41 protein-coding genes are annotated in these 44,857 nt (G+C 60.6%); 25 read left to right on the top strand and 16 right to left on the bottom strand.

Annotated features, from left to right (window positions below; all coding sequences use genetic code 11):
• From D8U73_RS29340 to D8U73_RS13670, 8 genes are all read left to right on the top strand, one after another.
• On the top strand, positions 1 to 344 hold a 344-nt coding region (locus tag D8U73_RS29340; RefSeq protein ID WP_206663022.1), incomplete at its 5' end, for a hypothetical protein.
• A 236-nt stretch (positions 345 to 580) separates the two neighbouring features.
• Positions 581 to 1,510: an amidohydrolase family protein gene (locus D8U73_RS13700; protein ID WP_056852865.1), complete on the top strand. Its 930-nt coding sequence runs from the start codon at positions 581 to 583 to the stop codon at positions 1,508 to 1,510.
• 4 nt (positions 1,511 to 1,514) lie between these two features.
• Positions 1,515 to 2,420, top strand: coding sequence for an amidohydrolase family protein (locus D8U73_RS13695; RefSeq protein WP_053158646.1), 906 nt, complete (start codon positions 1,515 to 1,517; stop codon positions 2,418 to 2,420).
• Between the two features lie 126 nt (positions 2,421 to 2,546).
• A complete protein-coding gene (locus tag D8U73_RS13690; protein WP_130904774.1) occupies positions 2,547 to 3,932 on the top strand; it encodes a UbiD family decarboxylase in 1,386 nt (461 codons plus the stop codon).
• Positions 3,929 to 4,558, top strand: coding sequence for a UbiX family flavin prenyltransferase (locus tag D8U73_RS13685; RefSeq protein ID WP_130904773.1), 630 nt, complete (start codon positions 3,929 to 3,931; stop codon positions 4,556 to 4,558). The genes D8U73_RS13690 and D8U73_RS13685 overlap by 4 nt, the downstream gene beginning before the upstream one ends.
• Positions 4,559 to 4,633: 75 nt before the next feature.
• Complete coding sequence (locus tag D8U73_RS13680) at positions 4,634 to 5,680, top strand: GTP-binding protein (RefSeq protein WP_130904772.1); 1,047 nt, start codon at positions 4,634 to 4,636, stop codon at positions 5,678 to 5,680.
• Positions 5,681 to 5,929: 249 nt separating this feature from the next.
• Positions 5,930 to 7,294, top strand: a complete 1,365-nt coding sequence (locus tag D8U73_RS13675) for a nucleobase:cation symporter-2 family protein (RefSeq protein WP_056852869.1) — start codon at positions 5,930 to 5,932, stop codon at positions 7,292 to 7,294.
• A gap of 12 nt (positions 7,295 to 7,306) precedes the next feature.
• The gene (locus D8U73_RS13670) at positions 7,307 to 8,695 is read left to right on the top strand and encodes an amidohydrolase family protein (protein ID WP_130904771.1); all 1,389 of its coding nucleotides are present in this window, start codon (positions 7,307 to 7,309) and stop codon (positions 8,693 to 8,695) included.
• A gap of 64 nt (positions 8,696 to 8,759) precedes the next feature.
• Here the strand turns inward: D8U73_RS13670 and D8U73_RS13665 are convergent, their stop codons facing one another.
• Both D8U73_RS13665 and D8U73_RS13660 read right to left on the bottom strand, forming a co-directional pair.
• Positions 8,760 to 10,037, bottom strand: coding sequence for a Zn-dependent hydrolase (locus D8U73_RS13665; RefSeq protein WP_056852871.1), 1,278 nt, complete (start codon positions 10,035 to 10,037; stop codon positions 8,760 to 8,762).
• A 165-nt stretch (positions 10,038 to 10,202) separates the two neighbouring features.
• Complete coding sequence (locus D8U73_RS13660; RefSeq protein ID WP_056852872.1) at positions 10,203 to 11,687, bottom strand: NCS1 family nucleobase:cation symporter-1; 1,485 nt, start codon at positions 11,685 to 11,687, stop codon at positions 10,203 to 10,205.
• A gap of 538 nt (positions 11,688 to 12,225) precedes the next feature.
• On the opposite strand from D8U73_RS13660, the gene hydA reads away from it, so the two are divergent.
• The 4 genes from hydA (at position 12,226) to D8U73_RS13640 (ending at position 17,787) form a co-directional block, all read left to right on the top strand.
• The gene (hydA, locus tag D8U73_RS13655) at positions 12,226 to 13,665 is read left to right on the top strand and encodes a dihydropyrimidinase (RefSeq protein ID WP_130904770.1); all 1,440 of its coding nucleotides are present in this window, start codon (positions 12,226 to 12,228) and stop codon (positions 13,663 to 13,665) included.
• A gap of 165 nt (positions 13,666 to 13,830) precedes the next feature.
• Positions 13,831 to 15,198: an NAD(P)-dependent oxidoreductase gene (locus tag D8U73_RS13650; protein ID WP_130904769.1), complete on the top strand. Its 1,368-nt coding sequence runs from the start codon at positions 13,831 to 13,833 to the stop codon at positions 15,196 to 15,198.
• Entirely contained in the window at positions 15,199 to 16,479 is a 1,281-nt protein-coding gene (preA, locus tag D8U73_RS13645; protein ID WP_130904768.1) for an NAD-dependent dihydropyrimidine dehydrogenase subunit PreA, read from the top strand.
• A 225-nt stretch (positions 16,480 to 16,704) separates the two neighbouring features.
• Positions 16,705 to 17,787 carry an RHS repeat-associated core domain-containing protein gene (locus D8U73_RS13640; RefSeq protein WP_130904767.1) on the top strand — a complete coding sequence of 361 codons (1,083 nt, stop codon included), beginning with the start codon at positions 16,705 to 16,707 and terminating at the stop codon, positions 17,785 to 17,787.
• Between the two features lie 32 nt (positions 17,788 to 17,819).
• Here D8U73_RS13640 and D8U73_RS13635 read toward each other — a convergent pair whose 3' ends face one another.
• Positions 17,820 to 18,440 carry a TetR/AcrR family transcriptional regulator gene (locus D8U73_RS13635; RefSeq protein WP_130904766.1) on the bottom strand — a complete coding sequence of 207 codons (621 nt, stop codon included), beginning with the start codon at positions 18,438 to 18,440 and terminating at the stop codon, positions 17,820 to 17,822.
• A 237-nt stretch (positions 18,441 to 18,677) separates the two neighbouring features.
• On the opposite strand from D8U73_RS13635, the gene D8U73_RS13630 reads away from it, so the two are divergent.
• The 7 genes from D8U73_RS13630 to D8U73_RS13600 all read left to right on the top strand — a co-directional run bounded on the left by D8U73_RS13630 (position 18,678) and on the right by D8U73_RS13600 (position 25,959).
• On the top strand, positions 18,678 to 19,949 hold the full coding sequence (locus D8U73_RS13630; protein WP_130904783.1) for an OprD family porin: 1,272 nt from the start codon (positions 18,678 to 18,680) through the stop codon (positions 19,947 to 19,949).
• A gap of 307 nt (positions 19,950 to 20,256) precedes the next feature.
• The gene (locus D8U73_RS13625) at positions 20,257 to 21,081 is read left to right on the top strand and encodes an NAD(P)-dependent oxidoreductase (protein WP_130904765.1); all 825 of its coding nucleotides are present in this window, start codon (positions 20,257 to 20,259) and stop codon (positions 21,079 to 21,081) included.
• Between the two features lie 55 nt (positions 21,082 to 21,136).
• Positions 21,137 to 22,045: an SMP-30/gluconolactonase/LRE family protein gene (locus D8U73_RS13620; protein ID WP_130904764.1), complete on the top strand. Its 909-nt coding sequence runs from the start codon at positions 21,137 to 21,139 to the stop codon at positions 22,043 to 22,045.
• A 59-nt stretch (positions 22,046 to 22,104) separates the two neighbouring features.
• A complete protein-coding gene (locus D8U73_RS13615) occupies positions 22,105 to 23,076 on the top strand; it encodes a TRAP transporter substrate-binding protein (protein WP_056852881.1) in 972 nt (323 codons plus the stop codon).
• 78 nt (positions 23,077 to 23,154) lie between these two features.
• On the top strand, positions 23,155 to 23,682 hold the full coding sequence (locus D8U73_RS13610) for a TRAP transporter small permease (RefSeq protein WP_056852882.1): 528 nt from the start codon (positions 23,155 to 23,157) through the stop codon (positions 23,680 to 23,682).
• Positions 23,683 to 24,963, top strand: a complete 1,281-nt coding sequence (locus D8U73_RS13605; RefSeq protein ID WP_056852883.1) for a TRAP transporter large permease — start codon at positions 23,683 to 23,685, stop codon at positions 24,961 to 24,963.
• A 123-nt stretch (positions 24,964 to 25,086) separates the two neighbouring features.
• Positions 25,087 to 25,959: an aldose 1-epimerase gene (locus tag D8U73_RS13600; RefSeq protein ID WP_130904782.1), complete on the top strand. Its 873-nt coding sequence runs from the start codon at positions 25,087 to 25,089 to the stop codon at positions 25,957 to 25,959.
• A 2-nt stretch (positions 25,960 to 25,961) separates the two neighbouring features.
• Here D8U73_RS13600 and D8U73_RS13595 read toward each other — a convergent pair whose 3' ends face one another.
• From D8U73_RS13595 to pedF, 13 genes are all read right to left on the bottom strand, one after another.
• A complete protein-coding gene (locus tag D8U73_RS13595) occupies positions 25,962 to 27,689 on the bottom strand; it encodes a NahK/ErcS family hybrid sensor histidine kinase/response regulator (RefSeq protein ID WP_130904763.1) in 1,728 nt (575 codons plus the stop codon).
• On the bottom strand, positions 27,673 to 28,836 hold the full coding sequence (gene ercA, locus D8U73_RS13590) for an alcohol dehydrogenase-like regulatory protein ErcA (RefSeq protein WP_056852886.1): 1,164 nt from the start codon (positions 28,834 to 28,836) through the stop codon (positions 27,673 to 27,675). Before ercA ends, D8U73_RS13595 begins: the two co-directional genes overlap by 17 nt.
• Before the next feature lie 293 nt (positions 28,837 to 29,129).
• Complete coding sequence (gene pqqE / locus D8U73_RS13585) at positions 29,130 to 30,272, bottom strand: pyrroloquinoline quinone biosynthesis protein PqqE (RefSeq protein WP_130904762.1); 1,143 nt, start codon at positions 30,270 to 30,272, stop codon at positions 29,130 to 29,132.
• Positions 30,250 to 30,522, bottom strand: a complete 273-nt coding sequence (gene pqqD / locus D8U73_RS13580) for a pyrroloquinoline quinone biosynthesis peptide chaperone PqqD (protein WP_130904761.1) — start codon at positions 30,520 to 30,522, stop codon at positions 30,250 to 30,252. Before pqqD ends, pqqE begins: the two co-directional genes overlap by 23 nt.
• A complete protein-coding gene (gene pqqC, locus D8U73_RS13575) occupies positions 30,519 to 31,271 on the bottom strand; it encodes a pyrroloquinoline-quinone synthase PqqC (RefSeq protein WP_056852889.1) in 753 nt (250 codons plus the stop codon). The genes pqqD and pqqC overlap by 4 nt, the downstream gene beginning before the upstream one ends.
• Positions 31,272 to 31,393: 122 nt before the next feature.
• Positions 31,394 to 32,308: a pyrroloquinoline quinone biosynthesis protein PqqB gene (gene pqqB, locus D8U73_RS13570; RefSeq protein WP_130904760.1), complete on the bottom strand. Its 915-nt coding sequence runs from the start codon at positions 32,306 to 32,308 to the stop codon at positions 31,394 to 31,396.
• A gap of 55 nt (positions 32,309 to 32,363) precedes the next feature.
• Positions 32,364 to 32,435: a pyrroloquinoline quinone precursor peptide PqqA gene (pqqA, locus tag D8U73_RS13565; RefSeq protein WP_003253598.1), complete on the bottom strand. Its 72-nt coding sequence runs from the start codon at positions 32,433 to 32,435 to the stop codon at positions 32,364 to 32,366.
• 226 nt (positions 32,436 to 32,661) lie between these two features.
• A complete protein-coding gene (locus D8U73_RS13560) occupies positions 32,662 to 34,182 on the bottom strand; it encodes an aldehyde dehydrogenase family protein (RefSeq protein WP_130904759.1) in 1,521 nt (506 codons plus the stop codon).
• A 241-nt stretch (positions 34,183 to 34,423) separates the two neighbouring features.
• A complete protein-coding gene (locus tag D8U73_RS13555; RefSeq protein WP_056852892.1) occupies positions 34,424 to 36,199 on the bottom strand; it encodes a PQQ-dependent methanol/ethanol family dehydrogenase in 1,776 nt (591 codons plus the stop codon).
• Between the two features lie 177 nt (positions 36,200 to 36,376).
• Positions 36,377 to 37,321 carry a quinoprotein relay system zinc metallohydrolase 1 gene (locus D8U73_RS13550; protein WP_130904758.1) on the bottom strand — a complete coding sequence of 315 codons (945 nt, stop codon included), beginning with the start codon at positions 37,319 to 37,321 and terminating at the stop codon, positions 36,377 to 36,379.
• Positions 37,322 to 37,337: 16 nt separating this feature from the next.
• The gene (locus D8U73_RS13545) at positions 37,338 to 38,099 is read right to left on the bottom strand and encodes a quinoprotein dehydrogenase-associated SoxYZ-like carrier (RefSeq protein ID WP_130904757.1); all 762 of its coding nucleotides are present in this window, start codon (positions 38,097 to 38,099) and stop codon (positions 37,338 to 37,340) included.
• 9 nt (positions 38,100 to 38,108) lie between these two features.
• Positions 38,109 to 38,984: a transporter substrate-binding domain-containing protein gene (locus D8U73_RS13540; RefSeq protein ID WP_130904756.1), complete on the bottom strand. Its 876-nt coding sequence runs from the start codon at positions 38,982 to 38,984 to the stop codon at positions 38,109 to 38,111.
• Positions 38,985 to 38,987: 3 nt separating this feature from the next.
• Positions 38,988 to 39,449 carry a cytochrome c-550 PedF gene (pedF, locus tag D8U73_RS13535; protein ID WP_130904755.1) on the bottom strand — a complete coding sequence of 154 codons (462 nt, stop codon included), beginning with the start codon at positions 39,447 to 39,449 and terminating at the stop codon, positions 38,988 to 38,990.
• 210 nt (positions 39,450 to 39,659) lie between these two features.
• Here pedF and D8U73_RS13530 point away from each other — a divergent pair, with 210 nt between their 5' ends.
• The 6 genes from D8U73_RS13530 (at position 39,660) to D8U73_RS13505 (ending at position 44,764) form a co-directional block, all read left to right on the top strand.
• On the top strand, positions 39,660 to 40,844 hold the full coding sequence (locus D8U73_RS13530) for an ABC transporter substrate-binding protein (RefSeq protein WP_130904754.1): 1,185 nt from the start codon (positions 39,660 to 39,662) through the stop codon (positions 40,842 to 40,844).
• A 30-nt stretch (positions 40,845 to 40,874) separates the two neighbouring features.
• Positions 40,875 to 41,834 carry a YVTN family beta-propeller repeat protein gene (locus D8U73_RS13525; RefSeq protein WP_056852898.1) on the top strand — a complete coding sequence of 320 codons (960 nt, stop codon included), beginning with the start codon at positions 40,875 to 40,877 and terminating at the stop codon, positions 41,832 to 41,834.
• Positions 41,831 to 42,562: an ATP-binding cassette domain-containing protein gene (locus tag D8U73_RS13520; protein ID WP_130904753.1), complete on the top strand. Its 732-nt coding sequence runs from the start codon at positions 41,831 to 41,833 to the stop codon at positions 42,560 to 42,562. Before D8U73_RS13525 ends, D8U73_RS13520 begins: the two co-directional genes overlap by 4 nt.
• Positions 42,559 to 43,350 (top strand): ABC transporter permease, encoded by a 792-nt coding sequence (locus D8U73_RS13515; RefSeq protein ID WP_130904752.1) that lies wholly within the window; start codon positions 42,559 to 42,561, stop codon positions 43,348 to 43,350. The genes D8U73_RS13520 and D8U73_RS13515 overlap by 4 nt, the downstream gene beginning before the upstream one ends.
• Positions 43,351 to 43,484: 134 nt before the next feature.
• Positions 43,485 to 44,042: a PQQ-dependent catabolism-associated CXXCW motif protein gene (locus tag D8U73_RS13510; protein WP_130904751.1), complete on the top strand. Its 558-nt coding sequence runs from the start codon at positions 43,485 to 43,487 to the stop codon at positions 44,040 to 44,042.
• Between the two features lie 56 nt (positions 44,043 to 44,098).
• Positions 44,099 to 44,764 carry a response regulator transcription factor gene (locus D8U73_RS13505; RefSeq protein ID WP_056852902.1) on the top strand — a complete coding sequence of 222 codons (666 nt, stop codon included), beginning with the start codon at positions 44,099 to 44,101 and terminating at the stop codon, positions 44,762 to 44,764.
• Positions 44,765 to 44,857 lie beyond the last annotated feature (93 nt).

Raw genomic sequence — 44,857 nt, 5'->3', positions numbered from 1 at the left:
AATCCAATCTCTGTCACACCACAAAATCTGTGGCAGCTGGCAAATCCAATCTCTGTCACACCTCAAAACCTGTGGCAGCTGGCAATCCAATCTCTGTCACACCACAAAATCTGTGGGAGCTGGCAAATCCAATCTCTGTCACACCACAAAATCTGTGGCAGCTGGCAAATCCAATCTCTGTCACACCTCAAAACCTGTGGCAGCTGGCAATCCAATCTCTGTCACACCTCAAAACTGTGGGAGCTGGCAATCCAATCTCTGTCACACCAAAAAACCTGTGGCAGCTGGCAAATCCAATCTCTGTCGCACCAGAAAACCTGTGGGAGCTGGCTTGCCAGCGATGAGGCCCGCCGGGTCGATACAAAGCCATATCGAACGCATATCAAACCCCCGCCCAATTAATATTGTACGAACACGACACCCCCTTCCAATACTTCCCCCCAAGCAGCCAGCGTCCCGAGCCGGATGCGACCAGGCGAGGGAATGCGTGAGTCTTTGCGCATAGAAATGGCCGATTGCCCGGGACGTGGCTGCTGTGAACCGCAAGGTTCCCTTCCCCGCTATCAGGAGATCGACTTCAATGATCATCGATATCAGCTGCTATCCCACCGATCTGGTGGACCTCGCCTGGAGGCATGACGGTGACCCGTTCACGGGCGAGCGTCTGCTGGAGATGATGGATGGCCCGTACATGGTCAACGGCAAGCCTCGCCGCATCGACAAAGCCTTCATCCAGCCACCGCAGGGCAACACCATCTACACCTGGACCGACGGCGACCTCAGCGGCCGCGAGTCCATCGACGCGTACATGGCCTACACACTGAAAATGGTCCAGACCTACCCGGACCGCTTCATCGGCTGCTTCGTCTACAACCCGCGCTGCGGCGTGGAAAACGGCGTCGAGGCGATCGAACGCTACGTCAAGGAACACGGTTTCAAGATGGTCCAGATGCAGGCCAACATGCATGCCTACCGCCCGGACCGTGCGCTGGACTGGGTGCGCCCGGCCTTCGAGAAATGCGCCGAGCTGGGCATCCCGGTCAAGCTGCACACCGGCGACGGGCCTTACAGCATCCCCTCGGAATGGGTGCCGATGATCAAGGAGTTCCCCAACGTTGATTTCATCATGGCGCACTTTGGCGTGCAGACCGGTGGCGTCTACGTGTTCGAACCGATGCAATGGGCGATGGAGCTGCCCAACGTCTACTGCGAATCGGGCTGGTGCCTGCAATCACGGATCGTCGAATTCGCCAAGGTCCTGCCGACCCACAAGATCCTGTTCGGCACCGACACCCCGCCGAACGAACCGGGCATGTGGCTGCGCCTGCTCGAAGTGTTGTGCCACGAGCCGCCGCAGGGCCTGAACCTCGACGAGGACACCCTGGAAGAATACCTGGGCAACAACACTGCCCGGATGATCGGCCTCGAACCGACCCCGCCGCCACGCTCGGTCAGCGAAGCACAGGCGCAACTCAAGCGTCCCGTCACCACGCAACTGGCCAGGAGCTGAACCGATGATTATCGATACCCATCTGCACCCCACCAACCTGGTCGACGAGGCCTGGCGCCACACCGGCGAACCGTTCACCGGCGAGCGCATGCTCAAGCTGATGGACGGCCCTTACATGATCAATGGCAAACCGCGCCGTATCGACATGGGCTTCATCCAGCCGCCACCAGGCAACACCGGTTATCGCGACGGTAACCGTCGGGGCCGCGAGGGCGTGCGCGATTACATGTCGTACGTCGCTGAGTTGTGCGTGAAGTACCCGGACCGCTTCATCGGCAACTTCAACTTCAACCCGCGCTGGGGACCGGAAAACGGCGCGGCGGAGCTGGAATTCCATATCAAGGAATACGGCTTCAAGATGCTCAAGCTGCACGCCAACATGCACGGCTATCGGCCGGACCGGGCGCTGGACTGGCTGCGTCCGGCCATGAAAGTCTGCGCCAAGTACAACATCGTGGTGCTGATCCACACCGGTGACGGGCCGTACACCATTCCGACGATGTTCTACCCGATCATCCGTGAGTTCCCGATGGTCAACTTCATCATCGGCCACTTCGGCATCCAGACCGGCGGCAACTACTCATTCGAGGCGTTCTGGATGGCCATGGACACGCCAAATGTCTACTGCGAATCCGGCTGGTGTTTTCAGTCGCGGATCGTCGAGTTCGCCAAGGACCTGCCTCGCAACAAGATCGTGTTCGGCACCGATTCGCCGCCGAACGAACCGGGCATGTGGCTGCGCGAACTGGAAGTGTTGTGCTCACCCGCACCGCAAGGCCTGGGCATCGACGAGGACCACCTTGAGGATTACCTGGGCAACAACATCGCCCGGCTGTGCGGCATCGAACCGACGCCGCCGCCCAAGGACCTGATCGAGGCGGACATTCGTCTGACCACGACGTACCTCTAACCCGCAAAACCTGTAGGAGCGAGCCTGCTCGCGATGGAGGTCAACGATGACGCCGTGCTGTCTGGAATCCCGCGTTGTCTTTAAAACCATCGCGAGCAAGGCTCGCGCCTACATGGAGGTGAAACCATGACCCTCTCGACGCTCGGCGATACCCAGGATTTTCACGACTTTCTAGATGCCTATCGCCGGCAGTACCCGGACGATGTGCTGGCCGTCCAACATTGCCTTTCTGCCGATCAGGACGTCACCGCCCTGGTCGATGCCTTGACCTCACAAGGTCGCGATCCCCTGCTGATTTGCGAAAAAGTCGGCAACTTCGGCGCCCCCGTGGTCACCAACCTGTTCGCTTCCCGCAGCCGAATCGCCCGGATGTTCGGCGTTGCCCCGGCGCAACTGCACGAAACTTTCCAGCAACGCGCCAATAACCCCATCGCCCCGCGCTACGTGGAAAGCGGCCCAGTGTTGGATGAAATCTTCGAAGGCGAAGCCGTGGACCTGGCATTGCTGCCGATGCTCAAGCATTTCGCCAGTGACCGCGGGCCATACATCACCAACGCGATCATCATCGCCGAAGACCCGCTCACCGGCATCGCCAACATGAGCTATCACCGCTCGATGCGCCATGCCCGGCAGACCCTGGCCACCAGCCTGCATTCGCGCGGCCACTTGTGGCGCATGCTGCAAACCGCCCGCGAGCGTGGCGAAGAATTGCGCGTGGCCATGGTGGTCGGTGCGCACCCGTTGTTCATGCTCGCCGCTGCCGCACGCTTGCCCTTCGGCAGCGATGAGCGCGCAGTGGCCGGGGGCTTGTTCGGTGCGCCGCTGGAGCTGGTGAAAACCCCGCGCTATGGCATCGGCGTGCCGGCGTACGCGGAATTCGTCCTGGAAGGCGCCATTGACCCGGCGGCCTATGCCGAAGAAGGTCCGTTCGGTGAATTCAGCGGCTATTCCTCGGATCGCTCGACCAACAATGTGCTGCGAGTCGACACCCTGATGCGGCGCAAGGACGCCTGGTTGGTGGATGTGGTCGGCGGTCGTTATGCCGAGCACCTGACCCTGGCGCGACTGCCAAGGGAAGCGGAGATGAGTGAAAAGCTCAAGGCCCGTTTCCCCGCCGTGACGGCCGTGCATTACCCGAATTCCGGCACGCATTTTCACTGCTACGTGGCGCTGGACCAGAGCCGTGACGGCGAGGCGCGGCAGATCATGCTGGCGTTGCTCGGCTGGGACCCGTATCTGAAAACCGTGATCGCGGTGGACAGCGATATCGACATCAGCGACGACAGCCAGGTGCTGTGGGCGCTGGCCACCCACTTCCAGCCGCACCAGGACCTGTTCGTCATCGACGGTTTGCCCGGCAGCCCGCTGGACCCTTCCTCCTCGGTCAACGGCACCACCTCGCGCATGGGCCTGGACGCTACGCGCGGTTCAGGATTCGACGGGATCAAGGCGCAGCTCGACCAGGATGTGCTGGAGCGCGCGCGCAATCTGCTCAGGAGCTTTGCGTCATGAATCGCCAGCGCATGGTGGTGGGCATCAGCGGTGCATCGGGTTTCATCTATGGCGTGCGCCTGCTGCAATTGCTCGCCGAACTGGACATCGAAAGCCACTTGATCATCAGCCGCGCGGCGCTGCTGACCATGGCCCACGAAACCGACTACAAACTGGCCGACGTCACTGCGCTGGCCAGCCACTACCACCGCGCTGACGATGTGGCCGCCGGGATCGCCAGCGGTTCGTTCCGCTGCCTGGGCATGGTCGTTGCGCCGTGTTCCATGCGCACCCTGGCGGAAATCGCCACCGGCACTTCATCGGGCCTGATCGGTCGCGCGGCCGACGTCACACTCAAGGAGCGCCGCACGCTGGTGTTGATGGCCCGGGAGACTCCGCTGACCCTCGCCCATCTGCGCAACATGACCGCCGTGACCGAAATGGGCGGCATCATCGCCCCGCCCGTCCCGGCCTTCTACGCCCGCCCGCAAGACCTTGCGCAAATGGTCGATCACAGCCTCGGCCGGGTCCTCGATCTGTTTGGCCTCGATGCGGGCACTGCGATGCGCTGGGGCGAACACACAAAACCCTGTGGGAGCGAGCTTGCTCGCGATAGCGGTAGATCAGTTGCCATCTCTGCTGAATGAAATACCGCAATCGCTGGCAAGCCAGCTCCCACAGTGGATCGCATTCCGACAAATAACACAGGCAAGGAGCATCACATGAACACGCCCTTCAACGCCCCGACCCCGAACACCAAAATCCCGGTGACCATCCTCACCGGGTTCCTCGGCGCCGGCAAAACCACCCTGCTCAACTACATCCTTAAAGAGAACCATGGCCGAAAAATCGCCGTGATCGAAAACGAATTCGGCGAAGTCGGCATCGACGGTGATTTGGTGCTCAGCTCCGAAACCGAAGAAATCTACGAGATGGTCAACGGCTGCGTGTGCTGCACCGCCGAAGTCCGCGAGGATTTGGTGCGCATCGTCCGCGAACTGGTGGCGCGCCCGGTGCGGCTCGATCACATCCTGATCGAAACCAGTGGCCTGGCTGACCCGTATCCGGTGGCCCAGAGCTTTTTCATCAATGACCCGATTGCCGATGAAGTCGAACTCGACGCCATCGTCACCATGGTCGACGCCAAGCACATCGCCCAGCACCTGGAAGACCTGCAACTCGATGGCGTGGACAATCAGGCGGTGGACCAGATTGTCTGCGCCGACCGTATTGTCATCAACAAGGTCGACCTGGTCAGCGCCGCCGAAGTGGCGTCCCTGAGCGACAAGATCCGCGGCCTCAACGCCACGGCGGATCTGGTGACTTGCAGCTACGCCGAAATCGACTTGACCAGGATCCTCGGCATCGGCGCCTTCGAGTCCACGCAAAAACTCATGGAAATCGGCGCCGAGCACGATCATCACGCCGATGAGCAGCATCACGATCATGACGATCTGGATCATGACCACGACCCAAGCGTGTCGTCGGTAGGCATTGCCGTGGACGCTGCGGTCAACCTCGGCGACTTTCACCGCTGGATCACGCAGTTGCGCACCGAGCAGGCCGACAACCTGTACCGCATGAAGGGTGTGCTGGCGGTCGCCGATCAGGATCAGCGTTATGTGCTGCAGGGCGTGCACAGCCTCGTCGAGTTCCGCGCATCAACCCTGTGGGGCAGCGAACCGCGCTCCAGCAAGATCGTGTTCATCGGCCGCGACCTGGACCGCGCAGCGTTGAACCAGGGCTTTGCCGCCTGCCTGGCAGGCTGAACAAAGGCATCGGAGCCGGTGGATGGCGGTTCCGGGGCACACGAATGACTGATGTCAGTCCGAAAGAACGCCTCAAAACCTGTGGGCGCTGGCTTGCCAGCGATGAGGGCAGGACAGTCACTTTCTTTTCGACTATCAGACCGCTATCGCTGGCAAGCCAGCTCCCACAGTGATCGATGGCGTTCCCGCAATTGGCATCAGAACGAATACCCCTCTCTACAGCATAAAAACAGCAAGAGGTGTTTCCCCATGTCGTCAGCCACTACCCCTGCAAAACCCGTCACCCTCCATCCCGTCGACCAGGTGTTATCGGTACGACAAATGCTCACCCTCGGCCTGCAACACATGGCCGTCTCGTACATCGGCGCCATCGCCGTGCCGTTGATTGTCGCCAGCGCCTTGAAGATGTCACAGGCCGACACGGTGGTGTTGATCAGCACCACGCTGTTCTGTTCCGGCATCGCCACCCTCCTGCAAACCGTCGGTTTCTGGAAATTCGGCGTGCGCCTGCCGATCCTCCAGGGCGTGGCCTTCAGCAGCGTCGGCCCCGTCATCGCCATCGGCAGCAACCCGGAGGTCGGTTTCGCCGGGGTTTGCGGGGCGGTGATCGGCGCGGGGATTTTCACCATGCTCGCCGCGCCGTTCGTGGGACGCTTGCGGCGGTTCTTTCCGCCGGTAGTCACCGGATGCATTGTCACGGTGATCGGCTTGCAGCTGTTTCCGATTGCCTATGAGTGGGTCGGCGGCGGGCGTCATGCCGCTGATTTCGGCGCACCGGCCTACCTTGCGGTGGCAGCGGTGGTGTTGCTCACCATCCTGCTGGTCAACCGCTATGGCAGCCCGATGCTGCGCAACATGGCGGTGCTGGTGGGCATGCTGGTGGGTGCCGGGCTCGCCTATGGGCTGGGCATGGGCAGCTTTCACAGCGTGCAGGAATCCCCCTGGCTGACCGTGCCCTACCCGTTCTATTTCGGCCTGCCGACCTTCAGCCTGATCCCCATTGCCACCATGGTGGTGGTGATGATCGTGCAGATGGTCGAGTCCATGGGCCTGTTCGTGGCCATCGGCGACATCGTCGACAAACCGGTGGAAGACAAACAGGTGATCAACGGCCTGCGCGCCAACGGCCTGGCCAGCACCATCGCCGGGATGTTCGCTGCGTTTCCGTTCATTGCCTTCATGGAAAACGTCGGTCTGGTGATCCTCACCGGCGTGCGCAGTCGTTGGGTGGTGGCCGTCAGCGGCTTGTTGATGTGCTCGGTGGCGCTGGTGCCCAAGGCCGGCGCGATCATTGCGTCGATGCCGACCGCGGCGCTTGGCGGAGCCGGGATTGCCATGTTCGGTGTGGTCGCGGCGGCAGGCATCCAGACCCTGGCCAAGGTCGACTACGAGCGCAATCGCTACAACGTGCTGATCGTCGGTTTCACCATCGCCGCCGCCCTGGTGCCGGTGTTGGCACCGGCCTTGTTCAAGCAACTTCCCGAGTGGTCGCAGCCGTTCCTGCACAGCAGCGTGGTGATCGCCTGCCTGGTGTCGGTGTTGCTCAACGCCGCTCTCAACGGTGTCAGCGTGCCTGATGCCGCCACCAGCAAATCCGCTTCCCACAGCCTCTGACTGGAGCCACTCATGACTCAACTGCAAAACATCCTGATCAAAAACCCGCAGGCGGTGATGACCGGCCTGCGCGGCCCGCGTGCCCGGGCCGGTGCCGTGGACATTCGAATCGTCAACGGGCGCATCGCCGAAATGGCTGCCAACCTCGAAGCGCAACCCGGTGAACGGGTCATCGATGCGCGTCACTCGGTGGTCTATCCGGGCTGGATCAACACCCACCATCACCTGTTCCAGAACCTGCTCAAAGCCGTGCCGGAAGGTTTGAATCAAGACCTGCAAGGCTGGCTGGCCAGCGTGCCCTATCCACGCCTCAACCGATTCACGCCACAACTGGCGCGCATCGCCGCACGACTGGGAATGGCCGAGTTGCTGCTCTCGGGGGTAACGACCTGCGCCGATCACCACTACCTCTATCACGCCCACGGCACCACCGAGACCGGCGACCTGTTGTTTGACATGGCCGATGAATTCGGTCTGCGTTTTGTGCTGTGCCGGGGCGGTGCGCTGGAGTCCGCCAGCGCCCATCCCGGATTCTCGAAAACCGCGCTGCAACCGGAAACCCTGGAGCAGATGGTCGGCGATATCGAACGCCTGAAGTCGCGGTATCACCAGGACACTCCGGATGCGATGCGCCGGGTGGTGGTGGCGCCGACGACTCCGACTTTCTCTCTGCCGCCCACCCTGCTGCGGGAACTGGCGCACACGGCCCGTGGCCTCGGTTTGCGCTTGCACACGCACCTGTCCGAGACGCAGAACTACGTGAATTTCTGCCGCGAAAAGTACAACTGCCTGCCGGTGGAGTTCGTCGCCGAGCACGAATGGCTCGGCCCGGACGTCTGGTTCGCCCATGCGGTGCACCTGCAACCCGCTGAAATCCGCATGCTCGCGCAAACCGGCACCGGCGTTTCCCACTGCCCGGTGAGCAATGCGCGTTTGGGCAGCGGCGTTGCGCCAATCCCGCAGATGTTCGAGGCGGGCGTACCGATCTCACTTGGCGTCGATGGCGTGGCCTCCAACGAGTCAGGGAGCATGGTCGGTGAAGCCAACACCGCGTGGTTGATTCACCGGGCGGAACAAGGCGCATCAGCCACCACGGCCGAAGATGTCATTCACTGGGGTACGGCAGGTGGTGCGCAGGTGCTCGGGCTGGGCGCGGTCGGCACGCTTGAAGTGGGCCAAGCGGCGGACCTGGTGGTTTATGGCCTGGACCATCCGCGGTTCTTCGGCTTCCACGACATTGCCGTGGCGCCCGTGGTGGCGGGTGAACCGATCGCGGTGCGCTACAGCCTGGTAGGCGGTCGCGTGGTGGTCGATGACGGCGTGATTCCGGGGCTGGATGTACAGCGGATGCGCGCCGAGGCGTGGGATGGGGTGAGGCAGTTGATGAACGTCGACGAATAACCCCCCGCCGCACCTGTCCCCCTGTAGGAGCGAGCCGGATCCGGGCGGCTCGCTCCTACAGGGTTTACCGCTCAGCCTTCGCCACCGCTGCCGAAGCCGCCAGCATCGCCCGCAACAGCACCGCGCAGCCGGCGGCCAGGTCATCGGGTGCGGCGTTTTCGATTTCGTTATGGCTGATGCCGCCTTCGCAAGGCACGAAGATCATGCCGGCCGGGCCGAGTTCGGCAAGGAAGATTGCGTCGTGGCCTGCGCCACTGACGATGTCCATGTGCGACAGGCCCAGGCCTTGAGCGGCACCGCGCACGGCTTCGACGCAACCTTTGTCGAAATACAACGGCGGGAAGTCGGCGGTGGGTGTCAGTTCATACGTCAGGCCATGTTCTTCACAGGTGGTCTCGATGACTTCGCGGACTTCGGCGATCATCGAGTCCAGGCGTGCCGGTTCCAGGTGGCGGAAATCCAGAGTCATGCGCACTTCACCGGGAATGACATTGCGCGAACCGGGATAGGCTTGCAGGCAGCCAACGGTGCCGCAGGCGTGAGGTTGATGGCCGAGTGCGGCACGATTGACCGCACCGACAATCACCGCGGCGCCGACCAGGGCGTCCTTGCGCAGGTGCATCGGCGTCGGCCCGGCGTGAGCTTCGACACCGCGCAGTTTCAGGTCAAACCATTTTTGCCCGAGGGCGCCCATCACTACGCCGATGGTTTTGCGTTCGTCTTCGAGGATCGGGCCTTGCTCGATGTGTGCTTCGAAGTAAGCCCCGACCTTGTGCCCGCTGACCTTGCGCTCCCCCGCATAACCAATGGCGTTGAGCGCCTCACCCACCGTCACGCCCTCGGCGTCGACCTTGGCCAGGGTTTCTTCGAGGGTGAATTTTTCCGCGAACACCCCGGAACCCATCATGCATGGCGCGAAGCGCGAGCCCTCTTCGTTGGTCCAGACCACCACCTCCAGCGGCGCCTCGGTCTCTATCTGCAAATCGTTCAGTGTGCGCAGTACTTCAACGCCGGCCAGTACGCCGAAACAGCCGTCGAACTTGCCGCCGGTGGGTTGGGTATCGATGTGACTGCCGGTCATCACCGGTGGCAGGTTCGGGTTACGTCCTGCACGGCGGGCGAAAATGTTGCCGACGGCGTCGATGCTGACAGTGCAGCCTGCCTCCTCGCACCATCTGACAAAGATGTCCCGGGCCTGTCGATCCAGATCGGTCAGGGCCAGGCGACAAACGCCGCCCTTGACCGTGGCGCCGAGTTTGGCCAACTCCATGAGCGACTGCCATAGACGATCGCGATCGATGTGCTGATGGGTGGACTGCAGAACGTCAACGGCCGCGTTCATGGGGATCTCCTCAGGCTGTTCTTATCAATTTGTTCAGTTCAATTCTGCGCTGTGCTTTAGGCCGCCATCGCTGGCAAGTCGAATCGTCGCACCGCAACTCCCACAGGGTTTTGTGAACACCTGAGAAACTTGTGGGAGCTGGCTTGCCAGCGATGAGGCCCTCCTTCACACCGCAGTCTTCGCAACAGACGGGCTGGGGCGCATCACACTCAACCCGTAATAAATCAACCCGCCCAGCGCCGAGCCGGTAAACCAGCCATAACTGTAGAACCAGCTGAACGCGTCGCTGCCCAGCGACAACAACGTCAGCACTACGGGCACACCAAACGCGATGAAGCCGCTCCAGTTCCATGCCGGATAGACGTCATCGCGGTACAGCCCGGCGAGATCCAGTTGCTGTTTCTTGATCAGGAAATAGTCCACCACCATGATCCCTGCGATCGGCCCAAGCAGGCTGGAATACCCGAGCAGCCAATTGGAGTAAACGGTTTCCAGACTGATGTCCGAGACGATCAGCCCGAGCTTTTTCAGCAGTTCATGGGCCATCAATGCCAGACCGACAAACCCGGTCAGCAACACGGCGTTGGTGCGGTTGATCACCTTGGGCGCGATATTCTGGAAGTCATTGGTCGGCGACACGATGTTGGCGGCGGTATTGGTCGACAGTGTGGCGATGATGATCAGCGCCATCGCCAGCGCCACCCACATCGGGCTCTGGATGTGGCCGATCAGGGTCACTGGATCGGACACGGTCACCCCCACCAGTTTCACCGAAGCCGCGGTCATCACCACGCCCAGGGACGCGAACAGAAACATGGTCAGCGGCAGACCGATGATCTGCCCGACGATCTGATCCTTCTGGCTTTTTGCGTAGCGACTGAAGTCCGGAATGTTCAGCGACAAGGTGGCCCAGAAGCCAACCATCGCCGTCAGCCCGGCCGCGAAGTAACTCGCCACGCCAGCGCCTTCGGGACGCTTGGCCGGGATCGCCAGCAATTCGGTCATTGAGACATTGGGCATCGCCCACACCAACAGACCCACTCCCACCGCTACCAACAACGGTGCAGAAAGGGTTTCCAGCCATTTGATCGACTCGGCGCCGCGAATCACCACCCACAGGTTCAGCGCCCAGAACACCATGAAACCAATCACTTCACCGGTGCCGCCCAGGGATTTCCAGCCCTCGAACACCGAACCGAGGAACAGATGAATCGCCAGGCCGCCAAACATCGTTTGAATGCCGAACCAGCCACACGCCACCAGCGCCCGGATCAGGCACGGAATGTTGGAACCGAGGATGCCAAAGGACGACCGCAGCAACACCGGAAACGGGATGCCGTACTTGGTACCGGGGAAGGCATTCAACGTCAGTGGAATCAGGACAATGATGTTGGCAAACAGAATCGCCAACAGCGCTTCGCCGACGCTCAGGCCGAAGTACGCGGTCAACACGCCGCCCAGGGTATAGGTCGGCACGCAAATCGCCATGCCGACCCACAGTGCGGTGATGTGCCATTTGTTCCAGGTTCGTTCACGCACCTTGGTCGGCGCGATATCGTGGTTGTAACGGGGACTGTCGAGGACATCGCTGCCGGCTTCGAGCTCGAACAAGCCGTCCCGCTCGGTCACTTGCGATCTGATCTGTTGCATGGCCGCTCCACTGTTCTTTTGATTATTGTTGCTCATCAGGGACTGGCGGAATCAATAAACGTGCCGAGTGCCCCGCTTGCGCATCGGGCAGTTCCATAACACTTTGCAACCAACTGATGTTTATCGGTTTTATTGACTGAATGAAGTATGTGCCGTGCCACTCAGGCCGAATGCCAGGCAAGTTGTCCAATCAGTCAGGACTCAATCTGGTGCGTGAATTTTTTTTCAAAGTCGCGCATACACCATAGACCAATCTCAAACAGCTGATTTCACATAAGAAATCTTGACCATATTTAGATCCTGTCAAGTGCGTCAAAATGGTGAGCGGCCTCACCATTTTGGTGAATCTCAATTTTAAACGTTATTTATCAAATATTTATCTATGGAATAAGCTTATAAAAAATATTCTTGCCGATTCCATAAACTGCAGCTAGCGTTTAATCCTGACAGCGCTGACAGGAATAGCCCTTTCAGCACTCGTTTCATATAAAACACTTAGAACCGGTATCAGCCGGTCATTGCCTGCGAGGAACTCGGAATGTCTCTGTTGATCCGTGGCGCTACCATTATTACCCATGATGAAAGTTATCGCGCCGACGTGTATTGCGCAGACGGCGTAATCAAGGCCATCGGCGAAAACCTGGATATTCCTGCAGGTGCAGAAATGCTCGATGGCAGCGGCCAGTATCTGATGCCCGGCGGCATCGACCCGCACACGCACATGCAACTGCCCTTCATGGGCACCGTGGCCAGCGAAGACTTCTTCAGTGGTACGGCGGCGGGACTGGCCGGCGGTACCACGTCGATCATCGACTTTGTGATTCCCAATCCGCAGCAGTCCTTGATGGAGGCGTTCCATCAGTGGCGTGGCTGGGCCGAGAAGTCAGCCTCCGACTACGGCTTTCATGTGGCCATTACCTGGTGGAGCGAGCAGGTCCGTGAAGAGATGGCTGAGTTGGTGATCCACCATGGGGTCAATAGCTTCAAGCATTTCATGGCTTACAAGAACGCGATCATGGCCGCCGATGACACCCTGGTGGCGAGTTTCGAGCGCTGCCTGGAATTGGGTGCGGTGCCCACCGTGCATGCCGAAAACGGTGAGTTGGTCTATCACCTGCAACGCAAACTGATGGCCCAGGGCATGACCGGGCCGGAAGCGCATCCGCTGTCGCGCCCTTCGCAAGTTGAAGGCGAAGCCGCGAGCCGGGCGATCCGCATTGCCGAAACCCTCGGCACGCCGCTATATCTGGTGCATGTCTCGACCAAGGAAGCCCTCGATGAAATCACCTACGCCCGGGCCAAGGGCCAACCGGTCTACGGCGAAGTGCTGGCCGGGCACTTGTTGCTGGACGACAGCGTCTATCAGCACCCGGACTGGCAGACCGCCGCTGGCTACGTGATGAGTCCGCCGTTCCGCCCTCGGGGTCATCAAGAGGCGCTCTGGCATGGCTTGCAAGCGGGCAACCTGCACACGACCGCCACCGACCACTGTTGTTTCTGCGCCGAGCAAAAAGCCGCGGGCAAGGATGATTTCAGCAAAATTCCCAACGGCACGGCCGGTATCGAAGACCGCATGGCGGTGCTGTGGGATGAAGGTGTGAATACCGGGCGCTTTTCGATGCGGCAATTCGTCGCGCTGACGTCCACCAACACCGCGAAGATCTTCAACCTCTATCCGCGCAAAGGCGCGATCCGGGTCGGCGCCGATGCCGATCTGGTGCTGTGGGACCCGCTGGGCACGCGGACCATTTCCGCCAAGACCCATCACCAGCAGGTCGACTTCAACATCTTCGAAGGCAAGACCGTGCGCGGCGTGCCGAGCCATACCATCAGCCAGGGACGCGTGGTCTGGGCCGATGGCGACCTGCGCGCAGAACGGGGTGCCGGGCGCTATATCGAACGGCCGGCGTATCCGGCGGTGTTTGATTTGCTGAGCAAGCGGGCGGAGTTGAATCAGCCCACGCCCGTGAAACGCTGACCCGATTCCCTGTGGCGAGGAAGCTTGCTCCCGCTGGACTGCGCAGCAGGCCGCATTTGGGGCGGCTTCGCCACCCAGCGGGAGCAAGCTCCCTCGCCACAGGGTGAAACAAAGAACAGTGCCCGTTCAGAGGCAGCACCTCAATTCACCGTGAGGCCAAAAACCGTGATCAAGACCCTCGACCATCTCCCGCACCCCGCCGAGAGCGCCGCCGCCCTCGCCGGCCATTTCACCGATCTGGCGCCCCCGCTCAATGATCGCCAGGCGCATCTGGAGGCCTCGCGCTGCCTGTATTGCTACGACGCGCCGTGCGTGAACGCCTGCCCGAGCGAAATCGATATTCCTTCGTTCATCCGCAATATCCAGCAGGAAAACGTGCAAGGTGCGGCGCAGAAAATCCTCTCGGCCAACATTCTCGGCGGCAGCTGCGCCCGGGTTTGCCCGACGGAAATCCTTTGCCAGCAAGCCTGCGTGCGCAACAACGCCCACGAATGTGCGCCGGTACTGATTGGCCTGTTGCAGCGCTATGCCGTGGACAACGCGCACTTCAGTGAGCACCCGTTCCCCCGCGCCGCCGCAACCGGCAAACGCATCGCCGTGGTCGGCGCCGGTCCGGCCGGGCTGTCCTGTGCGCACCGCAGTGCCATGCACGGGCATGACGTGGTCATTTTCGAGGCCCGGGACAAGGCTGGCGGACTTAACGAATACGGGATCGCCAAGTACAAACTGGTGGACGACTACGCGCAAAAGGAACTGGATTTTCTGCTGCAGATCGGCGGCATCGAAATCCGTCACGGACAAAAACTCGGTGACAACCTGAGCCTGAGCGAGCTGCATCAACAATTCGACGCGGTGTTTCTCGGCCTCGGTCTGGCAGCGAGCAAGCAACTGGGGCTGGCCCACGAAGACGCACCGGGGCTTCTGGCCGCGACCGATTACATCCGCGAACTGCGCCAGGCCGATGACCTCACCCAGCTACCGCTTGCCGAGCATTGCATCGTCCTCGGCGCAGGCAACACCGCCATTGACATGGCCGTGCAAATGGCCCGCCTCGGTGCTCACGATGTCAACCTGGTGTACCGCCGTGGCGTCGAGGACATGGGCGCCACCCTGCATGAGCAAGACATCGCCAAGGCCAATCAAGTGCGCTTGTTGACCTGGGCCCAACCGCAAGAAGTGCTGCTCGATGACGCTGGCCGGGTGCGCGGCATGCGATTCGCCCGCACCCATCTGGTCGAAGGACGCCTGCAAACCACCGGCGAAACGTTCGAACTAGCCGCCGACGCCATCTTCAAAGCCATCGGCCAGGCCTTTGACGGCAGCGCCCTCGCCGACCCATTGGCCCGTGAACTCAAGCGTCAGGGCGAGCGCATCGAAGTCGATGAAAATCTGCGCACCAGCATTCCCGGGGTGTATGCCGGTGGCGATTGCACCAGCCTCGACCAGGACCTGACCGTACAAGCGGTGCAACACGGCAAGCGCGCCGCCGAAGCAATCAACACTCAACTGATGCTCAACGTGGAGGCTGCGTAAATGGCCGATCTGTCGATTGTCTTCGCTGGCATCAAGTCGCCCAATCCGTTCTGGCTGGCCTCCGCGCCGCCGACCGACAAGGCTTACAACGTGGTCCGCGCCTTCGAGGCGGGCTGGGGCGGTGTGGTCTGGAAAACCCTGGGTGAAGACCCGGCGGCGGTGAACGTATCGTCACGCTATTCGGCGCATTTCGGGCCGAACCGTGAAGTGCTGGGTTTCAACAACATAGAACTGATCACCGACCGCTCGCTGGAGATCAACCTGCGGGAAATCACCCAAGTGAAAAAGGATTGGCCGGACCGCGCGTTGATCGTGTCGTTGATGGTGCCTTGCGTCGAAGAGTCCTGGAAACACATTCTGCCGCTGGTAGAGGCCACGGGCGCCGACGGTATCGAGTTGAACTTCGGTTGCCCCCACGGCATGCCGGAACGCGGCATGGGTGCGGCGGTCGGCCAGGTGCCGGAATACGTCGAACAGGTCACCCGTTGGTGCAAGACGTATTGCTCGCTGCCGGTGATCGTCAAGCTCACGCCGAACATCACCGACATCCGCGTCGCCGCCCGCGCGGCTCACCGTGGCGGTGCGGATGCGGTGTCGCTGATCAACACCATCAACTCCATCACCAGCGTTAACCTGGAGCGCATGGTCGCCAACCCCATGGTCGGCAGCCAAAGCACTCACGGCGGTTATTGCGGGTCGGCGGTCAAGCCGATTGCCCTGAACATGGTCGCCGAAATTGCCCGCGACCCGCAGACCCATGGCCTGCCGATCAGTGGCATCGGCGGCATCGGCAACTGGCGCGACGCCGCGGAATTCATCGCGTTGGGCTGTGGTTCGGTGCAGGTCTGCACCGCGGCGATGCTCCACGGTTTCCGGATTGTCGAGGAGATGAAGGACGGGCTGTCGCGCTGGATGGACAGCCAGGGCTACACCAGCATCGCGCAGTTTTCCGGGCGCGCGGTGGCCAACACCACGGACTGGAAATACCTGGACATCAACTATCAAGTGATTGCGAAAATCGACCAGCAGGCCTGTATCGGTTGCGGTCGTTGCCACATCGCCTGCGAAGACACCTCGCACCAGGCCGTGGCCAGCCTGAAAAATCCCGACGGGACCCATCGTTATGAAGTGATCGATGAAGAATGTGTGGGTTGCAATCTATGCCAGATCACCTGCCCGGTGCAGGATTGTATCGAGATGGTGCCCGTGGACAGCGGCAAGCCGTTTCTGGACTGGAACCATGATCCGCGCAATCCGTATCATGTTGCGGGACGGCACTGAATGGCGGTGACGAATGGCAGGGGAAGACAGTCGCTCCCACAGGGATCGCTGGTGTACACAGCATTTGAGTACGCCATAAACCACTGTGGTAGCGGGCTTGCCCGCGATGAGGCCAGCGCTACAACACCAACTTCCAGACTCCTTACCTATCAGTTCTGCTAGTAGACGCCACTCGACATATCTTCGATGCTAACGCACAGTCAATTCGCCAGCGTGGATCTCGATATGTCGGACTCATCATTGAACATTCTTTGCCGCTATCAATACGACCCACTCGACCGCCTCACGGGCGTCGGGCTACTGGCGGGTAACAGCACACAGCGTTTTTATCAAGTGAACCACCTGACTACCGAGCTGGGACAGCAGACGCAACGAACAATCCTGCGCCATGGAGCTCAACTGTTGGCGCAGCAACAAAGTGAAGCAGGGGTTACCGAAAAAACGCTTTTGGTGACCGATCAGGCGCACTCGTTGCTGCAATCCCTTTCGCCAGTTAATTCTCGGAAATTTTCCTATACCGCCTACGGCCATCACCCGAATGTCAGCGGCTTAAGTCGTTTATTCGGGTTTAATGGTGAGTATCCTGACGACATTACGGGCCATTATCCATTAGGCCATGGCAATCGATTTTATAATCCTGTGTTGATGCGATTCAATAGCCCGGATGAGCTGAGTCCTTTTGATGACGGGGGAATTAACTCTTATGCTTATTGCGAAAATGATCCGATAAATTTTTTTGATCCTACTGGAAATGGTAAACTCCACGTTCTTACTACCCTATTCAACCGTTCTCGCGCATCGGTGATCATTAGGCCTGAGCGTGGTTCAGTAATCACTAAACATAGTTCTATAATCAAAGCCCAATCACAAACATCCAGCGCAGTCAGTTCGCCTATTTCAACAAATAGCAACCCAATACTGAACTCACTAACTGATCAGTCCCCCACCAGTTTGCAGCAGCCCGGACTTGGTCGAACGCCCGCCCATCGCGTCCCAATACTAGAGCTTCCAGCGACTACTCGCGGACCAAGATTAAGTGCTCAACCTAGCAGAAGTACTAGACACATCGCAAAACTCAAAGACATTGGAGAAAAATATGACGCCCTCAAGAAGAAAAACCCAGACTTCATTGCCACCGGCACTCCAAAGCAGAGCAAGGAACTTTCAGAAATAAAAAAAAATCTTGACCAAAGTACTACAGCAAGCGCACGAGCCAATTTCAAAAACGCATTACAAAGGAAAAGCAATATAATTAAACGAGACAACATGCGGGAATTAATTAATTCCACCAAACAGGTCAGAAGCTGACCCCTTGGCTGCAGGAGCCGCTGGATTCCGACCTACGGCTCCAACCCGATCCCCCGCAAAATCACACTGGTCACCGTCTGTATCGCCCGCTCGAACTGCATGTCCGACAGCGGTTGATGGTCATTGAGGATGTTCACCTGGTGGTCAAAGTCGGCGTAGTGCTGGGTCGAGGCCCAGATCATGTAGAGCAGGCTTGAAGGCTCCACCGGCAGGATGCGTTTGTCGTCCACCCACTGGCGGATCTTCGCTTCTTTCATCTTGGCCCAGTCATACAGGCTCGCATCCAGCGCTACGCCCAAGGTCGGCGCACCGTGGATGATTTCGTTGGCCCAGACTTTCGAGCCATACGGACGGCTGCGCGAATGGTTCATTTTTGCCCGGATGTAGCTGCTGAGTACTACGCGCGGGTCGTCGAACATCTCGAAGCACAGCGCGTCCTGCTTCCAGACTTCCAGCAGGTCGAACAAAACCGCGCTGTACAACTCGGTCTTGGTGCTGAAGTAGTAATGCAGGTTGGAGCGCGGAAGGTCTACTTCGGCGGCGATATCGGCCATGGCGGTGCTGCCGAAACCTTTCTCGGCGAAGACCTTTTCGGCCCCCAGCAGGATTTTCTCGACGTTACTGCGACGAATCTCGATCTTGTGATTGCCCATAAGGGCTCCCTGACAACAGCGTTAAACAAGACTATCACCCGCTCTGGCTTGGGGCGACAGGGCAAAACGAGAATCAACCTCCTATCAGCTGCGCGAGTCATCGTATAACTTCCGATTGACAACTCTGAAACGTCCCGTAAATAATCGCCGCCAATGTTGTACGACGACGTATGACAAACAATAAAAACAAAAAAGAAAGGGAACGTCACAGTGAGCAAACACGCGCGCAATTCGTCCATCCGTAGTTCACACCCCACCTTCGCCCGTCGCCACACCCTCAGCCTGATCGGTTGCAGCAGCCTGGCCCTCGCCCTGCCCATGACCAGCCAGGCCGAAGGCTTTACCGATGACGCCAAAGCCACGCTGAACCTGCGCAATGCCTACTTCAATCGTAACTACACCAACCCTGCCTACCCCCAGGGCAAGGCCGAAGAATGGACGCAGAACTTCATCCTCGACGCCAAGTCCGGTTTCACCCAAGGCCCGATCGGCTTCGGTGTAGACGTGCTGGGGATGTACTCGCAAAAGCTCGACGGCGGTAAAGGCACCGGTGGCACGCAACTATTGCCGATACACAGTGACGGCCGCCCCGCCGATAACTTCGGGCGCCTGGGTGTAGCGCTCAAAGGCAAAGTGTCGAAAACCGAGTTGAAAGTCGGCGAGTGGATGCCGGTGCTGCCGATCCTGCGCTCCGACGACGGTCGTTCGCTGCCGCAAACCTTCCAGGGCGGCCAGGTGACTTCCACCGAAATCAGCGGCCTGACCCTTTACGGTGGCCAGTTCCGCCAGAACAGTCCGCGCAACGATGCGAGCATGGAAGACATGTTCATGAACGGCAGATCGGCGGCCTTCAGTTCCGACCGCTTCAACTTCGGCGGTGGTGAATATGCGTTCAACGAAAAGCGCACCCAGGTCGGCGTGTGGTACGCCGAACTCAGCGACCTTTACCAACAGCAGTATTTCAACCTGAGCCACAGTCAACCCATCGGTGCCTGGACCCTGGGTGCCAACCTTGGCTACTTCATCGGCAAGGAAGACGGCAGCGCGCTGGCGGGTGATCTCGACAACAAGACTGCATTCGCCCTGCTCTCGGCCAAGTACGGTGGCCATACCTTTTATGTCGGCTTGCAGAAACTCAGCGGTGACGATGCGTGGATGCGCGTCAACGGCACCAGCGGCGGCACCCTGGCCAACGACAGCTACAACTCCAGCTACGACAACGCCAAGGAAAAATCCTGGCAGGTACGTCACGACTACAACTTCGTCGCCTTGGGCGTTCCGGGCCTGACCCTGATGAACCGCTACATCAGCGGCGACAACGTGCACACCGGCACCATCACTGACGGCAAGGAATGGGGTCGCGAATCGGAACTGGCCTACACAGTGCAGAGCGGGCCGTTGAAGAACCTCAACGTCAAATGGCGCAACGCGAGCATCCGCAAGAGTTTCAGCACCAACGAATTCGATGAGAACCGCTTGTTCATCAGCTATCCGATTTCGTTGTTGTAAGGGAGATTGATTGCAGGCACAGAAGCACTGTGGCGAGGGACTGTGGCGAGGGAGCTTGCTCGCGCTGGGTCGCGCAGCGGCCCCCTGCAAACTTCCAATAGTCCCGCTGTGTCTGCGTTCAAGACTGCTCTGCGGCCGAGCGGGAGCAAGCTCCCTCGCCACAGGATCAATGAATGCCGATTTAACCCTCCGTCAATTTCCACCAAAGTCGCGTTGACAAGATACAGAAAGCCTAACGATACTCCTGCGTAGTCGTACGACAACCTACAACGAACCAATAACAATAACCGCTTGTTCAGGGATTCCCATGACGACCACTGCAACCGCCCAAACGCCCTTCAATCGCCTGCTGCTGACCGGCGCCGCCGGTGGCCTGGGCAAAGTCTTGCGCGAAAGCCTGCGCCCGTATGCCAACGTCATTCGCCTGTCGGATATCGCCGAGATCGCCCCGGCCATCGATGACCGCGAAGAAGTGGTGCCCTGCGACCTCGCCGACAAGCAAGCCGTGCATCAACTGGTCGAAGGCGTGGACGCCATCCTGCACTTCGGTGGCGTGTCCACCGAGCACTCGTTCGAGCAGATCCTCGGCGCCAACATCTGCGGCGTGTTCCACATCTACGAAGCGGCACGCCGGCATGGCGTCAAACGCGTGATCTTTGCCAGCTCCAACCACGTTATCGGGTTCTACAAGCAAGACGAAGTCATCGATGCCCACTCGCCTCGTCGCCCGGACAGCTACTACGGCTTGTCCAAGTCCTACGGCGAAGACATGGCCACGTTTTACTTCGATCGCTATGGCATCGAGACCGTCAGCGTGCGCATCGGCTCGTCGTTCCCGGAGCCGCATAACCGCCGGATGATGAGCACCTGGCTGAGCTTCGACGATCTGACCCAATTGCTCGAACGCGCGCTGTACACCCCCAACGTCGGACACACCGTGGTGTACGGAATGTCCGACAACAAAGACATCTGGTGGGACAACCGCTACGCCGCCCACCTGGGCTACGTCCCACAGGACAGCTCCGAAGTGTTCCGCGAAAAAATCGAAGCGCAGCCAATGCCGGCCGCTGATGATCCGGCGCGGGTCTATCAGGGCGGTGCTTTTTGCGCAGCCGGCCCGTTCGGTGACTGAAGCCAGAACGCTTACCACTTGATCCCACAACAAAAACCCAAGGGAATGAGTTGCCATGCAAGCCGAATTGATTGTCGATGCCCGTAACGCCGTCGGTGAAAGCCCGGTGTGGGTCCCCGAGGAAAATGCCCTGTACTGGGTCGATATTCCTGCCGGTGGCCTGCAACGCTGGAGCGCCGATACCGGGCACGTCCATGCCTGGAAAACCCCGGAAATGCTTGCCTGCATCGCCCGTCATCGCGACGGTGGCTGGGTCGCCGGCATGGAGAGCGGCTTCTTCCATTTGCACACGCACAACGACGGCAGCCTCGACAGCGAGTTACTGGCTGTCGTCGATCACGCCCGCCCCGACATGCGCCTCAACGATGGCCGCTGCGACCGCCAGGGACGTTTCTGGGCCGGCAGCATGGTGCTGAACATGGGCGCCAATGCGGCCGACGGTGCGCTCTATCGCTACAGCGCCGGGCAGCGTGGGCCGCTCGAGGCACAACTGAACGGCTTCATCGTGCCCAATGGCCTGGGTTTCAGCCCGGACGGCAAGACCCTGTACCTGTCGGATTCGCACCCCAACGTGCAATTGATCTGGGCCTTCGACTACGACACCGTCAGTGGCACACCGTCCAACCGCCGAGTGTTCGTCGATATGAACCACTTCGACGGACGCCCCGACGGCGCGGCGGTGGATGCCGACGGCTGCTACTGGATTTGCGCCAACGACGCCGGCTTGATCCATCGTTTTACCCCTGACGGCCGTCTTGACCGCTCACTCAGCGTACCGGTGAAAAAACCCACCATGTGCGCCTTCGGTGGCAGTCGTCTGGACACCTTGTTCGTGACCTCGATTCGCCCGGGTGACGACCATGACGACCAGTCCCTGGCCGGCGGCGTGTTTGCTCTCGACGCTGGCGTCAGAGGCTTGCCCGAACCTCCATTCAACTCGTCGCCAACCGGATTCATAAGCTGACGCTTCTGCTGCACCGCTGTGCCTTGAATAAAAAAAACAACAAAACTGGAGACACCCCCATGAACTTCAAACGCACCTTGCTCGCCGCTGCACTCCCACTCGCCTTCACCCTCAGCAGCGCCGTCCACGCACTGGAAATCAAATTCGCCGACATTCATCCCGCCGGTTATCCGACCGTCGTGGCTGAAGAGCAACTGGGTAAAACCCTGGTGGCCGACAGCGACGGCAAACTGACCTTCAAGATGTTCGCCGGCGGCGTGCTCGGCTCGGAAAAAGAAGTGGTCGAACAAGCCCAGGTCGGCGCCATCCAGATGGCCCGGGTCAGCCTCGGCATCGTCGGGCCGGTGGTGCCGGATGTGAACGTGTTCAACATGCCGTTCGTGTTCCGCGACCAGGCGCACATGCGCAAGGTCATCGACGGTGAAGTCGGCGACGAGATCCTCGACAAAATCACCAACTCCGAATTCAACCTGGTGGCCCTGGCCTGGATGGATGGCGGCACCCGCAACATCTACACCAAGAAACCGGTACGCAGCCTGGAAGACCTCAAGGGCATGAAGATCCGCGTTCAAGGCAACCCGATGTTCATCGAAACCATCAACGCCATGGGCGGCAACGGTATTGCGATGGACACTGGCGAAATCTTCAGCGCCTTGCAGACCGGGGTGATCGACGGCGCGGAAAATAACCCGCCGACGCTGCTCGAACACAACCACTACCAGAACGCCAAGTTCTACAGCCTGACCGGCCACCTGATCCTGCCTGAGCCGATCGTGATGTCGAAAATCACCTGGAACAAACTCACGCCGGAACAACAGGCCCTGGTGAAGAAGACCGCCAAAGCCGCGCAGGCCCAGGAACGCACCCTGTGGGATGCAAAATCCGCCAGCAGCGAAGAAAAGCTCAAGGCTGCCGGGGTTGAGTTCATCACCGTCGACAAAAAACCTTTCTATGAAGCTACCGCCTCGGTTCGCGAAAAATACGGCGCGCCTTACGCCGACCTGATCAAGCGCATCGAAGCCGTTCAGTAACCCTCCCTGCATTCAAGAAAGGCCCGGCGCCACAGACGCAGCTGTAGGTCTGTGCGCGCCCGGTTACGGTGGAACCCGATGAAGAATCTGCTGCTACGTTTCAATGACAAGCTCTACATGACCTGTATCTGGGTCGCCGGGCTCTCCGTTCTGGCCATTGCGCTGATCATCCCTTGGGGCGTATTTGCCCGATATGTGCTTGGCACCGGCTCCAGCTGGCCTGAGCCTACGGCGATTCTGCTGATGATGGTGTTCACTTTCATCGGCGCCGCCGCCAGCTACCGTTCCGGTTCGCACATGGCGGTGGCGATGCTCACTGACCGTATGCAACCGAATACGCGCAAGGCTGTGGGGGTGTTTTCTCAACTGTTGATGGCCACCATCAGCCTGTTCATGGCGATCTGGGGCACCAAGCTGTGTCTGTCGACGTGGAACCAGTTCATGAGTGCCCTGCCGACGCTGCGTGTGGGCATCACCTACATGCCGATTCCGGTGGGCGGCGTGTTGACGCTGATCTTTGTCCTGGAAAAACTCTTGCTCGGCGACCAGAGCAACCGTCGGGTCGTGCGTTTCGACCTCGTTGAAGAAAACGAAGGGGCTGCCTGAATGGACGCTTTTATTCTGCTGGGCAGTTTCATCGCGCTAATCCTGATCGGCATGCCTGTAGCCTATGCGCTGGGGCTCTCTGCGCTGATCGGCGCATTCTGGATCGACATTCCGTTCCAGGCACTGATGATTCAAGTGGCCGGGGGCGTGAACAAATTCTCCCTGCTGGCGATTCCGTTTTTTGTACTGGCCGGCGCGATCATGGCCGAGGGCGGCATGTCCCGCCGCCTGGTGGCGTTCGCCGGTGTGCTGGTGGGTTTCGTGCGCGGCGGCTTGTCGCTGGTCAACATCATGGCCTCGACCTTCTTCGGCGCGATCTCCGGTTCTTCGGTGGCGGACACCGCTTCGGTCGGTTCGGTACTGATTCCAGAGATGGAGCGTCGCGGCTATCCCCGTGAATTTGCCACGGCGGTCACCGTCAGCGGTTCGGTACAAGCCCTGCTGACCCCACCTAGCCACAACTCGGTGCTCTACTCGCTGGCGGCTGGCGGCACGGTGTCGATTGCCTCGTTGTTCATGGCCGGTGTGGTGCCGGGCCTGCTGATGAGCGCGTGCCTGATGGTGCTGTGCCTGATCTTCGCCAAGAAGCGCGACTACCCCAAGGGCGAAGTCATTCCGATGCGCGAAGCGCTGAAGATCTGCGGCGAAGCGCTGTGGGGCCTGATGGCGATGGTGATCATCCTTGGCGGCATTCTCTCGGGGATTTTCACCGCGACCGAGTCGGCGGCCATCGCCGTGCTGTGGTCATTCTTCGTGACCATGTTCATCTACCGTGACTACAAGTGGAGCGAACTGCCGAAACTGATGCACCGCACGGTGCGCACGATTTCGATCGTGATGATCCTGATTGGCTTTGCCGCCAGCTTCGGCTACATCATGACGCTGATGCAGATCCCGGCGAAAATCACCACGATGTTCCTGACCCTGTCGGACAACCGTTACGTGATCCTGATGTGCATCAACGTCATGTTGCTGTTGCTGGGCACCGTGATGGACATGGCGCCGCTGATCCTGATCCTGACGCCGATCCTGATGCCAGTGATCCTGGGCATTGGCGTGGACCCGGTACAGTTCGGCATGATCATGCTGGTGAACCTGGGGATCGGATTGATAACACCGCCGGTGGGTGCGGTACTCTTCGTGGGGTCGGCCGTGGGTAAAGTCAGTATCGAATCGACCGTCAAGGCACTGCTGCCGTTCTACGGCGTGCTGTTCCTGGTGCTGATGGCCGTGACTTACATTCCTGCGCTGTCGCTGTGGTTGCCGCATCTGGTGTTGTAATCCTTGTCCTGCAGGAGCACGGCTTGCCGGTGATAGCGATCTCACGCATGCCATCGCCGGCAAGCCGTGCTTCTACAGAGGATTTCATTGTTGTCCCGTCCAACATTTCTACAGCTGGTTACCATGTCGCCAACCCTGCTCGAACTCGAAGACCCGTTCACCCGCCTCACCCTCGCCCCTGAACTGGGCGGCAGCATTGTCAATTGGACCGTGCGCAGCACGGGTCAACCGTTGTTGCGCCACGCCGACGCTCACGCCCTCAATACCGGCTTGCCCGGCAAACTGGGCTGTTTTCCTCTGGTGCCCTGGTCGAACCGAATTGCCGAAGGCGGTTTCGACTGCCCCGATGGCTGGCTCGTCCTGACACCCAACAGCCTCACCGATCCGCTGCCGATTCATGGCAGTGCCTGGCAGCAACCGTGGCAGGTGGTTTCGTCAACCGCCAATGAAGTGGTCCTGCAACTCGACAGCGCCTGCCCTTTTGCCTACTGCGCCCGTCAGCGCTTCCATCTGGACGATGGCAAGCTGAGCATTGAACTGAGCGTGACGCATCAGGCCGAACAAGCCGTCTGGCATGGTCTTGGGCTGCATCCGTATCTGCCGCGCACTGCCAACACCCGGTTGCTGGCGCCGGCTCGCCAGGTGTGGTTCTGCGATTCGACGAAATTGCCGACCCACTTGGGCTCAGTACCCGCACAATGGGACTTCCAGCAACTCAACGCGTTGCCCGAAACCCTGGTCGACAATGGCTTCTGCGAATGGGATGGGCGCTGCCTGATCCAGCAACCGGACCTCGGTTATGAGCTGGAATGCCAAGCCACCGACAGCAGTTATTACCTGCTGTACTGCCCCGTCGGCCTGGACTTTTTCTGTATCGAACCGGTCAGCCATCCCGTCAACGCGCATCATCTGCCCGGTAGGCCGGGGTTACGCTTGCTGGAGCAAGGTCAAACCGCGCAATTGGCTTTCAGCCTGCAATATCGAGCGCTCCAGTAGCACTAGCCCAGTAGCTGACTCAATACCGCCCGCAACTTGCCGGGCTTCACCGGTTTGTTCAGCAACGGTGCGTTGAGTCGCTGCAATGCCCGCCGACAATGGTCGGTGCGGTCTGCCGTGATGATGACCGCCGCAATGTTGTGCTGGAAATGCTCGCGCAAATGCCGCACCACGTCACAGCCGACCACCCCGTGATCAAGGTGATAGTCCGCCAGAATCAATTCCGGCGCCCGCCCCTGCAACGCCGCCAGCGCCGACGCTTCATCGGTGGCGATCACCACATCACAGCCCCACTGCCCGAGCAGTGCGCTCATGCTTTGGAGAATACTCACTTCATTGTCCAGCACCAGCAGACGGCGTCCCGGCAACGGGTTGCCAGTGCCAGGCAGCGGCACTGCCTGACTCACCGGTAACGGAACTTCATCGGACAGAGGCACCTCGATGCTGAACATCGAACCGCGGCCCGGCACCGAATGCACATCGACTTTGTAGCCAAGGATCTTGGCGATACGCTCAACGATCGCCAGCCCCAGGCCCACGCCCTTGCGGTCGGCAGCACGGCCGACGTCCAGCTGATTGAACTCGAGGAAAATCGAATCGAGCCGATCGGCAGCGATGCCGCGTCCGGTATCCCAAACCTCCACGCGCAACCTTTCGCCGCGGCGCCGAGCGCCCAGCAAAATGCTGCCTTCATCGGTGTAGCGGCAGGCGTTGCTGAGGAAGTTTCGCAGGATCCGCGTCATCAGGCGCAAATCGGTGCTGATGGCGCAATCAACGTGGTGCACTCGCAGGTTCAAGCCTGCCGCCTGCGCGACCGACTGGAACTCCGACACCAGCGGCCCGAACAGTTCATCGAGGCGATACGCGGCGACGTCTGGTTTCACCGCCGCCTGATCGAGCCGGGAAATGTCGAGCAGATCGGTCAGCAGGTCCTCGGCCCCTTCCAGGGCCTGGTGAGTGCGCTCCACCAGCACCTGCTCGGCTTCCGGCAATGTGCGCTCGCGCAAGGTCGAAATCAGCAACCGCGCAGCATTCAGCGGTTGCAACAGGTCGTGGCTGGCGGCCGCGAGGTACTTGTCCTTGCTGTGATTGGCGGCCTCGGCGGCATCGCGGGCGTCGCGCAAGGCCTTGGCGATTTGCTTGCGCTGGGTGATTTGCTGCTGAAGGTTTCGGTTGGCTTCGAGCAACTCATCGGTTCGCGCAGTGACCCGTCGTTCCAATTCGTCATTGAGTTGCTGTAAATGTTGCTGGGCCAACTTGCGCTCGGTGATGTCAGCGACAAAGCCCTCCACCAGCCCCTCCTGCCCAGGCTTGAGCAGCAAGTTCATCAAGACATCGAGATGACTGCCATCCTTGCGCCGCAACCGGGTTTCATAGCCGTGCAGACTGCTTTGGTGCCGGAGAATTTCGCCGATGTTCTCCAGCTCCTGCACGCCGTCAACGAACAGGGTACTGGCCAGATCGCTCAGGGAAAACAGCACTTCCTGTGGGTTCTGGTAGCCGAGCATGCGCGCCAAGGCCGGGTTGGCGGCGCGCATGCCATCTTGCAGGCTGGCCTGGAAGATCCCGTGGACGGCGTTTTCAAACAGCCATTTGTAGCGATTACGCTCCGCCTCCAGCTCGTCCAGACGCGCGGCGAGTTCCGGGTAATGGCTCTTGCGCGCTGAATGGCTGCCAAGCCCGAGCAATCCGGCCAGCGCCCGTTGCTGCTCGTCAGAGGGCTTCGCCATAGACAACCTCGACATCACGCTGGCTGGACTCGCGAGGGTTGGTCAGGATGCAGGGATCGTCCATCGCATGCTGTGACAGGAACGGAATGTCCGAAGTCCTGACCCCATGCAAACCGAGGGTTTCGTGAAAACCGATGGCATGTTTGAGGGCGATCAGGTGTTCGACCAGACGCCCACAGATCTGCCGGTGATTCAAGCCGCGGCAATCGATGCCCAGGGTTTCGGCGATCACCTTGAAACGGTCCGGCGCCGAGTTGTAATTGAACGCCACTACATGCTCGACCAGCACCGCGTTGCACAGGCCATGGGGCAGATCGAGAAAGCCGCCGAGGCTGTGGGACATCGCATGCACCGCACCGAGGATGGCGTTGGAGAACGCCAGCCCGGCCTGCATGCTGCCCAGCATGATTTTCTCGCGCAATGCGATGTCGCCCGGGTTGGCGATCATCTGCACCAGGTTGCCATTGATCAGGCGCATGGCCTCCAGCGCATGCGGATCGGTCAGCGGCCCATGGCCGGTGGACACGAAGGCTTCGATGGCATGCACCAACGCGTCGATACCAGTACAGGCCGACAGGAACGGGTCCATGCTCAGGGTGGTTTCCGGGTCGATCAGCGAAACGTCTGGCACCACGGCTTTGCTGACGATGGAAAACTTCATGCGCTCCTGCTGGTTGGAAATGATCACGAATTGCGAGACGTCCGCCGAAGTGCCGGCGGTGGTCGGAATCAGGATCAGCGGCGGGCTGGGCACGCGAATGGTGTCGACGCCCTCGAACTCGAGAATGCTGCGGCCATGGGCAACCACAATGCCGATGCCTTTACCGCAGTCCATCGGGCTGCCACCTCCGACGGCAACGATCACGTCGCAGTGGTTTTCCCGGTACATTTCGGCGCCGAGCATGACTTCTTCGACCCGTGGGTTGGGTGAGACGTCACTGTAAAGGCAGTATTCGATGCCCAGCGCTTGCAGGCTGGCTTCGACATCGGCAACCCAGCCGGCGGCAATTACACCGGGATCGCTGACCACCAGCACCTTGCGCGCACCAAAGGTCTTGGCGTAGTTACCGACACTATGCCGACTGCCGGCACCGAAGATGATTTCAGGCGAAACGAATTTACGCAGCTGGTTGAGACTCTGGCTCATTTGAAAGCCTGTTTTTATTGTTTTGGAAAGTACAAACCACACTAAACCATCCAGCTGCGAATGCAATCAGACCAATGGGTAGCCCATCCGGACTCACCGCCGCACCCCTGTAGGGTCATGCTGTTCACCTAAAAGAACGTTCGCACCCTTGTGGCGAGGGAGCTTGCTCCCGCTGGGGCGCGAAGCGGCCCTAAAAGGGACTGCTGCGCAGTCCAGTGGGACGGTGCGGCGATCCGACAAGCTCCCTCGCCACGGGTGTTCGTCCTAAAGTGAACTGCATGACGCTCGCCAGGCTAGCCGCGGTAGATCAGTTGCGAAGCTTTCGCATTGCGCAACGTCAGGTGCTCGATCCCCACCCCCGACGTTTCGGCTTCTTCGCGGGCCTTGAGAATCACCCCGTGATGCGGCGACTTGCTGCACACCGGGTCGGCATTGCTCGCATCGCCGGTCAGCATGAAGGCTTGGCAACGGCAGCCGCCCAGGTCCTTGTGTTTTTCATCGCAGGAGCGGCACGGCTCTTTCATCCAGTCATCGCCGCGAAAACGATTGAAACCGAAGGAGTCGTTCCAGATGTGCGCGATGCTGTGTTCGCGCACGTTGGGAAACGATACCGGCAATTGTCGGGCGCTGTGACAGGGCAAGGCCGTGCCATCCGGGGTGATGTCAAGAAACAGGTTGGCCCAGCCGTTCATGCAGGTTTTGGGACGTTCTTCGTAATAGTCCGGGGTGACGAAAATCAGCTTGCACGGGTGGCCCTGGGCTTCAAGGCGTTCACGGTATTGGTTAGTGATGCGCTCGGCGCGCTGCAATTGCTCGCGGGTGGGCAGCAGGCCGACGCGGTTGAGTTCCGCCCAGCCGTAGAACTGGCAGGTGGCCAATTCGACAAAGTCCGCCTCCAGCTCCAGGCACAGCTCGATGATCTGCGCGATCCGGTCGATGTTGTGCCGATGGGTGACGAAGTTCAGCACCATCGGATAGCCCTGGGCTTTCACCGCTCGGGCCATGGCGAGCTTCTGGGCAAAGGCCTTGTGCGAGCCGGCGAGCATGTTGTTCACCGCTTCGTCGGCCGCCTGGAAGCTGATCTGGATGTGATCCAGCCCGGCGATCTTGAAGTCGCGAATTTTCTGCTCGGTCAGGCCGATACCGGAGGTGATCAGGTTAGTGTAGTAGCCCATGTCCCGGGCGGCCTTGATCAGTTCAGCGAGGTCCTGGCGCACCAAGGGTTCACCGCCGGAAAAGCCCAATTGCGCGGCGCCCATGTCCCGCGCTTCGCGGAACACACGAATCCATTCTTGCGTGCTCAGCTCCTCGCCGTGCCGGGCAAAATCCAGTGGGTTGGAGCAATAAGGACATTGCAGCGGGCAGCGATAGGTCAGTTCGGCGAGCAGCCACAAGGGCGGTCCGGGAAGCGCCTCATTCGATCCAGAACTGCGCATGGGCCACCTCCAGAAACGCCAGCACGTCTTCGTCGATTCCGAATACGCCGGGGAAGTTCGCACTCAGTTGTTCGATGATCGCCGCCACGCTACGTTGACCATCCACCAGGTTGAGAATCTGCCCGGCACTGGCGTTGAGTTTGATCATGCCTTCGGGATAAAGCAGCACGTGGCAGTCCTGTCGGGGCTCCCATTGCAGGCGAAAACCGCGACGCAGGGCGGGTGACTGCTGACGGTTGATCAGGTTCACAACGCGATCCCCCGGTGCCAGACCTTATCGTCGGTGACCGTATGATACGGCGGGCGTTCGAGCTCGTAGGCCATGCTCATGGCATCGAGCATGCTCCACAGCACGTCGAGCTTGAATTGCAGGATCTGCAGCATCCGCTGCTGCCCCTCGGCGGTCACGTAGTGCGTCAACGTGATGCGCAACCCGTGTTCGACATCGCGTCTGGCCTGGCTCAAGCGCGTGCGGAAATAGTCATAGCCGGCGGTGTCGATCCACGGGTAATGGGTCGGCCAGGCGTCGAGCCGCGATTGATGGATCTGTGGCGCGAACAACTCGGTCAATGAACTGCTGGCTGCTTCCTGCCAACAGGCGCGACGGGCGAAATTGACGTAGGCGTCCACCGCAAAACGCACGCCAGGCAGCACCAATTCCTGGGACAGGATTTGCTCGCGATCCAAACCTACCGCTTCGCCAAGGCGCAACCAGGCTTCGATACCGCCCTCGCTGCCGGGAACGCCATCGTGGTCGAGAATCCGTTGCAGCCATTCCCGACGCACGTCGCGGTCCGGGCAATTGGCGAGAATCGCGGCGTCTTTGAGCGGGATGTTGACCTGATAATAGAAACGATTGGCGACCCAACCCTGGATCTGCTCGCGGCTGGCGCGGCCGGCGTACATGGCTTGATGGAATGGATGGTGGATGTGGTAGTAGGCGCCCTTGGCACGCAGGGCGGCTTCGAACTCGCTGGGGGACATGGGTGTGTCGGTCATTGCGGGTCTCCGGGAATCTTCGGTGTCTGTTCCGGCCTCTTCGCGGGCAAGCCCGCTCCCACAGGTTTTGTGGACACTGCCGAACCCTGTGGGAGCGGGCTTGCCCGCGAAGGCGTCCTTCGCTACAGCTCAATACTCATGCCGTCATAAGCCACTTCAATCCCCCGCCGCTCCAGCAAAGCCCGCTCGGCCGAGTCTTCATCGAGAATGGGATTGGTGTTGTTGATGTGGATCAGCACCTTGCGCTGGCGGTTCAAACCCTCCAGCAACTCCAGCATCCCGCCGGGGCCGCTTTGCGGGAGGTGCCCCATGTCGCTGCCCAGGCTCTGGCCAACTTCGCAGATAAGCATCTCGTCGTCGCGCCACAGGGTGCCGTCCAGCAGCAGGCAATCGGCACGTTGCATCCAGCCCAGGACTTCATCGTCAATCTGGCCAAGGCCCGGCGCATAGAACAACGAGGCGCCGCTGCGCACATCTTCGATGAACAGGCCAATGGTATCGCCCGGTTGCGGGTTGCCACGATTGGGCGAGTACGGCGGCGCATTGCTCACCAGCGGTATCGCGTGAAATCGCAAATGCCCGCAGGCCGGAATATGGAACGGCTGGCGATCGAGGCTCAGCGGTTGCCAGTGCAAACCGCCGTTCCAGTGCTCAAGCATGGTGAACAACGGGAAACCGCTGCTCAGGTCCCGATGCACGCGCTCGGTGCACCAGACGTCATGCGGGCAGCCTTCGCGCAGGCTGAGCAAACCGGTGCAATGGTCGATCTGGCTGTCCAGCAGGACGATGCCGGCGATGGCGCTGTCACGCAGGCGCCGCGCCGGTTGCATCGGGGCAAAACTCTCGAGTTGCGCGCGGATGTCCGGTGACGCATTGCACAGTACCCACTCCACACCGTCGTCACTCAAGGCAATCGACGACTGCGTACGACGCTGCGCCCGCAAGCTGCCATCGCGCACACCGGCGCACTGGCGGCAGTTGCAGTTCCACTGCGGGAAACCTCCGCCAGCGGCGGAACCAAGAACGCGGATATGCATGGCGGATGCTCCGGAAGGCAGGCCCGGCCAACACAGCGGCTGGCCGGGTGGTCAATCAACGGTTGGCGAAATACATCGTCACTTCGAAGCCAATGCGCAGATCGGTAAACGCGGGTTTAGTCCACATGGGTCATTCCTCTTCTTGTGCCGGGTGATTCCGGTAGAGCCATTAATGCATGGGGCGTTGAGTGCCCGAATGCTACTTTCGAAGGAGTTGGCGGGGTGATTTGGTAGGGGGTGCGCGGGGTGTCAGAGACGGCCAAATCGCGGGCAAGCCTTGCTCCTACAGGTAGTGTCCGATCCTGTAGGAGCAAGGCTTGCCCGCGATGACCGTTACACGGTTTCGTGTGGGATCAGAAAAACCCCAGCGGATTGATGTCGTAGCTCACCAGCAGGTTTTTGGTCTGCTGATAGTGATCGAGCATCATCTTGTGGGTTTCACGGCCGACGCCGGATTTCTTGTAGCCGCCGAACGCGGCGTGCGCCGGGTACAGGTGGTAGCAGTTGGTCCAGACACGACCGGCCTTGATGGCGCGGCCCATGCGATAGGCGCGGTTGATGTCGCGGGTCCACAGGCCGGCGCCGAGGCCGAACTCACTGTCGTTGGCAATCGCCAGGGCCTCGGCTTCATCCTTGAAGGTCGTCACGCCCACCACCGGGCCGAAGATTTCTTCCTGGAACACGCGCATCTTGTTGTGGCCCTTGAGCAGGGTCGGCTGGATGTAGTAACCGCTGGACAGGTCGCCCTCCAGACGCTCGGCCGCACCGCCGGTGAGCAATTCAGCGCCCTCCTCCTGGGCAATGGTCAGGTACGAGAGAATCTTGTCGTATTGCTGCTCGGACGCCTGGGCGCCGACCATGGTCTCGGTGTCCAGCGGGTTGCCGCGCTTGATCTTGACGATCTTCTTCATCACTTCGGCCATGAACGGCTCGTAGATCGATTCCTGCACCAGCGCCCGGGACGGGCAGGTGCAAACCTCGCCCTGGTTGAAGAATGCCAACACCAGGCCTTCGGCAGCTTTTTCGATGAACGCCGGCTCGGCGTTCATGATGTCTTCGAAGAAGATGTTCGGCGACTTGCCGCCCAGTTCGACGGTGGACGGGATGATGTTCTCGGCGGCGCAATGCATGATGTGCGCACCCACCGGGGTCGAGCCGGTGAAGGCGATCTTGGCGATGCGCTTGCTGGTGGCCAGCGCTTCGCCCGCTTCGCGCCCGAAACCCTGGACGATGTTCAGCACGCCCGCTGGCAGCAGGTCAGCGATCAGCTCAGCGAAGACCATGATCGACAGCGGCGTCTGTTCGGCAGGCTTGAGCACGATGCAGTTGCCGGCGGCCAGTGCCGGGGCAAGTTTCCAGGCGGCCATCAGCAGCGGAAAGTTCCACGGAATGATCTGCCCGACCACGCCCAGCGGTTCGTGGAAGTGATAGGCCGTGGTCAGTTCGTTGATTTCCGCCGCCCCGCCTTCCTGGGCGCGAATGCAGCCGGCGAAGTAGCGGAAGTGGTCGGCCGCCAGCGGCACGTCGGCGTTCAAAGTTTCGCGCACGGCCTTGCCGTTGTCCCAGGTTTCGGTGACGGCCAGGACCTCGAGGTTCTGTTCGATGCGGTCGGCGATTTTCAGCAATACCAGGGAACGGTCCTGGGCCGAGGTCTTGCCCCAGGCATCAGCAGCAGCATGGGCGGCGTCGAGGGCTTTTTCGATGTCGGCGGCGCTGGAACGCGGGAACTCGGCGATCACTTCACCGTTGACCGGCGAGGTGTTGGTGAAGTATTCGCCATTGATCGGCGCGACGAACTCGCCGCCGATGAAATTGCCGTAGCGCGGCTTGAAGGTAATGACGGCGCCTGGGGTTCCGGGTTGTGCGTAGATCATGGTGGGCCTCTGTCTGGGTCGATGCCTGTCGTACTGACAGACGATGAGCCGATACTAGAGAGCCCCGCGTGCCAGACGAATGCATCGTTGGCAGGAGGGACTCTCGTTATTTGGTAGTAGGTGATCGTTCCCACGCTCCGCGTGGGAATGCCTCAACGGACGCTCCGCGTTCGGCTTTTGGGACGCAGAGCGTCCCGGGCTGCTTTCCCACGCAGAGCGTGGGAACGATCAATTGCAGCGATCAGTGCTTGGCGACCAGGTCTTTGGGCAACTTGAACGTCCAGAGCATGCCGCCCTGGTTGAAGTCCTTCACGCGCTTGGCCACTTCGCCGCCCCACAACGGCACCGCGCCGCCCCAGCCGGACAGCACCGAGACGTATTGTTCGCCGTCCATTTCCCAGGTCACGGGCGAGCCGAGCACGCCGGAACCGGTCTGGAACTCCCAGACTTTCTCGCCGGTCTTGGCGTTGAACGCCTGCAGGAAGCCTTCGGGCGTGCCGGTGAACACCAGGTTGCCCTTGGTGGTCAGCACGCCGCCCCACAGAGGCGCGTAGTTCTTGTGACGCCAGACTTCCTTGCCGGTTTTTGGGTCGATGGCGCGCAGCACGCCGATGTAGTCCTCGTTCAACGGCTTGATGGTGAAACCCGCGCCGAGGAACGCCGCGCCTTTTTTGTAGGCGATGCCTTCGTTCCAGATGTCCATGCCCCATTCGTTGGAAGGCACATAGAACAACCCGGTGTCTCTGTTGTAAGCCATCGGCATCCAGTTTTTCGCACCGAGGAACGCCGGCGCAACGAACACCGAGCTGCCCTTGGCTTCGGAACCCGGGGCGCCGGGACGGCTGGCTTCGTTGTAGATCGGCCGGCCGTCCTTATCCAGGCCGGTGGCCCAGGTGATCTTGTCCACGAACGGGAAGCCACGGATGAATTTGCCGTTGGTGCGGTCGAGCACGTAGAAGAAACCGTTTCGGTCGGCCGTGGCCGCTGCCTTGATCTCCTTGCCGCCTTCGCTGTAGTTGAACGACACCAGCTCGTTCACGCCGTCGTAGTCCCAACCGTCGTGGGGCGTGCTCTGGAAGTGCCACTTGATGGTGCCGTCGTCCGGGTTGAGCGCCAGGCGCGATGAAGAGTAGAGGTTGTCGCCAGGGCGCAGGTGCGAGTTCCACGGCGCCGGGTTACCGGTGCCGAACAGCAGCAAGTTGGTTTCCGGGTCGTAATAACCGCCGAGCCAGGGGGCGGCACCGCCGGTTTTCCAGAGGTCGCCAGGCCAGGTTTTGCCCGCCTCGCCGCCAGAGATGCCGTTCTCCACCGCTTTGCCGTCCTTGTAGACGTAGCCCATGTGGCCTTCGACCGTTGGCCGCGACCACAACAACTGACCATTTTTCGGATCGTAGGCTTCGATCTTGCCCACAACGCCGAACTCGCCGCCGGCCACGCCGGTAATCAGCTTGCCATTGATCACCAGCGGCGCGGCACTGATCGAATACCCTTCCTTGTGGTCGGCGACTTTCTTGCTCCAGACCACCTTGCCGGTGTCCTTGTTCAACGCCACGAGTTTGGCATCGAGGGTGCCGAAAATCACCAGATCGCCGTACAGCGCAACGCCCCGGTTGATCACGTCACAGCAAGGGCGGATGTCATCGGGCAGGCGTGCATCGTATTGCCAGAGTTTTTTGCCGGTGCGTGCATCCACGGCGAACACCCGCGAGTAGGAGCCGGTCAGGTACATCACGCCGTCCTTGACCATCGGCTGCGCTTGCTGGCCACGCTGTTTTTCTCCGCCGAAGGAGAACGCCCAGGCCGGCCGCAGCTCCTTGACGTTGTCGACGTTGAGAATATCCAGCGGGCTGTAGCGCTGCCCCTGAACGCCCAGGCCGTTGGTCACGACCTGCTCCGGGTTCTTTGGGTCCTGGAGAATGTCCTGGTCGGAAACCCCGGCCAAGGCCTGGCCGGACAACAGCATGGCACTGAGCAGCAGGCTCAAGACGAAGGGCTGGCGACGTGCGGGTTGGGTCATGACGGCTTCCTCTGCGGATTTTTGTTATGCCCGGGAAATTTTCCCGGTCTGGTGCAGATTCTTGGGCGCCGCCACCCTGGCCACAATTGGCCGCAATGTGGAGATTTCTAGTTCCTTGGTACAGGTTCGGAGGAGATGAGTGCTGACTGATCGTTCCCACGCTCTGCGTGGGAACGATCATTGCCTGTTATTCGCGGCGGAATCGACACGGGGCATTTGTGCGCGCTCGTAGCGCGGGTACAGATGGCTGACGCTGCGGATCAGTTCATAACGGCTCAGGTTGATCCCGGCGAAGCGTTCAGGGATGGGGCTGCGGATCATCTCCGCCATGTCGTGGCCATTGGCGGCACCGTCGCGCATGAGCTGATCGAGCCAGTTCAGGTAATCGCGCATTTGCTCGAAGGGTTGTCGATCGCTCGCCACCGGTCCATGGCCCGGCACGACGTGTGTCCAGGGCAAGCTCTGGAGGGCGGCGATGTCCGCCAGCCATACCGACAGCCCGGGACTGTTGGGCGTGGTCAATGCCCGCTGATAAAACACCAGGTCCCCGGCAAACAGCACACCGGTTCGCTGGTCGAGAATAGCCAGATCCGCGCCCGTATGCCCACCCAGGCTCAGCAAGCGCAGATCATGATTCCCAAAACTTTTCACACCAGGGGTCAGCGTCAGCGTCGGCAACACCACTTCGGTACCGCGCATCCAGTCGCCGACCATCCGGTACATGTTCTCGGCCATGGCATCGCCTTGCCGGTGCAACAGCTCGGTGGTGCCGGCCAAGGCGCCGATCGGCACGTCACTGAAGGCCTGATTGCCCAGCACATGGTCCGGGTGGTGATGGGTCAGCAACACCTCGATCACCGGCTTGTCGGTGGTGGCGGCAATGGCCTTGCGCATCGCTTCGCCGTAACGCCGGGACGGCCCGGTGTCGATCACCACCACACCGCGTTCAGTGACGATAAACGCGGTATTGACGATGTTGCCGCCGTTGGTCTTGGCGAAATTGTCGGTACTGCCCTCCAGCAGCCAGGTGTCCTCGGCGATCTGCCGGGGCTTGAGCACGTATTCCAGGTCGGCCATGACCGGCAGGCTGACGCTTAACACCATCATCAGGATCCAGCGCATGCTACGCTCCTTGGGGTCAGGGGATCGACGCATCGAACTCATTGCCGCTGTTGTCCCGCAGCAACAGCCGCGTTTGCCCTGCCCCCTCGATATCGAACGCCAGGCTGGGATTTTCACTGACGGCAGGAAACAGCTCCAGCCGGGCCAGCACTTGCTCGTTGTGGTCGCGCAGCTCGGCATGGTTGATGAAAAATTCCGGAATGCCGCTGACCATGCCGTTGTCCATCGGGTGGGCTATCTGCATACGCAAGCGGCTGACCCCGTCCCGGGGATAGCGCCCGCCGAGCACTTCGCCGATGTGCTCCTCCCAGCCCGGTTGAGTGCGCACCACACTTGGCGCGGTGCAGCCGCCACCCGCCGCGTCGATCAAGGCTGAACCGACATGCCACACGCCGTCGCGGGTCAACACCGCTGCGCGCAAGGGCGTTGCCTGCTCAATGCGAATGCGCAATGACAGCCAGGGTAAAACCGAACCCAGCGGCTGGAAGTCGACGATTTTCGGCAGCGGGTTCAACTCTGCCCAGGCGAGGATTCTCACCACATCGCCCTTGAACGCCCGAGCGTCGATTTCCAGCGGCACCTGCCGGGCGTCTTCGGCAAACGGCGGTGCGAGCAACTTGACCCGTTCATCAAAAACGAACGGCGCATTGCCGAGCAATTGCTGGTGATAGAACGCCCACATCACTGAAGGCACCGGGTCCTTACCGGGATCGATAGCGTGCGCCTGCGGGGCCAGGCTCAGCCAGCAGGCCAACAGACAACTCCCTCGCCATTTCATCGCCTGCTCCTATTGATACATCTCGGGCACGTCGTACCGCAGGCCGTAATGACCGTAGAGGGTCTTCAGCGTGCCGTCACGGATCAGGCCTTCCAGGGCCTCTTCCACGGCATAAGCCAATTGCCGGTTGCTTTCATGCACCGCCATGCCGATTTCCCACAGCTGTTTGCCCATGTTCGGGTACGCGTTCTCGGCCAGTGCTACTTGTGGGTCGGCTGCTTCATGCACCTGCCAGTCGATTTCGCCGCGCATGGCCATCACCGCGTCGACCTCACCGACCTTCATCGCGGCAAATGCCTGGGGCACACCCGGATAGTGATGGGTCTTGCCGGCGAGCATGCCGTTGAATACCGAGGTCAGGTAGAACGACGGCACGCTGTCGACTTCAACGCCGATCGGGTGCTGCTCGAACACCGCGACGCTGGCCACCTTGTCCAGCCGTCGGCGGTCATAGGCCACCTGCCATTGTTCGGTCTGGTACGGACCGAACATCACCACTTGGCCGTTGACCAGCTCACCGAGCTCGTTGCGCTTCTGCGCGTAGTCATGGTCGTAGGGAACGCGCATCATCAGGTCGGCCAGTTGCTGGTTGTGCAAGGCACTGGCACGCCAGATGTAATCGCGCAGGTCGTCGTCGAGCTTTTCCCCGGCCGGCGCCCAGATCAGCGTCAGGCGCACGCCGAGCGCCTTGGCCAACGCTTCGGCGAGCTCGACATCGACGCCGCGAGGCTGCCCGTTACGCTCAAAACTGTAGGGGGCAAAGTCCTTGTAGACCGCCACCTTCAACTCACCGGCGGCGATCATTTCGTCGTAGTTGCGTACCTGCGCGTGCACCACTTGCAAACACAGCGACAGCGCGCAGACCAACACCGCCAGCAGACGCATGGGTCACTCCTCGACGCGCACGGTATCCAGATAAGTGCGTACTGCCCACAGGGCTTCCTGACTCAGGTAATCCGCCATTTTCGGCATGTACACTCGACCGTCACGTACCGCGCCATGGCGCACACGCTCGACGAACCATTCATCGCCCGCCTCGCCGACATCCAGCATGCGCAAGTCCGGGGCGATGCCACCGGACTTGGCTTCCAGGCCGTGACAGGCCGCGCAGTTCTGGTTGTAGGCAGACGCACCGATCTCCACCGCCTTGTCGTGTTCCGGCGCGGCGCGATACGGGTTCACCGCGGCCCAGCCATCAGCATCGAGTTGCACCCCCGCATCCTTGATCGGGGTCAGGCCCTGGGTGGCGACGGCCTGTGGCACCACATTGCCGTGGGCCCAGGCGGAGCCCGCGCCGATAAGACCGGCCAACAGTCCGGTGATGAGCAAGGCGTTGCGTTTTGTTGTCATTGTTATGCCCTCTGGATTGCACGCAGAACCTCTTGGCTGAGGCTATGGCAGCCATCTTAGAAACGGCGCCGCACTCACCCCATGCTGCTTTGGTGGTCGCCGCCTACTTCCTTGGTAGTAAGGCGCTGGATGGACGCCACCGGTACTTTCTGCATATTTTCACGGCACCACAGGCTTCCTATGCTGGCGCTAACGGTCATGGAGAACCTTATGCGCCAGCTTGCCCCTTACGCCCTGATCTACCTGCTGGCGATTGTTTGCGCCGCCGGCCTGGCCACCCGAAGCCAGGCCGCCGATGCGCCCCTGAAGGTGCGAATCGGCTACCTGGGTTACCGCCCCGATCCGGGTCCGTTGCTGTCGAACGTCATCCCCGAACCCACCGATGCCGGGCTGCGCGGCGCCGAACTGGCGATCATCGACAGCAACAGCACCGGGCGCTTTCTCAACCACGGCTACAGCCTGGTCAGCGCCAGCGTCGACAGCCCCGAAGCTTTGCTCGATGCGGCCAAGACGCAGCATGAACAAGGCCTGCGCCTCTTCGTGGTCAATGCCCCCGCGGCCAGCCTGCGCCAGTTGAGTGCGGCACTGCCCGACAGTCTGCTGTTCAACGCCGGCAGTGCCGATGACAGTCTGCGCACCACCGATTGCCTGCCCAACGTGCTGCACACCTTGCCGAGCCGGGCGATGCTCGCCGATGCACTGGTGCAGTTTCTGGTGCTGCGTAAATGGCAACGGGCGCTGCTGATTGTCGGCCCGACGCCGGACGATCAAGCCTATGCCGCCGCCCTGCGCCGCGCAGCCAAGCGCTTCGGCCTGCAATGGGTGGCGGAAAAACCCTGGAGCTTCGATAACGACCAGCGCCGCAGCGCCCAGGCCGATATGCCGCTGTTCACCCAGACTGCCGAATACGACGTAGTACTGGTGGCTGATGAGCGTGGCGACTTCGGCGAATACGTGCCCTACCAGACCTGGTACCCGCGCCCGGTCGCCGGCACCCAGGGCCTGACCCCGGTGGGCTGGCACAAGACCGTGGAAACCTACGGCGCCGCCCAATTGCAAAAACGCTTCGAAGCCCTGAGCGGGCGCTGGATGAATGACCGCGATTTTGCCGCCTGGATGGCCGTGCGCAGTATCGCCAGCGCCGTGAGCAAGTTGCGCCAGACCGAGCCGATGGCGATCCGTACGCTGCAAATCAGCGACCAATTGCCCCTCGACGGTTTCAAGGGTCGCAAGCTCAGTTACCGGCCCTGGAACGGCCAGTTGCGCCAGCCGATTCCGATTGTCCAGCCCCGGGCGCTGGTCAGCACTTCTCCCCAGGACGGCTTTCTGCACCCGTTCAACGAAATGGACAGCCTGGGCTACGACAAGCCTGAGGTTACTTGCCGCTTTCCGTGATCCGATAACCACAACAACAAGGAATCTGCCATGCGCCGCACCCTGCTTTCATGCGCCCTGCTCTTCGCCGCCGGCCATGCCGCTGCCAGTACGGCCTGGGTCTCCAACGAAAAGGACAACAACCTGAGCCTGATCGACATGCAGACCCTGCAAGTCACCGAGACCCTGCCGGTCGGCCAGCGCCCTCGCGGCCTGCTGCTGTCCCATGACAATAAGCTGTTGTACATCTGCGCCAGTGACTCGGACCGCGTTCAGGTGATGGATGTGGCGACGCGCAAGATCATCAAGGAATTGCCCTCGGGCAAGGATCCCGAACAATTTGCCTTGCACCCCAACAACCGCTGGCTGTATGTCTCCAACGAAGACGATGCACTGGTCACCGTGATCGACACCGAGACCTCCAAGGTGCTCGGCCAGATCAACGTCGGTGTCGAACCCGAAGGCATGGCCGTCAGCCCTGACGGCAAGTGGGCGGTGAACACCAGCGAAACCACCAACATGCTGCACTGGATCGACACCAGCACCCAGACGCTGGCCGACAGCACCCTGGTGGATCAACGACCGCGTTTCGTTGAGTTTTCCCCGGACGGCGCTCAGTTGTGGGCTTCGGCGGAAATCGGCGGCACCGTGACCATTCTGGATGTGGCCAGCCGCAACGTGCTCAAGACCCTGAACTTCCAGATCAAGGGTGTGCACCCGGACAAGGTCCAGCCGGTCGGCGTCAAACTCAGCGCCGACGGCAAGTACGGCTTCGTCGCACTCGGCCCGGCCAATCATGTGGCGGTGATCGATGCCAAGACTTTCGAGATCCTCGATTACCTGCTGGTGGGTCGGCGAGTCTGGCAGATGGCGTTCACACCGGATCAGAAACAGTTACTGGCCACCAATGGCGTCAGCGGCGATGTCTCGGTGATCGATGTCGACAGTCTCAAGGTCAGCAAATCGGTGAAGGTCGGGCGCTATCCCTGGGGCGTGGTGGTGACGCCATGAACGCCCTTGAAGTCATTGACCTGAGCTTTGCCTATGGCGCCCGGGAGGCCTTGGGCAAAGTGAGTTTCGGCCTGGGGCCCGGGCGTTTCGCCGCGCTGCTGGGGCCCAACGGCGCCGGCAAGTCGACCCTGATTGCCCTGCTGACCCGGCTCTATGATCTGCAGCACGGCGAAATCCGCGTCGGTGGCTGTTCATTGCGCAGCGCGGCACGCCCGGCGCTCAGGCAATTGGGCGTGGTGTTCCAGCAAAGCACCCTGGACCTGGACCTCAGCGTCGAGCAGAACCTGCGTTATCACGCGGCATTGCATGGCCTGTCCCGGCGTCAGACCGACCTTCGGGTCGACGCCGAACTGACCCGCCAAGCCCTGACCGAGCGCCGCCGAGAACGCGTACGCGAACTCAACGGTGGTCATCGTCGCCGGGTGGAAATTGCCCGCGCCCTGCTCCACCAGCCGCGTCTGTTGTTGCTGGACGAAGCCAGTGTCGGGCTCGACCCGGCAAGTCGCCTGGCGCTCAACCAGCACCTGCGCAGTCTGTGTCGCGAGGAGCGCATCAGTGTGCTCTGGACCACCCACCTGCTCGACGAAGTGCAACCCAGCGACGACTTGCTGATCCTGCATCAAGGCAGACTGGTGGCCAGCGGACAGGCCAATGCCCTGAGCCTGGAGCACGGCGGTGACCTCGGCTCGGCCTTCACTCGCCTTACGACATCTGGGGTGGCCCAATGAACGCTTACTGGCAATGTTTCAGCGGTATCGTTTGGCGCGAATGGCTACGCTTTGTGCTGCAACGCACGCGATTTCTCAGCGCCCTGGTGCGGCCATTGCTGTGGTTGCTGGTGTTCGCGGCAGGCTTTCGTGCTGCATTGGGGATCGCGATCATCGAACCCTACGACACTTACATTCCGTACGAGGTCTACATCATTCCCGGCCTGGCCTGCATGATCCTGCTGTTCAACGGCATGCAGGGCTCATTGTCGATGGTCTACGACCGTGAAATGGGCAGTATGCGCGTGCTGTTGACCAGCCCTTTGCCGCGTACCTTTCTGCTGTGCAGCAAGCTGCTGGCCACTTCACTGATTTCGCTGTTGCAGGTGTATGCGTTCCTGGCGATTGCCTGGGCCTATGGCGTGCGGCCACCGGCCATGGGCCTGTTGCTGGCGTTACCGGCGCTGCTGCTGGTGGCGTTGATGCTCAGCGCACTGGGCCTGTTGCTGTCGAACGCGATCCGCCAGTTGGAGAACTTTGCCGGGGTGATGAATTTCGTGATTTTCCCGATGTTTTTCCTGTCGTCGGCGCTGTACCCGCTGTGGAAAATGCGCGAGGCCAGCGAATGGCTGTATTGGCTGTGTGCGGTGAATCCGTTCAGCCATGCCGTGGAGCTGGTACGGTTCGCCCTGTATGAACGGTTCAATCCACTGGCGCTGGCGGTGTGCATGGGTCTGACGCTGCTGTTTGCGTTGTTCGCCGTACTGACCTTCAACCCACAGCATGCAGCCTTGCGCAAGGCCGGGTGACAGCACATCGCTCCCACAATTGAGCTTCAACAGGGGAAATTACTACTTTAGTACTGGTTTCCCTGTCTATCGTCGCATTCCCAACGTCCCCCGACTGGCATGTAATGAGGCCATAACTATAAGGACTCAATCCCATGCCGCGTGTCCGACGCTGTCTGCTGCGCCCTTGCCTCGCCGCCCTGTCGCTGAGCCTCGTACTGGGTGTCGCGCAGGCCGATACCCGACTGTTCTCTGCCGACGGCTATCGCATCGACCTGTATCGAAGCCCGACGCCGACCCAGTTACCAGGCGCAACCATCGTCGACACCCCTGCCCTGCAATTGTTGCTTGAACAACAGCCGCGCCCGCTGCTGATCGACGTCTACCGGCGGCAATGGCTGCAAGGCCGGTTCATCGAAGACACGCCCCACGAAAACCTGCCCGGCAGCCATTGGCTGGCCAATACCGGCGACGGTGAACTGACGCCGCAATGGCAGGATTATTTCGCCGCCCACCTGAAAAAGCTGACCGCCGGCGACCCGACGCAACCGCTGGTCTTCTATTGCCGCTCTGACTGCTGGTTGAGCTGGAACGCGGTCAAGCGTGCGGGCGCCATGGGCTATAAGACGTTGTATTGGTATCGCGATGGCCTGGACGCCTGGCAAGCGGCCAGTCTGCCAGTGTCGCCTGCCCGCCCGGAGCCCTTTCCCTGAGCTTTACGCCTGCGTGTTATTGCCACACCATAATCAAAATAATGAGGTGAAAGGCCATGTACAAAATCCTGATTGCCGACGATCACCCGCTGTTTCGCGAAGCCATTCACAACGTCATCAGCGACGGTTTTGCCGGCAGCGAAGTGATGGAAACCGCTGACCTGGACAGCGCCTTGGCCCTGACCCAGGAACATGACGACCTGGACCTGATTCTGCTCGATTTGAACATGCCCGGCATGCATGGGCTCAATGGCCTGATCAACCTGCGTAACGAAGCACCGACCATTCCAGTGGTGATCGTTTCCGCCGAGCAGGACAAGCAGATTGTCCTGCAAGCCATCACTTATGGGGCGGTGGGTTTCATCACCAAGTCGTCACCGCGTGCCCAGATGACCGACGCCATCCAGCAAATTCTCAATGGCAATGTCTACTTGCCTCCAGACATCATCCGCACTGCCAAAAGCAGCACCCACCGGCGGATGAACGACACCCCGGCGTTCCCGCCCGAACTGCTGCAAGCCCTGACCCGCAAGCAACTGCAAGTGCTGGAACGGATGACCAAGGGCGAGTCGAACAAGCAGATCGCCTACACCCTGGAAATTGCCGAAACCACGGTCAAGGCCCATGTCTCGGCAATCCTGCGCAAGCTCAACGTGCACAATCGAGTGCAGGCGATCCTGAGTGCCGGGGATATTGATTTCGGCTCTTATCTGCGGCGTTGAAACAGAAGATCGCGACGCTTCCATCGCTGGCAAGCCAGCTCCCACAGGGTTTTGTGAACAGCACACATCCACTGTGGGAGCTGGCTTGCCAGC

Origin of the sequence: Pseudomonas sp. Sample_22, from assembly GCF_004307635.1 — a bacterium.
In the GTDB taxonomy this organism is placed as follows: domain Bacteria; phylum Pseudomonadota; class Gammaproteobacteria; order Pseudomonadales; family Pseudomonadaceae; genus Aquipseudomonas.
The sequence above is the reverse complement of the archived record's forward strand: the minus strand, read 5'-3'. Positions and strand labels throughout refer to the sequence as shown.

Coding starts and splice junctions, on each gene's coding strand:
- D8U73_RS13510 (WP_130904751.1), top strand. CDS start 43,485: ATGCCGCGTGTCCGACGCTGTCTGCTGCGCCCTTGCCTCGCCGCCCTG.
- D8U73_RS13600 (WP_130904782.1), top strand. CDS start 25,087: ATGTCGCCAACCCTGCTCGAACTCGAAGACCCGTTCACCCGCCTCACC.
- D8U73_RS13605 (WP_056852883.1), top strand. CDS start 23,683: ATGGACGCTTTTATTCTGCTGGGCAGTTTCATCGCGCTAATCCTGATC.
- D8U73_RS13690 (WP_130904774.1), top strand. CDS start 2,547: ATGACCCTCTCGACGCTCGGCGATACCCAGGATTTTCACGACTTTCTA.
- D8U73_RS13505 (WP_056852902.1), top strand. CDS start 44,099: ATGTACAAAATCCTGATTGCCGACGATCACCCGCTGTTTCGCGAAGCC.
- D8U73_RS13515 (WP_130904752.1), top strand. CDS start 42,559: ATGAACGCTTACTGGCAATGTTTCAGCGGTATCGTTTGGCGCGAATGG.
- D8U73_RS13680 (WP_130904772.1), top strand. CDS start 4,634: ATGAACACGCCCTTCAACGCCCCGACCCCGAACACCAAAATCCCGGTG.
- D8U73_RS13595 (WP_130904763.1), bottom strand. CDS start 27,689: ATGGCGAAGCCCTCTGACGAGCAGCAACGGGCGCTGGCCGGATTGCTC.
- D8U73_RS13620 (WP_130904764.1), top strand. CDS start 21,137: ATGCAAGCCGAATTGATTGTCGATGCCCGTAACGCCGTCGGTGAAAGC.
- D8U73_RS13685 (WP_130904773.1), top strand. CDS start 3,929: ATGAATCGCCAGCGCATGGTGGTGGGCATCAGCGGTGCATCGGGTTTC.
- D8U73_RS13520 (WP_130904753.1), top strand. CDS start 41,831: ATGAACGCCCTTGAAGTCATTGACCTGAGCTTTGCCTATGGCGCCCGG.
- D8U73_RS13610 (WP_056852882.1), top strand. CDS start 23,155: ATGAAGAATCTGCTGCTACGTTTCAATGACAAGCTCTACATGACCTGT.
- D8U73_RS13555 (WP_056852892.1), bottom strand. CDS start 36,199: ATGACCCAACCCGCACGTCGCCAGCCCTTCGTCTTGAGCCTGCTGCTC.
- D8U73_RS13560 (WP_130904759.1), bottom strand. CDS start 34,182: ATGATCTACGCACAACCCGGAACCCCAGGCGCCGTCATTACCTTCAAG.
- D8U73_RS13675 (WP_056852869.1), top strand. CDS start 5,930: ATGTCGTCAGCCACTACCCCTGCAAAACCCGTCACCCTCCATCCCGTC.
- D8U73_RS13545 (WP_130904757.1), bottom strand. CDS start 38,099: ATGAAATGGCGAGGGAGTTGTCTGTTGGCCTGCTGGCTGAGCCTGGCC.
- D8U73_RS13695 (WP_053158646.1), top strand. CDS start 1,515: ATGATTATCGATACCCATCTGCACCCCACCAACCTGGTCGACGAGGCC.
- D8U73_RS13665 (WP_056852871.1), bottom strand. CDS start 10,037: ATGAACGCGGCCGTTGACGTTCTGCAGTCCACCCATCAGCACATCGAT.
- D8U73_RS13640 (WP_130904767.1), top strand. CDS start 16,705: ATGTCGGACTCATCATTGAACATTCTTTGCCGCTATCAATACGACCCA.
- D8U73_RS13550 (WP_130904758.1), bottom strand. CDS start 37,321: ATGCGCTGGATCCTGATGATGGTGTTAAGCGTCAGCCTGCCGGTCATG.
- D8U73_RS13525 (WP_056852898.1), top strand. CDS start 40,875: ATGCGCCGCACCCTGCTTTCATGCGCCCTGCTCTTCGCCGCCGGCCAT.
- hydA (WP_130904770.1), top strand. CDS start 12,226: ATGTCTCTGTTGATCCGTGGCGCTACCATTATTACCCATGATGAAAGT.
- D8U73_RS13635 (WP_130904766.1), bottom strand. CDS start 18,440: ATGGGCAATCACAAGATCGAGATTCGTCGCAGTAACGTCGAGAAAATC.
- ercA (WP_056852886.1), bottom strand. CDS start 28,836: ATGAGCCAGAGTCTCAACCAGCTGCGTAAATTCGTTTCGCCTGAAATC.
- D8U73_RS13540 (WP_130904756.1), bottom strand. CDS start 38,984: ATGCGTCTGCTGGCGGTGTTGGTCTGCGCGCTGTCGCTGTGTTTGCAA.
- D8U73_RS13625 (WP_130904765.1), top strand. CDS start 20,257: ATGACGACCACTGCAACCGCCCAAACGCCCTTCAATCGCCTGCTGCTG.
- D8U73_RS13615 (WP_056852881.1), top strand. CDS start 22,105: ATGAACTTCAAACGCACCTTGCTCGCCGCTGCACTCCCACTCGCCTTC.
- D8U73_RS13670 (WP_130904771.1), top strand. CDS start 7,307: ATGACTCAACTGCAAAACATCCTGATCAAAAACCCGCAGGCGGTGATG.
- pqqC (WP_056852889.1), bottom strand. CDS start 31,271: ATGACCGACACACCCATGTCCCCCAGCGAGTTCGAAGCCGCCCTGCGT.
- D8U73_RS13700 (WP_056852865.1), top strand. CDS start 581: ATGATCATCGATATCAGCTGCTATCCCACCGATCTGGTGGACCTCGCC.
- pqqE (WP_130904762.1), bottom strand. CDS start 30,272: ATGCGCAGTTCTGGATCGAATGAGGCGCTTCCCGGACCGCCCTTGTGG.
- D8U73_RS13530 (WP_130904754.1), top strand. CDS start 39,660: ATGCGCCAGCTTGCCCCTTACGCCCTGATCTACCTGCTGGCGATTGTT.
- pedF (WP_130904755.1), bottom strand. CDS start 39,449: ATGACAACAAAACGCAACGCCTTGCTCATCACCGGACTGTTGGCCGGT.
- pqqB (WP_130904760.1), bottom strand. CDS start 32,308: ATGCATATCCGCGTTCTTGGTTCCGCCGCTGGCGGAGGTTTCCCGCAG.
- D8U73_RS13660 (WP_056852872.1), bottom strand. CDS start 11,687: ATGCAACAGATCAGATCGCAAGTGACCGAGCGGGACGGCTTGTTCGAG.
- preA (WP_130904768.1), top strand. CDS start 15,199: ATGGCCGATCTGTCGATTGTCTTCGCTGGCATCAAGTCGCCCAATCCG.